Source organism: Alicyclobacillus tolerans, assembly GCF_900142255.1.
In the GTDB taxonomy this organism is placed as follows: domain Bacteria; phylum Bacillota; class Bacilli; order Alicyclobacillales; family Alicyclobacillaceae; genus Alicyclobacillus_I; species Alicyclobacillus_I tolerans.
The window spans coordinates 1-46,449 of sequence record NZ_FRAF01000025.1 but is presented as its reverse complement, the minus strand read 5'-3'; the positions used below and the strand labels follow the sequence as shown (position 1 = coordinate 46,449).

Genomic DNA, 46,449 nt, shown 5'->3' with positions numbered 1-46,449 from the left:
GCAAAACGAAAGCCCCTCACCACTCCGGCCGGGTGGAATTCATAAACTTGGAGGAGATTTAAATGGCTTACTATGGAGTAGATACCAATACTTCAACCAGTCCCTGTGGAGTAAGTTTCTATATTGGGCAAATAGGTTATGGAACGACATCTAGCATGGAAAATTTTAATACGTCCGCCGCAGATAGTGTAGGTACAAGTAGAACATGGTCGTATTGGTATGTCAATGGTCCACAAAACGATCCAAACTATTCTGCTGAATACTCTGACTCTGATGCAGAAAATTGGGGACAGTTACAGGCTCAAGAGTACACAAATGCTTGGGTAAATAATACTTATGTTGGAGGTGTAACATTATTTGCAGACATTGAACAGGGATATAACGACGAAGGTGGATGGCTGTTAGACGGTACAAGTAATAGTTACAGATTGAATTACTATGTATATCTTGGTTTTATTGAGTACTGTAAATCCTTTAGTGGGACAAGTGTTGGTGTTTATAGTTCGCCTGGTGAGTGGAGTTCAATCATGGGAGATGCAGCGGCCTCACCGGCTGATATTGAATGGATTGCCGATTGGAGTGTAGCTTGCGATGCGTGTCCGACAACTATAACAACCACTTCATTTGGAGCTATTTCACCGACGATATGGCAATTCAGTGGGAGCAATTGTGGATACGATCGTGATTTTGCAACGATGTTACCAGAGTAGATGGTTAAACCATCATAGGCCGTCTTGACCTATGATGGTTTAATTTCAAAATGATAAACGTGAATAATTTCATTATTCATTAGTCCACCACCACTGAGTGCCTCTTTATACATAACCCCAGATTTCACAATAAAGGTTTCAATTCCGGAGCCTGCTAAAGAGCGATTAACAATGTATAATGCTGGTGAGTTTGTCTTGTTATTTATGATATGAATGTCTGAATTCACTATTCCGGAAAAAATAATTTCATAATACCCCTTTTTAGCAGGGAGCACCATAATATCTCCTATGGGTGTATCCCAAGCTGTATAAGGAGATTGTTTCGATGGAGTAAAAAGCTTGTATCTCGAGCTTAAATTATTGATTCTTAAAGGACGATAAACTCCTTTTTTAGCTACACTGGAAATAGGTTCCCCCCATTTAGGATAATTCCACTCAAAAATATTTCTTCCAAACTGAGAAACAAAATGTTTGTAAGTATTTGGAGTAATATTTATATATAGATAAAACCACTTCCTTTTCGCGGGAATAGGAACAGTAACATAGGGCTGAGATGAATTCTGTATAGTAACAGATGTTGCTATAGTAGATTGGTTATTGTGAATAGTCATAAGATTATGCTTTAATTGAAGATGAGCCGTCTCCACATTTTTTGCTTGACTGATTGAATTTCTTAACGTTTGAAAATGGGTTTTGTTATACTTGGAAATTGTATCAGTGTAAGTTTTTCGTGTTTTGTTGGAGGTAATCTTGACTTGTGATGTAGTTTTTATAGTTTGTGGACTATGAATAGACTTATATTGTAAAGAATTTGCTGCACCAGAATTTATCCCACACCCGGTCACCGTCAAACACGTCAATGCAAGCATAGACGCAGTCAGTCCCCAGATTCGTTTTTGCACAAAAACCACCCCTAGTTTCGATTGTTCCCCTGTATAGACGTACCCGCTACACATTTTGTGACAAGAGCATTTTTCCATCCACACGGGTTATCTTCGTGACCGCAGAGCGTGTTCTGTCATCATCGGACGTGCTTACCCCAACGTCCTATTTTGGTTACAATCTCCAAAAACGGAAGTGAACCTACATGCGTATACAGGATACACGCTTTGTGGTGCTGGATACAGAGACGACAGGTCTAGACCCAACCATCCATCGGATTGTGGACATTTCACTGGTCGAGGTGAGCAAAAACGGCATTCGCCCACTCTATCAGACGCTTGTCAATCCCCAACAAACGATACCGCCGGAAGCTTCGGAAGTGCATCACATCACCAATCGACAGGTCAAAGACAAACCCACATGGAAAGAAGTGTGGCCAACCATTCTGACGCATATCCAGGACGCTGTACGGGTGGCCCATAATGCCAAGTTTGATCGGTCTTTCTTGCCGGAAACCCATCGTCCGTGGATCTGTTCCTAGCCTAAGTTTTCAAAATTTGGCGCTTAATTGGCGCTTTTGCTATCAAAAAACATGATACTCTCCTTATAGGGAACGTATTTCTCCACAAAGGAGTGTATTTTTTATGTTGGGGCGCAGTCATATGGGAATTGGCGCAGTGGGTGCTGTCGTGGCCACACCTTTTCTACTCCACGAATCCTGGAAACCCATGCGCCGCCTTCTAAGTCACAGTTGGCGGACGATCCCGCACATGCTCATCTTGCAGGCCATTCTTGTCGCAGCGTTTGTCATCGGCTCACTTTTGCCTGATCTCGATGAACCGAATGCGCTCGCTTCTCGCGATTTGGAGCGCTTCATGGCCTTGCCCGTCTTTGCCTTGTTGGTTGGCATGGTGTTTTTGCTTCACAGAGAAACCTCTCTCGACGCTTGGGGAATGGTTATCGTATTGACGCTTGCCTTTCGGACTTCTCGCAATCTTTCCAGACGTTTGGGATTGGGACTCATTGCGGTACTCCTCGCGTATCTCGCCTGGAAACATCATCTATCTTGGCAGGCGACCATCCCTATCGCTCTTTGGTGTGTAGGCGCCATGTTCTCCAAACATCGTACCTTCACGCACAGTCTTATCGCTGTTTTTTTGCTCGGGTATGGGCTTTGGCACGTCCATACCGTTTTTTCTGACGTACATGTAGCGGTTCTTGGTCTTATGATTGGCTACATCCTGCATCTGATTGCGGATGCCATAGCGGGAGGCGTACCGCTGTTTTGGCCTTGGTCGAAGCGATTGGGGATGCGAATCCTCACTACGGGAAGTGCCTGGGACCATATGATTGGCGGATTGACTGTGTTTGGCTTCCTCGCTCTGGCGTTGTTCTAAGCGTTCCATGGGGCAATGTGTTCGGTCTCTGACGGATCTAATTCCGCTTGAATTGGAAAAGTTGTATCATCAGCATATCTTGAAAGAGTTTCAATCATAAAGGATGAACTGACCATCTTCTCAAGATCAATTCATTGAAGTTCGGATAACCAGGTTATGTTGCAAAGTGTGGATGATGTTTTTAGATTAATTGACGAAAGGTCCAAGGATGCAAAAATAACCATACAAGTAGTTGATTATCCTAACGGCGTACGGGACGTCGTTGGTGCAATAGAATAATAAACGGTTAAAGGAGGGCATCGTGTGCTAATGGCTGAATTGCGCTCGTTGCTGATGGCTGTCATAGCAACGTTCATAGCCCTCATTTTTGCGACTGGAATCTCTTATGCGATTTGTTTTCAGGCAGTGGGTAATCGTCAGAGAATCATGATTTTTTTGAGTGATGTCCTGCGTGGTCTACCCGTGTGGATTATTGGTCTTTGTTTGGGCAGCATTTTATTTCATTCTTACACTTCAAATCGTCAGGCAAATATGGACGAGATACTTTTCTTGGCGGGAATTCTGTTGTTAATCGTTTTGCTGATACCCTTGCTCATCTCAATACTCTGTGAAGGATATTTTCAGATTTCTAACCTGACTCGTGAAGCGGGACTCGGTCTTGGTTTAAGCGAATGGGAGCTAGCCCGTCATGTCTATTTTCCTTTGTTGCGTCCCATTTTCTACAGTGCTCTGCTGATAGGAATTGGGCGAGCATTTTGTGAAACCGTCGCACTTTGGATGCTTTTTTTTGCCCATTTTCCTTCTACTTGGTTTATGGATGTGAATGCAGGCGTTCGGATAGTGGCGGATGCACTGTTTTCGCATGGCAAGTTATCATCACTCATGCGCACAGCAGGGCTGCCTTTACTTAGTTTTTTCATCATCATTGCCTTGACTCAGAGTCTTTCACATTGGCTCATCCGCAGAAGTCTTTTAATGAAGTTGATTGAGAGGAAGCAGATATGATGGAAGCAGAAAGATTGCGTCGTAAGCGCAATCGCAGGGCGGCAATCGTGTCTAGCGGTATGGTCTGGCTGCTGGCAGTCCTGTTTGTTGTAATCATACTTTTGGTTTATGTGCAAGCAGGGACATCACTCGTTTGGCTCGGTGGACGAGCCTGGCCAGATTTTTTTATGGTAATGGAGTATATGGGGTTGCTTTTTGGCAGTTTGTGTTTTTCAATACCGTTTGCCTTTTTCTTAGCAGTTTATTACAAAGAATATCGCGCAGTCTCCACGTCTGTTTGGCTTCAATACGTGTTACAAATTTGGGCAGGATTGCCGGGGGTCCTTTTTAGTTATGTGTTGGGTGTGATCATTTTCCAAAGAACTCAAGGACATTTGGTTGTCGCCTTATTCTTGGCAGGATGGCTGTATTTGATTCCACATCTCAGTCAGCTTTGGATGGCAAGTTTGGCGAGGGTGCCGGAGAGTGAGCGTGAGGGAGCGTTGGCCCTGGGAATTCGCCGCATGCAAATTGTATGGCATCTACTTTTGCCGTCGACTAAAAATTGGATGTTGGGTGCTGCAGGTATTGTTTATCTTCAGTCTTTGGCCGATCTCGGTCTTTGGTTATTCATTACCCCATTTTTCCAAAAAGCTGGTCCAAAGTTGGGAATATGGTATAGTCAATTACTTTTACCTCATTTGCAACAGCAGGAACGATTGGGGATATGGTTTGTGGCCAGCTTGTTTTTAACTATTCATCTTTTGACGCAGATTTTCGTTCGAGTTTGGCTTTGGAAGTTTCGTAAGATGTCTACCATGCATTCTCGCTTTTTTCTGAATGTTGACCATGAATGATGAAACATTCATCAGCCAAATCGTCCAGCAATATAATCTTCCGTTCTTCTATCCGATGGTTTGGTGAAAAGTAGTGAAGTGTCTCCCCATTCAACCAGTTCTCCGTCTAGAAAAAAGGCTGTAGTATCGGCAATCCGCGCCGCTTGTTGCAAATTATGCGTGACAATCACGATGGTGAGGTCTTTTTTGATTTGTTCCATTAACTCTTCAATTTGTAAGGTTGAGACCGGATCGAGTGCAGAGGCGGGCTCGTCAAGCAGCAGTACATCGGGCTCCAAAGCTAACGCTCTAGCAATGCAAAGTCTTTGTTGCTGACCCAGACTGAGGACAAGTGCATTTTGATTGAGTTTGTCTTTGACTTCATCCCATAAGCCAGCGACGCGCAAACTTCTTTCAGCTCGCTCTCGTAATTGGCGATGGTTACGCATGCCGCCTAGGCGCAACGCCAAAGTGAGATTATCAAAAATAGAAAGTGTAGGAAAGGGATTGGGTTCACGAAAGACCATACCTATGCGCCTTCGTACTTCTGTAGCCGGCATTTGATAAATAGAGCTTTCTTCTAAAAAAATATCACCAGTTACGCGTGCGCCGGGGACGGTTTCATGCATTCGGTTGAGACAGCGAATAAAGGTTGATTTACCACACCCGGAAGGTCCAATGATGGCAGTGATTTGGTTGGCTGACAGATCCATATGAATATGTTTGAGCACCAATTGGTCACTGAACCAAGCGTTAATATTTTGTACATGAAGCGACTTTGCCAAACTGAATCCCCCTACAGCGAAACTAGCATATTTGCAAGTCTGTCACATAGTTTGAAAAAGGACAAGATAGAATAATCAGTTGAAAAAAGTAGGAGGGATAGGCAGTGAAAAGATGGATAGGCCGGATTTTGCTCATTTTGTTTGCCTTATTGGTTGGCGTGCAATCTTGGTGGATTGCCTGGGTAGGAGTTTTTAACCAAATTCCTCAGCTTACTGGAGATGGCGGGGGAGGTGTATTGCTTGCTTTTTGGCTGCTGCTAGGTTCCCTGCTTTCCTTGAAATGGCGCTGGCCAGTGATTGTTTGCTGTCTGCTCGCTTCTATAGATGGGGTTTTATGCGGTCAAATCTATCAGGATAATATGCAATACGTTTACGCTGCTGGGGCGTTGATTGCAGCCTGTGTTTTTTCGTGGAGTTTGTTTACCAATTATAAAAGTGCCAAACTGTCTCCACAAGATCTCCATATACTGAAAAAACCATTTTAACTTCCCGAGATTGGACAGACGATATACTGCGGATGAATCAAGAAAAAACAGGGAATGATAGAGAAAACAAGTGCGTCTGTCCAAGGTCGCCATTTAGATTGTACGGCCTTGCAGTTGGCTCGGGAAGCGGGGCATCCAGCATGTGTGGTATATGTGGAACAATTGAACGATCTGGAAAACATGCGCAACAAGATATGTTGCTTGCTATGACAAGATCTATGGTACATCGAGGTCCGGATGAGGAAGGAATTTATTTGGATAAAGAAGCAGGTCTTGGTTTTCGCCGTTTGTCGATTGTCGATTTAGCGCATGGTCATCAACCTATGACTAATGAAGATCAATCGGTTTGGGTAGTTTTTAATGGTGAAATATACAATCATAAGAATTTGCGCAAAGATTTAATCCATCGTGGACATCAATTGAAGACTGAATCAGATACAGAGGTATTGGTTCATTTATATGAAGAACATGGCGTGGAAATGGTTCATCTTCTGCGTGGCATGTTTGCTTTTGCCATTTGGGATGTTCGTAAAAGAGAAATGGTTTTGGCGCGGGATCGGTTTGGGATCAAGCCTCTATATTATACGCACAGTCCAAACGGCCTACTTTTTGCTTCTGAAATGCGTTCTTTACTGGCTTCAGGGCAAATCAACCGCCAATTAAACCATCAGGCCTTATGGGACTATTTAACATTTCAATATGTTCCAGATCCACAAACCATATTGGCAGATGTACAAAAGCTTCCTCCGGGTCATTATTTGCGTTATCGGCAAGGAAATATTGATATGACCCGATATTTTACACCTCGTTTTTTGGAAAGAGAAGATTGGACAGAAAGTGAGCATGTTGATCGCGTTCGACAATCACTCGAAGATTCTGTTCGTTTACATCTTCAGGCTGATGTACCTTATGGAGCGTTTCTGTCCAGTGGCGTTGATTCCAGTTCAATTGTGGCTTTGATGAAAAAATACGATACAGAGGTAAAAACTTTCTCCGTAGGATTTAACGATGCGAGTGGCTGGTATAACGAGTTAGCGTCTGCCAGAGATACAGCTCGAGCATTGGGTACAGAGCATCGTGAAATTTCTGTTTCTGCAGCGCAATTTGCGGAAAGATTGCCAGAGATTCTCGAGGCGCTGGATGAGCCGATAGCAGACGTAAGCGCCTGTGCTCTTTACTTTGTAGCGGAATTGGCTGCAGAAGATGTTAAAGTTGTGCTCTCTGGTGAGGGGGCTGACGAATTATTTGCGGGTTATCCAATCTATCATGAACCGCGATCGCTCAAAATGTTTTCGCAGTTTCCTTCCTGGGTATTACGAGCTATTGGCGGCGTTGCTGGAAGACTGCCGGCGGGACTCAAGGGTCGAGGGTTTCTTGAACGTGGAAGTTTGCCTTTGGAAAGACGATTTGTCGGCAATGCCAAAATTTTTTCTGAAGAAGCAAAGTCTATGCTTATGGAACAATTTTTCCGGACGCACTCATCTTTTCATGTGACCGATCCGGTTTATCAAGCGTTTGCCGATTTACCTGAAATTACACGCATGCAGTTAATTGATATGCATACTTGGTTGCCGGGCGATATTTTGATGAAAGCGGACAAAATGACAATGGCGCATTCTATCGAATTGCGAGTTCCTTTTTTGGATAATCAGGTATTGGAAGCGGCTTCAGCTATACCTGAATCCATGCGCATTCAGGGCCGCACAACCAAAGCTATTTTGCGCAAGGCCGTTCGTGATCTGTTGCCAGAAAACGTCGTTTCGCGCCCTAAGCTAGGTTTTCCTGTTCCTGTTTCCACTTGGTTGGCGGGCAGTATGGGGGAAACGGCGCTAGAGTGGATTGTGGAGAGTCCATTGATGGATTGGCTTTCTAAGAATGAGGTGGAATCTTTATTCCGTCGCCATCAAGAAGGTGAACGTCATTTATGGCGCGAGTTGTGGACGCTTGTGACGATGGCAGCTTGGCTCAATCATTTCCTTCAGCCAAAGAGTGTGAGCAGCGATTATTCAATGGTTGGAGCGCAGCAGTCTTTGACGGTTGGCTGGTAATAAAGGAAATTGCTTGACTGGTCAAGGACTGTCTAAACTTGTAGAATGGAATGCGGTTAGCATTTTATTTCTGCATCAAGTGGAAGGGAGTCTCCAGACATGCGTAGCAGCCGAAACCAAGTCATGGCCAGACGAATACGCAGCAGAAAATCGGCTCGGTGGCGCATTGGTGTGCTTACAGGAGTTGCTGCAGTGGTATTTGGGGCAGCTTGGACGGTTTTCGGTGCACCGTTAGCGCATTCCACGGTTCCCAGTGTTGTCAAAACTAAACAGCCAAAATTAATTTCAAAAAAGACAAAACCGAGATTGCCAACGATGAGTGAAGCTTTGCAAAAATTATATGCAGAGCCATTGCCGGCTTCTGCCTTATTGAATGTACCTGCAATATCCCAATTGCCGCAGCTTCCTGATGGTTGCGAAATGACAAGTTTGTCTATGCTTTTGTCAGCTGCGGGTCATCCAACAAGCAAAATGTGGCTGGCTGCTCATATGCCAGTTGATCCTACACCTTTGCGCACGAATGCAGAAGGCCAGCCTGTATATTGGGGAAATCCTAATGTCGGCTTTGTGGGAGATGTCTATACGGATACAGATGGTTACGGGATTTATAACGGTCCTGTAACGAAGTTTTTAAATCAAATATTGCCGGGACGTGCGCTGAACCTGACGGGTAAACCGTTTCGTGATGATTTGGCGACGGTTGCGTCAGGTCGACCAGTTGTCCTCTGGACCACGGCCACTTTTCAGCCGACAGACGACTGGGTAACTTGGCAGAGTCCTGAAGGCCCTGTTCATGCTACTTTTGAAGAACACGCCGTTTTGCTGGTAGGATATAAAGGGGATACACTTTATATTAACAATCCATTAAATGGGGAGAAAGACCAGGCTGTAAACAAAGAAGCTTTTCTCGAAGCCTGGGATCAATTGGGGCATCAGGCTGTCACATATACACCGCAGAGCGTCAAAAGCCTGCTGAGCAGAGACGGGGTGTAAAGATGTCCTATCGACTCTTGATTGTCGATGATGAACCTAAAGTAGTGGATGTCATGCGTTCTTTTTTGGAAGGCGAAGGATTCCTGGTAGAAGCAGCATACAGTGGCACAGAAGCGTTACATAAGATTGAACAGAGTTCGCCTGATCTAGTCGTACTCGACTGGATGCTTCCAGGAATGAGTGGGTTAGAAGTATGTCGTGAGCTGAGAAAAAGCTCAAACATTGGGATTATTATGGTGACAGCCAAATCAGAAGAAGCTGACAAAGTCGTTGGACTCGAAGTTGGGGCTGATGACTACTTGGCCAAGCCGTTTTCATTGCGTGAATTGTCAGCTCGCATTAAATCTATCTTGCGTCGTATGGGCGGCGAATTTGAGGAAGAGCGTGTTCTGGAACGCGGAGATATTCGTATTGATGTTGCCAAGTATCAAGTATGGAAGGGGAATCAGGAAGTACAACTAACACCCACGGAGTTTAAGATTCTTCTCACACTTGCAGAAAAACCAGGAGTTGTATATACGCGTTTACAACTGTTGAAAGCCGCAATGGGAGAAGAATATCTGAATTATGAACGGACAGTGGACACTCATATCAGTCATGTACGCCAGAAGTTGGAGGACTCTCCTGCACAGCCCGTCTATATTCAAACAGTATACGGTATAGGATATCGTTTTGGGGAAGCGAAGGCGTGAAACTGCGATCGAAAATATCCGGTTTGCTTGGAATCCTCGTTCTCTTTATGGCGACTGTATTCTATCTGATCTCACATGTCTTTATTATCCCTCTCTTCAGCGAATATGTGCGTGCAGCCGAACATGGAGAAGCCGAGCAATGGGCTCGCTCTCTTGCTTATTATTACACTTCGCATGGTAATAGTTGGGATGGTGTCGGGCAGTTTGCAGAAGGTGTGCTCATGCAATCCGATATTGCCCATCCTAATAATTATGTAGAAAAAGTAGCTGTATACACACCTGAAGGTAAACCCATTACGTCTGTGGTTCGTGAGGGAGACCATTCTGAGCACATGGACAGCGACGATGCGGAGCTTATTGACGCCAATGGTATGGTGGCTGACATTTGGGTGGGCAATAAGCCAGTTGGTCAAGTTCGCGTCGTGGATGCGGGTGCGGACAGTCTTCAGGATGTACAAATGAGAGTCTTGCGCCTCATGGATATGGCAACCCTCGGTGGTGGACTGGCTGCTGCAGTTTTTGCTCTCTTGCTAGGCTTTGTGTTTGCTAGTCGATTGACAAAACCGCTGCAATCGTTGGTTCAGGGAATCGCCCGCATAGGTCGAGGCGAGAGTGGTGTACGGGTTGTCATTGCCAGTCATGATGAAATAGGTCATGTAGCCGAACAATTAAATTATATGGCGGAAAAGTTGGAGCAGCTGGAAGCGGCTCGCAAACGCTTGGTTGCAGATGTGGCTCATGAATTGCGTACACCACTGACCGTCATGGAAGGTCAGTTGGAACTGATTCAGCAGGGAGTGATTCAGCCTTCTGATCAGACTCTTCTGCCTATATTGGATGAAGTGATGCGCTTGTCTCGTCTCGTCGATGATTTGCATCAGCTGAATCTTGCAGACGGTGGAGTTCTCAAATTAAATTGTACAGAGGCCGATCTCGTTGCCATATTGCGCAGAATTATGGATAATTTTTTGTATGAAGCTGCGGAAGAACAGGTTCGATTACGCCTGACGACTTCTGCGAATGAACTTGTAACTTATATGGATGCCAGCCGGATTACCCAGGTGTTTGTCAATCTTCTTGGCAACGCTTTGAGACATTGTCCGCCTGGCGGGGCTGTGGATGTTCAAGTGCTGGAAACACCGCAGAATATCGTTTGCATAGTTACGGATGATGGACCTGGCATCCCAAGCGGTGATTTGCCGCACATTTTTGATCGATTTTATCGAGGGGATGAATCGAGATCGCGCGAATCAGGTGGGATGGGGCTGGGGTTGGCAATAGCTCGAGAATTTGTGCAAGCTCACGGCGGGACGTTACTTGCTGCTAATCATCCTTCTCGAGGCGCTCAATTTACAATGACTTTGCCCAAACAATTGCGGAGCAAAGTAGAAGGTTGACGACCTATTCATTGCATGGTACCATCCACATACTCCCCCGATGAAAGGGGACATTTTGGATGGGGCCATCAAATTTTAGCGTCTATTCTCTATTGATTGTTTCTTTGCTGGCAGTTTCAGTGCCGTTGCTCGTCTCACGTATGAAAGCCATCCGCATTCCCATTGTGGTAGGCGAGATTATTGCTGGAGTCATTGTTGGCAATAGTGGCTTTCATTTAATTCAGCAAAGTGAATGGTTGCAATTTTTGCAATTTTTCGGTTTAGCTTACCTCATGTTTGTATCCGGGCTGGAGATTGATTTTGCAGCCCTGCGTCCTACAAACGAAACCTATAAACGCTCCCTGTCAGGCTGGCTGACTTCTGCTCCTGTTTTTGCCGTCCTGACATCTGTCATCACACTGGGACTTTCCTACCTTCTGTCAGAACGTCTGTATTTTTTACATATGATTCGCAGTCCATTGCTGCTGTCTTTAATTATTACAACCACATCGTTGACAGTGGTTGTACCCGTGCTGAAGGAATATGGGTTAACCAGCCATCCTTTGGGGGGCCGTATTATGGCCGCTGCTGTAATGGCTGATTTTGTAACCATGTTGCTTATCTCTGTGGCTGTCTCGTTATACAAGGGTGGGCTTTCGCCAAGTGTTCTGTTGGTATTTGTGCTTATTCTCATTCTTCTTTTACTTTATCGTTTATTCCGCCGCTTTTCAGGTATAGCCGCATTCCGGAATTTAGCACATGGCACAGCTCAACTCGGAATTCGCGCTTCGTTATCGTTGATGATGATTTTTATTGTTCTCTCTGAAACACTCGGCGTTCAAGTCATTCTTGGCACCTTTTTGGCAGGCATGTTGGTAGGACTGGTGAACCCTCGCGAGCGGTCAGATGTGCGAAGCAAGCTGGACGCTATTGGCTTTGGATTTTTGATCCCGATTTTTTTCATTATGGTTGGCGTGGATTTTAATTTCCGTTCTTTGCTGCACGACCCTAAAGCGTTGCTTTTACTGCCAATTTTGTTCGTGGCCACTTACCTCTTTAAAGGATTGCCGGCGATTCTCCTGAGATTGCGCTATCCATGGCCGGAAACTTTAGCGGGTAGTGCTCTTTTAACGACACAAATGAGCGTTACAGTGGCAGCCGCCGCTGTAGGGCTGAAAATTGGCGCAATCAGTCAGGGAGTGGATACGGCTATCATCCTGGTAGCTATGTTGACATCCGTCATCTCACCCATAGCCTTTGGAAAATTACTGCCAAAGCATGTGCAAGAGACGAAAAAATCGCTATGGATTATTGGTGAATCTGCGGGGGCTCAACTTTTGGTGGAACAAGCTCGGGAACGAGGTGAGGATGTAAGATGGATCCAGCCGCATGTTGGATTAGAGAACGAAGTCACTTTGGAGGAAATCGCTAAAAAGAATATCGGAGAAGAGGCGGGTTATATTTCCGGTATGGTTCTTTATACCGAGATCGACCAACTCAATCTTACATTTGCCAAAGAAGCTGCTAAAGCAGGTATTCAACCTGTTATATGCCTGGTCCGTGATATGGCACTTTACCAAGAAAATCGCGATGAGACGGAATTTGTGGTTGTACAGCCGCAATTTGCCGCCGTTTCGCTCGTCGATCAGCTGGTACACTATCCGATTTCTACGCAGTTTCTTAAAGCACCAGCATCTCTGCAAATTCAGGAAATTCCGTTGCAAAATCGCGTGCTGCATCAACAACGTTTAATGAAAATCAATTTGCCGGGTCGACTGCTGATTCTATCGATTGTCCGCGATGGTGAGCAGATTGTAGCGCATGGTGAAACAGAATTGCATGTAGGTGACATTTTGATTGTGGTCGGCAGCCGTGAAGACATTGAAGCGTTTCATGTCATGGCAGGTGTGAGCTATTCCGGGAGAGATAAGAACATCAGCCGACCGTGGTTGAAAGAGTAAGTCAATCAGGAACTTTGATTGGATTGCTAAAAACAGTGAAGTCTGTATTTTACTATGCAAAAGTGAAAAGGAACGTGGTAGACTGTGACTGTTAGAGAGAGGGGTGGTTCTATGTCTGAATTGCGTTACAATCCGTTACTGAGGGATTGGACCATGGTTGCAGCCAACCGCCAGGTTCGTCCAGATATGCCGAGTGGCCAGTGTCCTTTCTGCCCAGGCTCAGGAAAAGTACCTGATGAATACGAAGTATTTGCCTACGATAATGATTTTCCAGTTCTTTCACCGCATCCTGAGACACCTGGTCAACCTTCACAATCGCTCTATCGTACTCGACCAGCCTATGGAAAATGCGAGGTGGTTTTATATTCTTCCAATCATCAGGCCTCGCTTGCCAATCTCAGTTTAAACCAAATGGAAAAGGTAGTCAGCCTTTGGCAGCAACGTTATGCGGCTTTGGCGAGTGACGAGCAGCATCAGTATATCCTCATTTTTGAAAACCGAGGCCGTGAAGTGGGGGCCACCATTCAGCATCCGCATGGGCAAATTTACGCCTATCCGTTTATTCCCATCAAAATTCGGACAGAGTTAGAGTCTGCGCATCAGCATCATCAGGTTACCGGACATTGTTTGCTTTGTGATATTACTCAAGCAGAGATGGAAGACGGAGCGAGAATGTTAGTGGAAAACCGTCATTTCGTTTCTTTCATACCCTATTTTACTGATTTTCCTTATGGCGCATGGATTGCTCCCAAAGTGCATATTCCAGACATCCGCTCTTTTACTGGAGAAGAAATTCGTTCATTAGCAGAAATTTTGAGTGCACTCACGGCGGGAATGGATGAACTCTTTTAGAGAGAATTTTCCTATATGATGGTACTTCATCAAACGCCTGTACATCGGCCTGATACTTCACTTTATTACCATTTTCATATTGAATTTTACCCACCCTTACGCACGCGAGATAAGATTAAGTTTCTTTCCTCTTCTGAAACAGGTGCCGGAGCTGCAGCCAATCCTGCGTCTGTAGAGATGACAGCAGTGGAATTGAGAGAAGCGATACAGAAAGCACAACGTCGACGAGCAGATCAATTTTAATGGTAGGAGAGATTTTGAAATGGCCGACTCTGCAATGGCTTTTATAGAAGAAACAGGAGTTTTTCCAGCATTTTTTCAATTTTCTCCCGGTCCTGCAGAAGATGTTCGAGTGTTTTTCGCCCCTGGTAGAGTCAATTTAATAGGTGAGCATACGGATTACAATGGAGGGTATGTACTTCCCGCTGCCCTTCAACTTGGAACAAGTGCAATAGTCCGACCGCGAAAAGATGGTCAATGGCGCTTTGCTTCCACGAGTTTTCCTGACACCGTGGTTGAATTTTCTCCAGAAAATCTTGAATATCGAGAAAATGCAGGATTTGCTAACTATCCAGCTGGAGTTATCTGGGTTCTTCGTCAGGAAGGGTACATAGCGAATGGAGCAGATATTTTCTTTGCGGGAAATTTGCCTGCTGGCGCTGGATTGTCGTCTTCTGCTTCTGTCGAGGTGGTGACCGCGTTTGCCATGGCTTCCCTTCATCATTGGAGTATCAGCAAAGAGACGCTCGCTCTCTACGCCCAACGGGCTGAAAATCAGTTTGTCGGCGTCAACTGTGGGATTATGGATCAGTTTAGTGTCGCTTTGGGTATGGAGCAACATGCGCTCTCTCTGCACTGCCAATCGCTTTCTTATGAGCAGGTGCCTGTAGAACTGGGAGATGTTGTCATGGTTTTGACCAACAGCAACAAACCACACAGTCTGGTTGAATCCAAATACAACGAGCGGCGCAGTGAGTGCGAAACTGCATTAAGTCTTTTGCAAGACGCCGGATTTTCCTGTTCATATCTAGCCGACTTGACACCAGAACAATGGCCGCAAATGGATGCAGTGCTGGTCGATCCGGTATTGAAACGTCGTGTTCGTCATGTTGTATTTGAGAACCACCGTGCCAAAGAAGCGCCAAAGCTTTTGCGACAAGGTAGATTGCGCGAGTTTGGCGAGTGGATGAACGCTTCACATCGTTCGCTTTGCAAGGACTATGAAGTTACCGGACCTGAACTGGATACACTCGCAGAATCAGCGTGGCAGGTCGAAGGCTGTTTGGGTAGCCGAATGACTGGAGGCGGGTTTGGCGGATCGACCGTATCACTTGTGGAACGTCATCATTTGGATGTTTTCCAGGAGCATGTAGCGCGTCAGTATGAGAGCACCATAGGTTATGCTCCGTCCTTTTATATCACGGGACTGGGTGAAGGAGTCCGTGAATTGACTGGGGAGGTAGAAGGAAAATGAGAATTTTGGTAACGGGCGGAGCTGGGTACATAGGCAGCCATACAGTCGCGGAATTGGTCGATCACGGTCATGAAGTGACGGTGATTGACAATCTTTCGCAAGGTCATCGTCAAGCGTTGGAACCTTTTCCTACTGTCGAGTTTTATCAGTTGAGTCTCTTTGACGAGGAAGCGCTGACTCAAATTATGCGGGAAAAAGGCATTGAATCCGTGGTTCATTTCGCCGCCTTTTCACTAGTGGGACAAAGCACCAAGGAACCCTTGCTATACTATCGAAATAACGTCAGCGGTACAGAACGTCTGCTCTCTGCCATGGTGACAAGCGGCGTCAAGCGTATCGTATTTTCTTCAACAGCAGCAGTCTATGGCGATCCGTCAACGCTCCCGATTCCAGAGGGTGCGCGAACCTTGCCAACGAATCCCTATGGTGAAACTAAGCTCGCTATTGAAAAAATGCTTCGGTGGGCTAATGAAGCGTACGCAATCAAGTCAATTTCGCTGCGTTATTTTAATGCTGCAGGCGCGCACACCAAGTATCCGATTGGTGAAGATCATCGGCCTGAGTCTCATCTTATTCCGCTTGTGCTGCAAACGGCGCTTGGACAGCGTGAGGCCATTCACATTTATGGCTGCGATTATCCTACTCCGGATGGTTCGTGCGTACGCGATTACATTCATGTCATGGATTTGGCCAGTGCCCATCGTCTGGCTCTGGAATGGCTTGTAGAAAATTCAGGAAGCCAAGTTTTCAATTTGGGGAATGGCCTTGGTTTTTCTGTGCGAGAAGTCATTGAAATGGCAGAACGCGTGGTGGGCAAGCCAATTCCGATTGTGGAATCAGACAGGCGTTGGGGCGATCCGGCAGTGCTTGTGGCGTCTCCAGAACGCGCCAAATTGACACTCGGTTGGAAACAGGAGTATCCCGAATTGAGCGATATCATTCGCTCAGCTTGGAACTGGCATAGCCAGCATCCGCATGGGTATGAACAAGAATAGTTATTTTGAACGATGTGTCCTGACGGTCATTTGTTAAGTTCAAAAGGAGCAGAATGCATGTCTTCCCATCTCATCCAGCCTATGACTGGGCTTGAAAAAGCCATATTAGAAATCATCGATTCGGCTGTTGCCATTTGTGACACTGAAGGTGACTGGGTGTTTCTCAATCACGCCGCCGATGCCTTGATGAATTATCCTTCTTTGCTCAGACAGTTGCCCGTGGAGGAGATTTTGACGAGTCGGAAAAGGCAAGAAATCGAACTTAGGCTGGAGCGTGAACTGGGAGAGACAGAGGTCTGGAACGCCAGAGCTATACCTGTGTTTTCACCGGATGGTCAGGTGCAGGCCGCACTCTTTGTACTTTCTAATTCAGCTGAAAAGACATTGGACGAGTCCAACTTTCAACGTCTCTTAGAGGAACAGGCACTTGTCGATCCGCTCACACGCCTTCCCAACCGGACAGCGTTTGAGAAAAAAATCAATCAAATCATAGCGGATGCCCGACTTCAGCACACGCAACATGTATTAGCTTATCTCGATCTCGATCAATTCAAGATTGTCAATGACACGGTTGGACATACGGCAGGTGACGAACTACTCTGCGAGGTGGCGCAGCGTTTTACGGCGCTGATGCAGCCTGGAGAGATATTGGCTCGCCTGGGCGGAGACGAGTTTGGCGTCTGTCTCTCTAACTGCAGTATGGATGAAGCCAAGCAACGTCTGCAAAGATGGATTGACGCTCTCAGCCATTTTCACTTTCAGTACGAAAATCGCCGCTTCCGAATTGGCGTTTCCATGGGATTGGTAGCCGTCGATGCAGACTCTGCAAGCTATCCTGACCTGCTGAGTGCGGCGGATACTGCTTGCTATGCTGCAAAGGATAAGGGTCGCAATCGGATGGAAGTGTATGTGCCGGGCAATCAGGAGTATGAGCGACGGAAACTGGATTTAGACTGGGCGGTTCGCCTTTGTGATTCAGTCGACGAAAACCATTTTGAATTGTTGCTGCAGCGCTCGCTTCATCGCCAAGGTGTGCAACCTTATTGTGAAGTGCTTTTACGTTTAAGACTGGCAGATGGCCGACTGGAGATGCCGGGAGCTTTTATTCCTGCGGCGGAACGTTATCGACTTATGCCGCAACTTGATCGTTGGGTAGTGCGGGAAACTTTTCGCCGTCTCTGTGAAATTGAAGATGATGGCACTTGTTATGCCATCAATCTTTCAGCTCAGAGCATCAGTGACGAAGAATTTTTACATTTTGTATCTTTACAGCTTGAAGAGAGTGGTATTCGAGCAGAACGTATCTGTTTTGAACTGACGGAGACTGCGGCAGTGCAAAACCTGCTGCAAGCTGAACAATTTGTGAAGAAAATTCGCGCTCTCGGTTGTCGCTTTGCTTTGGATGATTTCGGAAGTGGATTTGCCTCATTTGCGCATCTAAAAGCTTTGCAAGTAGATTTTGTGAAAATTGACGGATCTTATGTGCGGGAGATATTTAATAGCGAGATCGACCGAGCAGTAGTAGAAAGTATTTGTAAAATGGCTCGTTTGATGGGTAAGTCGATTGTGGCGGAAGCTGTGGAGACAGAATTGCTTTTGGCCGAAACCGAGCGAATGGGTATTGATTACCTGCAGGGATACGCAATTCATCGACCTGAAGATTGGCCCATGGTGTCAGCCTGAAGTATAAAGAGATAGAGCGAATCTTTTCAGCGAAAGACGGTATTCCATCTAAAATCTATCTTATTAAAAAGTGAGGAGCTGGTTCCTGACAGTTTCTACTGCCCAGGAGTCAGCTCCTCCATCGCTTGTGCGATTAGAATTTTTCCGAAACAGCTTTTGCCTGCATAAATTGCAATAGGTAATCAGGGCCGCCAGCTTTTGAATCGGTACCCGACATATTAAAGCCACCGAACGGATGAACGCCTACCAATGCCCCAGTGCATTTACGATTGAAATAAAGATTGCCGCAATGCATACGATTTTGGGCGTATTCTAAATGGCTGCGGTCATAAGAATAGACGGCGCCCGTCAAGCCATATTCCGTATCGTTGAAAGTATCAATGGCCTCTTCAAAACTTTCTGCGCGATAAATAGCGAGTACAGGTCCAAAGATTTCCTCGCACATAATGCGCGCCCCGCGTTTAGCGTTTGTGAACACAGTGGGTTGAATGTAGAATCCTTCTTCCAAACCGCGCTCTCCGCCAACAGCTAGGGTAGCTTCTTGTTTACCAATTTCGATATAGCTCATGATTTTATCGAAAGACTTTTGATCAATAACAGGGCCTGTGTAGAAGTTTTCCGCAGGAGGTCCCATTTTTAAAGCTCGAGTCAGTTCAATGACTCGCTCAGTAACGGCATCGTAGATGTCTTTGTGCAAAATGGCCCGAGATGCGGCCGAACATTTCTGCCCCTGGAATCCGAAGGCTGAAGCGACAATCTGCACAGCTGCGTCTTCCAAATCTGCATTCTTGTCGACGACAATGCCATCCTTGCCGCCCATTTCTGCAATCACTCGCTTAATCCAGCGTTGTCCTTGTGCTGTTTTAGCCGCCCGTTCTGCTATCCGTAGGCCGACAGTTTTTGATCCGGTGAAGGAGATAAAACGAGTTTGTGGATGTTCCACCATAAAATCGCCAATTTCCTCCGGAGGGCCAGGTACAAAGTTGATTACACCAGATGGCAAACCAATGCGATGCATCAATTCAACAAATCGTGCAGCAATGACAGACGTATTGGGAGAAGGTTTAAGCAGAACGGTATTGCCGGTGACAATTGCAGATGTGGTCATGCCTACCAAAATCGCCAGCGGGAAATTCCAAGGTGGAATAATGACACCAACGCCGAGCGGAATGTAATACTGACGGTTAAACTCACCTGCAAGTGGAGTCAGTGGAGTCGGTTCTGCAAGGCGTAACATCTCTCTTCCGTAGTACTCCAAAAAGTCAATCGCTTCGGCGACGTCAGCGTCAGCCTCTCCCCAGTTTTTTCCTGCCTCATACACTTGCCATGCGGCCCATTCAAATTTGTTGCGTCTAATTTCGGCTGCAGCTTTGAATAGATAGCCAGCACGCAATTCGGCACTGGTGTAGCGCCAGTCCTCAAAACGCTTACCAGCAATCTGCAATGCCTGTTCAATATGTTGCCGATTCGCTTGGCAGACCGTTCCTACTACTTCACTTTTTAAAGCGGGGTTGATGGATGCCAAGGAATTCTGAGTTTGAATTTGTTCACCGCCAATCCAAAGTGGATAGGTTTGTCCGAATTGGCTGCGCACCTTGGCGAGTGCAGCTTCCATTGCCGCTTTATGAGCGGGTTGGCTGAAATCAGTGAATGGTTCGTTGTGAAAAGTTGTTAAAGTCATTGGCGTACCTCCAGCACACAAAATTTAGCGCATGAAAATTGGAGTGGCTGCAGAACTGGGGAGATACGATTGCTGCCACTTCAAATCGCGCCATGCTGTACCCATCTATCCTAACATGAAAATTGTCTTGACTTCATCTCTGGTGACAGAAGGAAGGGAAAAGATGAAAATTGCAGAATTTTTCTTGTGCGCCGAAGATTTTTTGCATAAAAACTTTGCAAAGCGGGCACGCTATCGATAGTTATGAGAAACGTCATAGCGAAGTTATAATTTTGGCTCACAGTAAAGTCATCAAAACTCAGGGGATTGTTTCTTGTCAAGAAGTGAAGAAACAAAACTGTGAATTTTTACGGAACGAGTTGTGGTGAAATTGTTAACGCTGCTGTGTCGTTTCTTTGAAACTCGCAAAATTCTTCGGTAGCAAAGGGTGTCGAATGGTATCATCTAATGCGAGAGCCTTCGGCTGTACGTTCACGGGCCGTGCAGGCTCTGCCGCTGTGCGCGCGCCGGCACGGCGGCACCGGACGAACAAACGGGCTGAGAGAGGAGTTGGAAGTGTCAATGTTACCGCCCAAAAAGCGCTTGGCAAGCGTACTCGCCATGGCGGCCGCAGTCATGCTGTTAGCTACCGGATGCAGTTCCAAGTACGCTGTCATGTCTCCGGCAGGACCGGTCGCCAAGAGTGAGTATCATCTCATTCTCTGGTCATTCGTTGTAATGATTATTGTCGTCATCATTGTGGCAGTGCTTTTTATCTATGTTCTAGCAAGATTTCGTGACAAAAGCGACAATCCTGCGCCCTACCATCCTGAATGGGAAGGCAATCGTAAGCTGGAGACAATTTGGACCATCGTTCCGATTGTGCTGGTTGCTGCTATTGCCATACCGACTGTCGTGGTGACGGGAGAATTGGAGAACCCTCCCAAGTCGAAAAACGCACCAATTACAATTGATGTGATTTCGGCGCGTTGGAAGTGGATATTCCAATATCCTCAGCAGGGGATTGAAACAGTCAATTATGTTGAAATTCCTGCCAACACTCCGGTTAACTTTCAATTAACCTCAGTAGGGCCTATGAATACCTTCTGGGTTCCACAGTTAGGCGGTATGGAGTTTAGTATGCCAGGTAAGGATTTGAAGTTATGGCTGGAAGCCAGTCATCCAGGCACCTATCTGGGGCGCAGTGGTCAGTTTTCAGGCAAAGGATTTGTTCATATGCAGTTTAATGTCTATGCTAAACCGACCAGTCAGTTTGATGCTTGGGTACAACAGGTAAAAACAACAGATCCGGCGCTTTCGGAAGCTGCAAGCCGTAAATTGCTGATGACAGCCGGTCTGGCAAAACCGGAAAGTTTTTCGTCTTATCCATCCGATCAACAGCTTTTCGCTCAAGCAGACAATTAATTTGAGAAATCTACTTGAATGAGTAACAATTTCTCCGGGAAAAAGGAGGAGACGGAAAAGTGAGTCCTGCTGTGAAACAGTGGATCCTCAACTTCTTTCCTCACAACGTTTTAGAGTTAGGTGCAGATGGCGCGATTATTCTTGCATCCTTGGCCATTTTATTTGTACTCACCTACTTTAAAAAGTGGAAGTGGTTGTGGAAAGAGTATTTAACCACGGTCGATCATAAGAAAATCGGCATCATGTACATTATTGCCGCCATTCTTATGCTCTTTCGCGGTGGTTCGGACGCCATACTCATGCGTTCGCAATTGGCATTCCCGAATGAGCATTTTCTCAGTGCAGAGCACTACGACCAGATTTTCACCACACATGGTACAGTCATGATTCTCTTTATGGCTATGCCGTTTGTGATTGGATTGTTCAACGTTGCTGTTCCCTTACAGATTGGCGCTCGTGACGTAGCTTTCCCTTATCTAAACGCTATTTCTTTTTGGTTGTTCTTTTTTGCGGCTTTGCTTTTCAACATATCGTTTGTCGTTGGTGGATCACCGGATGCAGGCTGGACATCGTACACACCGCTTGCTGGTGCTCATTTCGATCCGGGTCCTGGAGAAAACTACTATCTGATTGCTTTACAAATTACAGGTATCGGTACGATTGCTACAGGCGTAAACTTCATGACAACGATTTTGAAGATGCGCGCGCCTGGTATGACTTTGATGCGCATGCCCATGTTCACTTGGTCTGTGCTCATCACATCTATCATTATTATCTTCGCTTTCCCGGTATTGACAGTAGCCTTGGCGCTCTTGCTCATTGACCGTCTGTTTGGCGCTCACTTCTTTACCATCAGTGCCGGCGGAATGCCCATGCAATACATTAACTTGTTCTGGATATGGGGTCACCCTGAGGTTTACATCGTTATCTTGCCGTTATTTGGCGTTTTCTCCGAAGTGGTAGCAACTTTTGCACGTAAGCGTCTCTTTGGCTATAGTGCTATGGTCGTGTCACTGCTTGCCATTTCGATTCTGTCTTTCGTTGTTTGGGTTCACCACTTCTTCACCATGGGCGCTGGTGTTGGTGTCAATGACTTCTTTGGGGTTTCAACCATGTTGATTGCTATTCCGACTGGTGTCAAAGTGTTCAACTGGTTGTTTACCATGTGGCGTGGACGAATCCGTTTTGAATTGCCAATGCTTTGGACACTTGCTTTTATCCCTAACTTCTTGGTTGGTGGTTTAACGGGTGTCATGCTGGCAGTGGCTCCTGCGGATTATCAGTACCATAACAGCTACTTCCTGGTTGCTCACTTCCACTACGTGCTCATTGGTGGTACGGTCTTTGGATGTTTTGCAGGCATGTACTACTGGTGGCCAAAGATGTTCGGCTTCAAGTTGGACGATCGTACAGGTCGCTGGGCATTCTGGACTTGGATCATTTCTTTCAACGTCTGTTTCCTGCCCATGTTTGTTGTTGGATTGATGGGCATGACTCGACGTATGTATACTTATCCGGCTGGTCTAGGCTGGATGCCTTACAACTTGATTGAAACGATTGGTGCTTACGGAATGGCCATTGGCTTCGTGCTCATGGTATACAACATCTATTGGAGCATTCGTTGGGGCGAACGTGACTTGACAGGCGACCCATGGGATGGACGTACGCTTGAGTGGTCAACCACTTCACCAGCTCCAGAATATAACTTTGCTGTAATCCCAACCATCAAAGATCGCGATCACTGGTGGTACGTGAAGTATATCGAGAAAGAAGAAGAAAAAACCAAACCGGCGTTCAAACCGATTCATATGCCCAACAACTCTGGACGTCCGTTTATAATGTCGGCAGCTTTTGGACTTGCTGGTTTTGGGTTTGTCTTTGAGTGGTGGGTTCCGGCTATCTTAGGATTGCTGATTGTACTCATCTGTATGGGGCAAAGGTCGTTTGAGGTCAATACCGATCATTATATTCCGGTGGACGTGATCGAACGCACCGAAGCCGAGGCGGGGAGGTTGTAAGGGTGTCCTATCAGATGGAAGGTCATTTGAACCTGGAACATGACCATCACATCGACACGTCCAAGCCGATGGAGTACTCTACTGAGGACGGAAGCCTAAGAATATTTGGCTTTTGGGTCTTCCTTGGTTCCGACTTGGTTCTGTTCTCTTGTTTGTTCACAATGTACATCCTGCTCTTCCGGAATACGGCAGGCGGATTTACATCGCAACAACTTTATGACTATCCGACATTTCTTTCTGAGACGTTCCTGCTGTTGACCAGTTCTTTCACCTGCGGTCTGGCTACTTATTCCATGCGTCGGGGCTGGAAGAACGCCGTCATAGGTTGGTTGATTGTCACTGTGTTACTTGGTCTTGGTTTTATTGGCTTTGAGGTATCCGAGTTTCTCAAGTACGTGCATATGGGAGCAACGATTTCCAAAAGCGCGTTCCTCTCCAGCTTTTTCATTCTGGTAGGTACGCACGGTTGTCACGTTTCACTCGGTATTCTCTGGCTCACCTCGATTATCATTCAGGTGGCTCGCCGTGGTCTAAACCCTGTAACGACGCGCAAGATATTTATCTCTGGCCTATATTGGCACTTTCTTGACGTCGCTTGGATTTTCATCTTCACAGTAGTCTACTTTATGGGAAAGGTGTTGTAAGCCATGTCATCCAACACGCCGACCCGTTCGCATCATCACGAAGAAAAGTTTCCGTGGAAGCACATTATTGGCTATGTGTTATCACTGGTACTCACTTTTGCGGCGATTTGGTTTGTGCTTGACTCGCATCTTCCGTCAAGCGCCATTATCTCAGCGATTGTGATTCTGGCAGTATTCCAGGCGGTCATTCAGTTGTTTATGTTCATGCACTTGACTGAAGCGTTTGGACCCAACTATCAACAATTTCTCATATTCTTTGCCATGTTCATCGCGTTTACAGTTGTAGCAGGTTCCATTTGGATCATGGCATTCAAAAGTTATGTTGCATAACGTGTTGCGGCGGCTCGGTGAGGCCGAGTCGCCGTTTGCAAAAGGAAAGTTAGCTTCGTGAGTTTTGGAATCCTATCATTTGTACTTTGTTTTCCAAGATAGAAAAATCTTATACTGTCGTTCAGAATGCTTGTTTACTGAACTTTATAAGTTATTGAAGATGAATGCTTGCTTTTGTTGTCTGTCCAATTCAACTGCAGTGTCTGCAGTTCTTTTCTGAGGAGAGGAAGGGACCGGAAATGTCGATGGTCGAGCGGGAAAGCCCGAAGTCGCAGTTAGATCGGCATGTATCGTTGACATACAGATGGGTGGATGTGGTACAAGCCTACATTGCTACTACAAAACCTAAAATCCAAATTATGCTTCTTTTCACTGCAGCTACAGCAATGATTGTCGCCCATCACGGCTTTCCACGCTGGTCGCTGTTTATCAATACTTTGCTGGGATTAGCGCTAGCTACGGGCGGATCAGCCTCGATTAATATGTGGTTCGATCGCGATATTGATGCTGTTATGCAACGCACTTCCAAGCGGCCCATTCCGTTAGGGAGGGTGCCAGCCCATCATGTGCTCATTCTTGGCCTTCTTTTAATCGTTGGCTCTTTTGTCTATCTCAATCTAGCTGTGAATCCATTGACAGCCGGACTGGCTCTTGGTGGTGCTTTCTATTACGCCGTGATTTATACCATGTGGCTCAAACGTCGCACGCCGCAAAATATTGTGATAGGCGGCGGAGCGGGTGCTTTTCCGCCACTCGTTGGCTGGGCAGGTGTAACAGGACATCTTGGACTTGCTGCGATTATCATGTTTGCTATTATTTTTCTCTGGACACCTCCTCATTTTTGGGCGCTTGCGCTTTATAAAAACGAGGATTACACCAAAGCAGGTATTCCAATGATGCCTGTAGTCAAAGGAGCACGTAAAACCAAGATTCAAAGTGTTGTCTATGCTGTTCTGTTGATTATCGCGTCAGTACTTCTTGCCTGGACGGGACAGGTAGGCTTGGTATATGCGGCTGTGGCTGGGGTAGTTGGGATTATTTTTCTTGGTTTTGTCTTACGATCTTATTTTGAACCAGACGCAAGCATGGTTTGGGCTAAACGGACTTTTCTCTGTTCACTCATTTATTTGCCAGTTGTTTTTGTGATGATGATGCTCAATATGCGTTAATTGAATCATAGGATGGCCAGGCACACTCCAGTGTCTGGCTAGTCTATCTTATATGGAGGCCAGCGTATGGCAAATCAAGATAAACGGAGTATACAATTTGTCACTATTCTATTGGCCATTTTAACAGTTATTTTTCTTCTTGCTGTCAATACGGTTGGATTTATTGATACAGAGACAGGTTCGGGATTTGCTTGTGGAAATTCATGGCCGCTATGTGAAGGCGTGTTAATCCCACAGCATATGGGCATTCATAAGTTGATAGAGTTTGGCCATCGAGCTTTGGTACCTATTGCAACTTTACTTCTACTTGCTACATCCGTTTTCGCCCTGATTCAGTATCGTAAATTGCGTGAAGTTGTATGGCTGATTGTCTTAGCCATTGCTTCAGTTTTTGTCCAAGGCGCGCTGGGAGCGCTTGGGGTGATTTTTGGCGATCCCGCTTGGTTTTTAGCTTTTCATTTTGGCATCTCATTAATTGCTTTTGCTTCCGTTCTTTTATTGTGTATTTTATTATTTCAATTGCGACGTGTACCATTACAAGAAATTCTCCAAGGCGGTCGTTTACGTCCAGACTATTCGGCAACGGGTAGCCGAATCCGATCGCTAGTCTGGTGGTCGCTGATTTATATTTATGTTGAAATGTATTTCGGAGCTTACATCTCAAGTAGTGGAGCTGCCCCGTTTTTTCATGGTTGGCCGTTTCCTACAGAAAGCATCTACGCACCACACTACGCATTTTGGATGGACTGTATTCACAGGCTTTTTGCTTTAGGTTTGCTTGTCTTTAGTCTGTTTATATTGCGAAGCGCCGCTTCCCTACGAAATCTACGCTCCGATCTTTACCGAGCCGCTTGGGGAACAGTGATCCTGGTTCTTTTGCAAGCTTTATCCGGAATTTTAATTGTAACCTATCATAATGTTTCATCGTTTCTCATTCATGTAACACTTGTAGCATTTCTTTTTTCGTCCCTATGCTTGCTAGCGCTTTTGACAGTGCCAGATCGACCAAGAAAAAAAAGTGCGTCGACAACCCTGTAAAGCTGAAATGTTTTTGCTTCCATCTAATCTCTAAAATCTAGTGAGGTGGCTGGCTGGTATGAAAAGTCGATCCATTTTTGGCTGTGTTGTAGCAATATGGGTCGCGCTTGCCACCTATTTCGGCGGTGGAATGCTGATGGCGCCGAGAACACGAGAAAATTTGCAAGTTCTTCCTCAAATTACGCAATTTAATGTGCTTAAAGGAATCTCGTTACATTTTAATCATCGAGTTCAAAGTTTGAAGTGGCGAATAGACGGAAAAACCTATCAGGAATCTTTAGCGGTTCCACAAGATACTCTTTGGTTGAAGGCATCCATGCAACAGCATCAATTTAATCAGTTGACATTGCTTTCTGCCGTTGATAGAGAAGGCCAGCACTTGCAACACTCAGTTACAATTGCTGGTTGGACCCCAAAACCGCTCCATGTTACAACAGATCCTGGAATTTGGCAGCTTGAAGTTTCGCAAGATGGTCCCTTTTGGTTTCACTTCAGTGCGCCAGTGAAAAATCCTCAGAGTCTCCAGCATGATCTCAGCTTTCAACCAGCGGTTGCTGGAAATGTGGAATGGAAGAACAGCACTACGGCTGAGTTTATACCGAATCAGCCCTTGCCTGCCACGGAGCGAGTTGTTATGTTATTGCATGGCGGCAAGCATAGTATTGTTTCTACCACTGGTCAATTTTTGCCTGTGGCTCAGGTAGTTCGTCCTTTTGTAACTGCTACTCCTCTTAGTATTGTAGTTAGAGAAGGAACACCGGAAACTTTAACCGTTTATCAGGGACAACAAGCTATCTTTAAAACTCTCTGTAATACCGGCGTTGACAATGCAACGCCGCTTGGACATTTCTATATACGCTTTAAGTCGCCTGTCGTCAATATGAAGGGTGTCAATCCCAATGGGACACACTATGATGATCCGGGAGTGAAGTGGGTCATGAGTTTTGATGGTAATATTGCTATTCATGGATTCCCGAGGCCCTCCTATGGATTCCCACAGAGTGCGGGTTGTGTGGAATTGCCAGTGAATATAGCTAAAAAGCTTTACAGTATGGTACATATAGGAACGCCTGTGACGATTGAAGCATGATATCTGACCGGGGTTGGCAAGAATTTATCCATTCATAACATCATAAATAGAGAAAACATGGCTTAGGGATGATGAGCCATAAAAGGGGTCAACTTTCTTGGTGCAAAAAAATAGAACTGCACACTTTTCCCGATACATCACATTCACCAGAGATGAATGGGCGCAATTACGCGCCTCCACTCCCATGCCATTGACAGAAGAAGATTTGGTTAAATTGCATGGAATTAATGAACAAGTATCTTTAAGTGAAGTTGATGAAATTTACTTGCCTCTGTCACGATTGCTCAACCTTTATGTGGACGCTACACGAAATCTCTATTTAGCATCCAGTCGCTTTCTTGGCCATTTGGAGGAGAAAGTACCCTATATCATAGGTATTGCGGGAAGCGTAGCAGTGGGTAAAAGTACGACGGCGCGTATCATTCAAGCTCTGCTAGAGAGATGGCCGAGTCACCCGCGGGTGGATCTGGTCACTACAGATGGATTTCTCTACCCTAATCATGTTCTTGAAGAACGTGGTCTTATGAATCGTAAAGGCTTTCCGGAAAGTTATGATGTTCGCAGTTTGATTCGTTTCTTGGCAGACGTCAAGTCCGGCAAACCAGCCGTTAGTGCACCTGTATACTCACATCTAACCTATGATATTGTTCCAGGAGAGTATAAAGTCGTTGAGCATCCGGATATCGTGATTGTGGAAGGCTTGAATGTCCTGCAAACAGGAGGTACAACAACAACTAAGCCGCAGCTATTTGTTTCAGATTTCTTTGACTTTACCATTTATGTAGATGCGGAAGAACATCAGATAAAGCAGTGGTATATCGAGCGTTTTCAGAAGCTCCGGGAGACGGCTTTCCGTAAGAGAGAATCTTATTTCCAGAGGTATTCACTGCTTTCCGAAGAGGAAGCAATATCTACAGCCTCTCACATTTGGGATACAGTGAATGCAGTTAATTTGCGTGAAAATATTCTTCCCACCCGTGCCCGTGCCCAGTTAATTTTAACGAAAGGGCCGCACCATGCGGTTCAACTGGCGCGGCTGCGAAAATTATGAAAATCAGAGATGCCGTATAAAAAATGTCAGGCATCCAAAAAGATAAGGGGAATTTGAAAAGTCAGCAAAAATTCATCTACTAAAGATGCATCTGCCGATTTTTCTACTTGATGGTTCATGTCGGGTATTCGGCCAATCATCAGACTGTCTTGATTCATGACGATCTCAATTTCCTCTGCGTTCATGCCAAGTTGTAAGGTCAGCAGCTTGGCGAGTCGCAGTAATAATGAAAGTCGTTTTAAACGCTTATTGGCTTTCCCGGACAGAAGTTGCACCATATCCTCCGTTTCATGGTAACCAAGACCATACAGTTGCGACCATTGGGCCAAGTATGCGGAATGATGCATCCAGCGTTCAGTATGAATGTAGCATCCAGCGCTTTCTACTTGAACGGTTGTGTAAAATAAGGTTCGATCCGCTGCATCGACAAGTGACTTTTCAACGAGTGCGTCAAACAGGCGCAATGCAGCATCCGCGACGAGATCGGACACAGTAGGGTTGACGACAAATTTCCGCTGAAAATTAAAGAGGCTATGACTCAACACGTCATGGACCACAGCGCTGCCAGTATAGCGTAGATATCGTTCATAAAATATACCTTCACGTAATCCCGCCCGACTCACCATCAGAGATGGGCTACTGGTTTTCTTCATAAGAGCGCTCATGATTGCTAATCCAGGTACAATAATATCTGCTCGGCTCTTGGAAAGGTTTTTTATTTTTTTTCGCTTGGCAAGCGGTAAGCTGGACAGTTCTTCAAACCATTGTTGGACAGCCTCCTGGTCCATGGTAAAACCGTGAATGCGAGCGCTTGGTTTGTTCAGACGGGCTAATTCCAGTTTGGCCAATGCTCGAGCTGTTCCGCCCATCCCTACCAGAGGCATATTTTGTGCAAAAGACAAAAATGAGACCTCGTTCAACGCTTCCTGCATGAAATGATAGACGAGTCTGGCTGTCTCAGTTTCTGATACATTCTCAAAACGTTTCATGAGATTTAATGCTCCATGCGGCAGGGACACCACGCCTTTTAATTTCCTGCTTTCTACCAGCATCAACTCTGTGCTCGCTCCACCGATATCAAAGAGCAAGGCGTTCTGTATAGGCAGTGTATTGACTGCGCCTATATAGCCGTATCTCCCTTCGTCCGCGCCTTCGATAACTTGATAAGCAATTCCCGCTTCCACTCGTAAACGATGCAAAATTTCAGACTGATTACGACTTTGGCGAATAGCTGCTGTAGCGACTGCTAACCATTCGTCCACATTGTGTAATTGACCCGCGCGATAAAAAAGTCTTGTACAGGAAATCGCTCGCTGGATTCCTGTTTCCTGAATGATTCCATCGTTCATGGCTTCGGCTAGGCGAATATTTTGTTTCATCTCAAAAATGGGCCAGTAGGCTCCGCTTTTTTCAATTTCATAAATCATCAAGCGGGCTGAGTTTGAACCGAGATCGATAATACCGATTCGACTCATGCCTCATCACCTGCCAACAGTTTCAAGGCTAACTTTTGAATTTTTTCTTCCGTATTTTTTTCGAAGGCGGGCAGCATTTGCATACCGTATAGATTGGCCATTTTTCTATAATGGGCGAGTAATCCGTTCTGATAATGCAACAAAGAATCGAGGGCATCAGGTGAGATAGCTAAATCCATACCCGCTTCCCAATAGAATAGCTGACCATATTGTTGCAGGCATCGGCAAGCTAAAGTCGTTGCATCAGAATCTAGGTAAAGAGCCAAGTCCGGCTTGGGAGCCGCTTGATAGAGTTGGTGTAACCACTCACTATCTTCACCGCGTACGAGTTGACGCGCCATCAGGGTGAAAATGTATCGGTCAGCCACGACAACCATACCAGCTCGTAAAGCAGGCAAGATACCGTGTTCCAGCTCGGAGAAAAAATCTGTTGCATAGAACAACGCCATGGTGCGAGGTCCTACCATCTGTTCTTCTTTCGCTTCGTCAATAGCCTGTCGCATAAGTTTGGAGCGTTTGATACCAGCGGAATAAACAGCATATCCTTGAATTTCCAAAAATTCCTTTAGTTTTTGGCTATACTGATAATGATGAGAGTAGTCTGAACCTTCAATCACAATCAGTTTGCCGGGCAGTTTATGATTTTGGAAGGCGAAAGCTTGTTGCAGGTTTATCGCTTCGTTGCAAAAATGAGCAGATTTACCTGTATTTAATTGCAGTGCAGATAAACCTTCGTAGTTTTTTAGCACAGATTCCGTTAGACGCCGTACCTCACGTTGCTGTACGTCAATCGGCAAGGTAGCGTCAATAACGTGCAAGTGCTCTTCATCCGCCATGCGATCATATTCCTGTTTGACAAGACCTTGAAAGATTTTAAAGCTTTCCACCGGGTCGTCCGAAATACCTAAATCGAGTCCAGCTTCATGATATTTGAGTTCCGTCCGGCCTACGAGAATTCGGTCTACTGCCACGTTTAGAGGAGTTTGGAAGTAAAGCGAAAGCGCAGGGCGTACGACATCACGGTATGTATTGTGCACCCAGGCACGATTGCAGCCGCGTGCGGCATCTCTGGCAAACGCAGTATAAATATAGCGATCCGCCAAAACTATGAAGCCCGCTCGCAAAAGTGGCAATATGAAACGTTCATATCGTTCATAAAAGTCTGCTCCATGTATTAAGTGAAACGTGGCGGGCGATAACTGTTTTTGTTGTTTCGCTTTTTTGGTCCAGCTTTTGACGAGGGCAGATGAGTTCCATTCTGTAAAAACCACCGGATAGCCTTGATGCTCAAGCCATGTTTTGAGTAAGGCAATTTGAGTGCTTTTGCCCGATCCGTCAGTACCCTCCACGATAATTAATTTGCCGGGGTAGTTCATGGGTTGGCTCCCCTCTATTTTGGTCTCTTCTACGCTCTACATTTTGCCAGAGTAGGGTGCGACGACTCAAGAGTTTTTGCGAATCAAGGACTCCATACTTTCTTTCAAAGGTTGTAGTAAAATGAAGACTTGATGTCGCACAAGAGGATGATCTTTATGAAAATCGCCAAAATCACGCTCTCCGTCAGTACAGTTTTGCTCTCCGGCGGAGAGATCCTTTGTGTACGTGAAGGGCGCGGCAAAAAGAAGGGATGCTGGAATATCCCCACCGGTCAACCTCATCCGGGTGAACCGTTGTTGGAAGCGGCTATGCGTGAATTACAAGAAGAAACAGGCGTAAAGAATTGTAGTTTGACAGGATTTCTTGGCCTCTATTCGTATTGGCGTAAATTCCACGAACGAAAACTGCGCTTGGTTTTTCTGGCCCGAGTAGAGGATATGCCAGCCTCTTTGCGTTTAAAGGTGGACGGGAAGGAAATTTTGGAGGCCCGTTGGATCACATTGTCCGATTGGCAAGAAGAATTAGAGGAAAATCCAGACTGTTGGTGGAAAAGTGGGATTCTACAGCAAATAGCATCCAATATACAAGCTGGACAATGTTTGCCGCTCGACTGTATCCATGAAGAATTATCAGGCATACAGGAGGGAGGCATACCGAGTGCGTTCTAAAATGTTACGCACTATTCGCCATTTATTGATGTATATTCGTTTCGCCATTGTAGGAATTTTGTTTGCAGCATTACTGATTGGCATCGTTGGTTTTATCATACGTTGGGGCGAATTGCTGAATCATCCTGAAATTGTTTTAACTCATTTTCGAAGTCTAACTGAAGATATTTTTTCTCTGTTGCTTGTTTACGAAATCCTTGAGTTGATTCGAACGCTGTCACCAACTCATTTAACAGATTTTATCCTAACAGTTTTAGCGAGGAAAATGATACTTTCACTACAGGACAGTGCAATTTTTCCAGAAGTAGCCTCATTCTCCTTGCTGCTTGTCATAAGATTAGCTTGGGCCATTTGGCAAGAAAAATGCAAAACTTCTGCAAATCATCAGGATGGGTAAGGATTGCCCATTGCAAAATACGGTAAAAAAGAATACACTGACTACAAAGGTATCATATTAAGAAGGCTATCTTTTGTGGTGGTTGGGACGAAAAATGACTACACGGGACTAAATTAGTCCCATTGGTGGCAGATGAGCTTGAACTCAATAGAAGATGTTTCCATCTGGAGTGCCGTTCGTCGACTCGTACCTGAGCTATCGGACGAATTGCAAAAACGTATTCGCATTTTGGAACGCATTCTTGCCCTGCAACCTATTGGGCGCCGTGCTTTAGCTGTGGAAATGGGTACAACTGAGCGTGTGCTTCGCGCAGAGCTGGATTTTCTACGTGTACAAGGGCTTTTGACAGCTAGCTCTGCAGGAGTCTCTTTGACAGAAGATGGAGAAGCTGTGCTCGATCGCGTTGCAGAATTTGCTGTTCGCATGGATGGCAGAAAAGAGCTGGCTGAGCGCGTTTCCCGAGTACTGGGAATTCCTCAGGTGGTGGTTGTGGAAGATGACAGCGACCAAAACAGTTGGGTCAAAGACAACCTCGGCTATCGAGCCGCAGAGTTATTACGGAGTCTTCTGCAGCCAGACGAGGTCGTTGGTATCACAGGCGGCACTACCATGGCGGCCATAGCCCGACGAATGCCTGCTCGTGCGGTTTCTTATCCTGTAAAAGTTGTGCCTGCGCGCGGTGGATTAGGTGAAAAGGTAGAGTTTCAAGCCAATACAATTGCTTCCACGCTGGCTGAAAAGCTGGGCGGTGAGTCCATGATGTTGCATGTGCCAGACAGACTCAATGAAGAGACAATGGAACAATTGTTGAACGACCCATACGTTCAGCAGAGACTGCCGGAAATTCGCAAAGCCACGCTTGTCGTTCATGGAATTGGCGAAGCCGTTAAAATGGCAAAACGTCGTCAAGTACCTGATGAAGAAGTGGCGTGGTTGGAAAATCAGCAAGCTGTAGCAGAAGCGTTTGGTTACTACTTTAATCAGCAGGGCGATGTGGTGTATTCCATGCCCACAATTGGACTTCGTCTTGATGATTTGCAAAATGCCCGCGTAGTCATGGCTGTTGCTGGCGGAAGCAGTAAGGCGAGAGCTGTTGCCGCAGCTGCGAAGGCTTACAGAATCGACGTATTGATTACTGATGAAGGCGCAGCGCGTCTCATTGTGCAATCTCAAGATTACTATCAAGATAAATAAAGGGGAGAATAAAGATGGCACTCAAAGTTGGCATTAATGGATTTGGACGTATTGGTCGCAACGTATTTCGCGCAGCTATGAAACGTCAAGATATTGAAATTGTAGCGGTCAATGATTTAACGGACGCTGAAACTTTGGCTATGCTGCTTAAATATGACTCAGTCCACGGTAAATTAGATGCTGAAGTAAAGGCAGACAAAGACAGTATTTTAGTGAACGGTCGGGCTGTCAAAGTGTTTGCTGAGCGCGATCCAGGTGAAATTCCTTGGGCCAAAGTCGGTGTCGATTTGGTGATTGAGTCTACGGGGCGTTTTACAGATAAAGAAAAAGCGCAAGTGCATATAACAAAAGGTGGTGCAAAAAAAGTCATTATTTCTGCACCGGCTAAAAATGAAGATATCACTATCGTTATGGGTGTCAACGAGCATATGTACAATCCGGATGTGCATCATGTTATTTCTAACGCTTCTTGCACGACCAACTGCTTGGCTCCAGTTGCAAAGGTTATTGACGATGTATTTGGGATTGAACGCGGACTGATGACCACTGTTCATTCTTACACAAACGATCAACAGATTCTCGATTTGCCGCATAAAGATATGCGCCGCGCGCGTGCTGCAGCGCTCAACATCATTCCTACATCAACTGGTGCAGCTAAAGCTGTGGGACTGGTGTTGCCGCATTTGAAAGGTAAATTGAACGGTATGGCTATGCGTGTACCAACGCCAAATGTTTCAGTGGTTGATCTGGTTGCTGATGTGCGCCGTGATGTTTCTGTAGAAGATGTGAATGCTGCGTTAAAACAAGCGGCAGAGTCTTCCTTGAAAGGAATTCTTCAATATACAGAAGAGCCATTGGTTTCTCGCGATTTTAATGGTGATGCGCATTCTGCCTCTGTGGATGCCCTTTCGACTTTTGCCATCGATCGTATGGTGAAGGTTGTTGCATGGTATGACAACGAGTGGGGATACTCCAATCGAGTTGTTGATTTGGCAGCCTATGTAGGTAACAAATTGGCGGTAACTGCAAGAGCCTAAATGGCCGTCCAGATCATTTGCAGGCAGTGCTTTGACTTTCGCCTGTAAATCATCCATACGCAGTCCGTATCATTGAATTGACAAGTTGCACCCCTGATTGGCGCGGAGTAAAGTCAAGTTATCCGCGCTTTTTCTTTTGCGGTGATTGGGAGGGAGCATAGATTGGATTTCAGTTATTCAGAGAAAACGCTTACTTGGATGAAGAGACTTAAAGAATTTATGGAAGAAGTAGTTTATCCTGGAGAGAAGATTTATGCCGAGCAATTGGCAGCCGCGGAAAACCGTTTCTCCATACCTCCAATTATGGAAACTATGAAACAACAAGCCAAATCGGCAGGACTCTGGAATCTATTTATGCCAGATGAAGAATATGGCGCAGGGTTGACCAACTTGGAATATGCACCACTTTGCGAGATGATGGGACGTTCTGAAATTGCTCCGGAAGTATTCAATTGTAATGCACCAGATACGGGTAACATGGAAGTTTTGGCGCGTTATGGGAGTCCAGAACAAAAGGAAAAATGGTTAAAACCACTTTTGGCGGGTGAAATTCGTTCTTGTTTCGCTATGACAGAACCAGAAGTAGCTTCTTCCGATGCCACCAATATTTCTGCCAGTATTGTGCGAGATGGAAACCACTATATTATCAACGCTCACAAGTGGTGGTCGAGTGGGGCGGGCGATCCTCGCTGTAAAGTAGCCATTCTGATGGGGAAAACGAATCCAGATGCGACTCGCTACGAACAACAGTCGATGATTTTAATTCCGTTTGATACCGAAGGTGTCCGAGTGGAACGAATGCTGCCTGTTTTCGGTTACGACGATGCACCGCATGGTCATGCTGAGGTTACTTATCACAATGTGAGAGTACCAGCAGACCATATCATCTGGGGAGAGGGGAAAGGATTCGCTATTGCTCAAGGGCGTCTTGGTCCTGGAAGAATTCATCATTGCATGCGTTTGATTGGGGCTGCAGAACGTGCACTTGAACTTATGTGTGAGCGAGCTAAACAGCGTGTCGCCTTTGGCAAACCACTTGCTCAACAGGGAGTTATCCAGTCATGGATTGCTGATTCTCGTATGGAGATTGAGCAAGCGAGGTGGCTTGTTTTGAATGCCGCCTATAAAATGGATACCGTTGGAAACAAGGCGGCTCAAAAAGAGATTGCCATGATTAAAGTTGTCGCTCCCAATGTGGCTTTAAAAGTCATCGATCGGGCAATTCAGGTTCATGGTGGAGCGGGTGTTAGCGATGATTTTCCGCTGGCTAAAATGTGGTCAAACGCGCGCACGCTTCGTCTGGCGGATGGTCCGGATGAAGTGCATCGCCGTGCGGTAGCGCGTTTAGAACTGCAAGATTGACCGGGTACTTCTTCAGCATACCCGGTCATGAGCTGGTTTTATAGGAGTATCATCGTAAAAGTAATTTTTAAGAAGAAACAGCAGTACCGCCATTGACGTGCAACACCTGACCCGTCATATACGAACTGTCCTCGCTTGCCAAATACACATAAGCGGGTGCCAGTTCACAAGGTTGTCCTGCTCGTCCCAGCGGTGTTTGACTACCAAATTGGCTGACTTCTTCTGCACTGAAAGTAGACGGAATGAGTGGTGTCCAAATAGGACCAGGGGCTACAGCGTTGACTCGAATGCCCTGCTTGGCAAGAGATTTGGCTAAGGAACGTGTAAAACTGACAATAGCACCCTTGCTGGCAGAGTAATCTATCAGTTGTTCATGTCCTTCGTAAGCTGTCACAGACGTTGTGTTGATAATGGCCGCACCTTTTTGCAGGTGCGGCAATGCTGCTCGTGTTAAGAAAAACATGGAAAAGAGATTGGTCTGAAAGGTCGACAACAGTTGTTCCTGCGTAATGTCAAGAAGAGAAGCTTGAGGATGTTGCTCGGCTGCATGATTAATCAGAATATCCAATCCGCCCAGCGCCTGAACGGTATCGGAAACGACTTTTTGGCAAAATGTTTCTTGGCGAATATCGCCAGGAAACAAAAGCGCCTTTTGACCCGATTTTTTAATCCAATCAGCTGTCTCGTTAGCATCTTCGTGTTCAGATAAGTACACAATGGATACATGTGCACCTTCTGCTGCAAACGCTGTCGCTACCGCTCGGCCTATACCACTGTCCCCGCCAGTAATCAATGCTCGCTTGCCAGCTAATTTTTCAGAACCTCGATAAGATGGGTTGTGAAAAACGGGACGTGGTTGCATGAGGGTTTCCAGTCCCGGTTGCTGATTTTGATGTTGTAATGGGAAAGATGTCGGAAATACGGGCTGGCTCATGGTTCATCTCCTCGTTAGAAAATCAATCCGCAAGAATCTTCTAACAGGATAACCTTTTTGCCAAGCTTTACTCCCCATTCTCCAATATGTGTTTTTTATTTTCCTAAAGAGACCACTTCGTTACGAATAATGGTTTGATCTCGATTGGGTCCTACGGATATATAGCGAATGGGAATTTGCAAATCGGCTTCCAAAGCCTCGATGAACTGTCGGGCTGTTTTAGGTAATTCTTCGTAAACTCGGCAATTCGAGATGTCTTCAGAAAAACCTTCGTAGAATTCGTAAATCGGCTCTGCATCTTCCAATTGATAAGCAGGCATAGGCATAGAGTAAGTGTGTCCGTTCCGACGATAAGCGACACAGACGCCAATTTTTTCAAGACCAGCCAGCACATCCAGTTTCATCAGCGCCAATTCTGTATAGCCGTTCAGCCATGCTCCCATGCGCAATGCAGGTAAATCAAGCCAACCACATTTGCGAGCCCGACCAGTGGTAGCTCCAAATTCCTCTCCTTTATCTTGTAAAAATTGTCCAATTTCATTATCTAATTGTGTAGGGAATGGACCTTCACCCACAGCAGTAGTATAAGCTTTGGTAATACCTGTGACGCGTGAAATCGCTGTGGCAGGGATACCCGCCCCAGCAAATACTCCACCAGTAATGGGCGATGATGAGGTAACGTAAGGATATACGCCCCAATCGAGATCGCGCATAATGCCTAATTGTCCCTCCAGCAAGATGTGCTTTTGAGACTGTTCTGCCTCCATTAAAAATGGCAAGGTATCAGCAATGTGGGGTAAGAGAACTTCACGAGCATCTACCAATTCCGCCCACATAGATTCAAAACTTCCATAATCAGCAAGAGCCGGCATACGCTCGATTTTGGCTGCCCAAGCCGCTTCCAGACGAGTACGGAAACTGTCCAAATGAATCATTTCGCCAATCTGAATTCCATAACGACCTACTTTATCTTGATAAGCAGGACCAATTCCCTGTAAAGTGGTTCCTACTTTGCGACTGCGCTTCTCTTCTTCGTAAGCGTCTTGCCAAACATGATAGGGCAGCACGAGATGGGCTCTTTCAGAAACAATAAGTCGTTTGGTGGAAATGCCACGATCTTCTAGTTGACGAAGCTCACGCACCAAATGAGCTGGATGAATGACTACGCCAGTTCCTAAAATACAAAAAGTTTCCGGATTAAAAATTCCGGATGGTACTAGATGCAGGGCAAACTTACCGTGTTCATTGACAATGGTATGCCCCGCGTTGCCTCCACCTTGGTAGCGGACGACCACATCGGCGTTGACAGCAAAATAGTCAACCATTTTTCCTTTACCTTCATCTCCGTACTGAGCTCCAACTACTGCGTGAAACATGCCGGTTCCCCCTCGTTTTGCAAGCCATCACAAATTTCAGTGTATGTAAAAAGTATCTATGTGTAAAATTGATTTATTGTATAATTCTTATACGGAATTCAAATGAATTTGAGATGGGTGAAAAGGTTGGAACTATATCAGGCGCTGGTGCAAATAGTCGAGAACGAAACTCTCGTCCAGGCCGCACAAGTTCTGAATACTACACAGCCAACATTGACACGGCAATTGCAGCAATTGGAACACAGATTGGGTGTGCGGCTTTTTGACCGAATTGGCCGCAGGTTGGTTATGAATCATGCGGGAGAATTGGCCTATCAGTATGCCAAACGTATTTTGCAAACAGAGGAGCGTTTGCGGGAAGAAATGAATGCCTTTGGCAATCCGGAAATTGGAACGATACGGTTGGGGGCGGGGTTGACTCCTTCCATATATCTTTTGCCACCGCTGCTCGCGCACTACCAACATCTTCACCCAGGAGTCCGTTTTCAAGTGACCACCGGTAGCTCTCGGCGTACCATTGAAGCGCTTTTGCAAAACGAGATCGACCTAGGCATTGTAACTTCCTGGGATGCAACAGACTCACAATTAACCGGGGTGGAGCTATGGCGTGACCCACTGCTTTTTGTCGCTGCTCACCATCATCCACTTGCTGGAAGAGAAGTAACACTGGCAGAAGTTTGCGCCTATCCCTTTGTCCTCATGCGCCAAGGCTCAGGTTTGCGTAAGATTATTGCCGATCTCGCTTTGGAGTACGGCGTAAACATTGACGCCAATATGGAAACGGACAGTTTGGAAAGCATCAATCGCGTGTTACAGTATGGGGAATGGGTTTCTGTGTTGCCAAAATCGAGTGTACAGGATGATATGGAGACGGGAAGATTGACAGCTCTTCTTGTATCGAGAGTTTTGCTGACATCCCGTACTATCACAGTGATTCGTCGACGTCAAGGTACGCTTATGGCAGCGGCGGAGCAGTTTGCTGCTCAACTGCCAAGTCTTTCGGCTGTTTTTTGGCCCAATATCCACAGTCAGCAGTCGCTACACGAGGTGGATTGAGATGCAAAAGATTCTCTTGGTTGAAGATGAAACAGGTTTGGTGGAGTTCTTGCGAATTGAGTTAGAACTGCAAGGATACCATTTGTATGTAGCTACAACGGGTGCGGCAGGATTGCGTATTTTTGAGGAACATTCTGTGGATTTGATTTTGCTCGATCGTATGTTGCCGGATATCAACGGACTGGAAGTGTGCCGAAAAATTCGTGAAAAAAGCGATGTACCAGTCATTTTTCTGACAGCTCGGGGAGCGGTGGAAGATCGAGTACAGGGGTTGGATTCGGGCGCAGATGATTATCTGATCAAGCCGTTTGCCATTGAAGAGTTAATTGCTCGTATTCGTGCCCTGACACGCCGTAAAGAGAAGTTTTTGGCTAGCGAGCCAACGGGAAATATCCAGTTTGCAGATGTGGTGATCGATCCGTTGCGGCGCAAAGTGTATAAAGATGGCCAATTGGTTGAATTGACTGCGAGAGAGTTAGATTTGTTGCTATTTTTATGGGAACGCCGCGGCGCTGTGATTAGCCGCAGTGAATTGCTGAAACAGGTGTGGGGGTTTGAAACGCCTGTCGATACCAATGTGGTGGATGTCTATATAGGATATGTTCGGCAAAAACTCGATCCGGATAAGCTATACATACGTACGGTAAGAGGACTTGGTTATATGCTTCGGAGTGATACCCCATGAGTCTTCGATCCCGCTTGTTGTGGTTGACAATACTCTGGTTTGCGCTGGTTATGCTGGTGTTTACCATCACCTTTTCCGTGTTTGTCCGTCAGTCTAATTTTTCCGACTACGAGCGGGAATTGACGCTTGAGGTCAACAACGTATGGCATGCGGCTGAACTTAATCCCAGCGATACTTTGATGAATAATAATTGGGAGGATTATGCTCTTTTTACTCGATCAGCCATTGCGTTTTTTAACAGTCAAGGCCAAATCACTTCTCTGGATGAAACGAATGATTTTCCCGATAATGTATGGAATCAAGTGGAGAGTAAGCTTTCGCAGGCATTGTTAGCGAGTCGATTGTCGCTGAAGAAGAGCATTGTTCGTTTGCCGGATATCACTTATGTAGAAAATGGACAGTTGAAATCGATGATGGCGTTAGCTCGTCCCATTGTATATCCTACTCAAGAAGTAGGGAGTGTGGTGGTAGTCGGTCCAACGGAGCAGATATACAGTAAAGTGAGTTCAGTGATGCATACGCTCTTTTGGATTGATGCAGTCAGTTTACTCATTTTTGCTGCGGGTCTATACGCCCTCTTGCAGCGAGGACTAAGGTCGCTTGTGCAGTTGATTGACGGTATACGCACAGTGGAGTGGTTGCGTTCCAACCGTGTTCCTGTACCGGAAGGTCCTCAGGAAATTGTTTCTGTAGCTACTTCCATCAATCATTTGCTGGATAAAGTTGAAAGAGGTGTGGAAGAACAGCGTCGCTTTATTGCGGATGCTTCCCATGAATTGCGGACACCTTTGGCTATTGTGGCTGGTCATGCCAATATTCTCAGACGTTGGGGCCATACCAATGAAAGTGTTTGGGAGCCGGCGGTTCATCATATAGTCACGGAAGTAGATAGATTGCAAAACTTGGTTGATCGATTGCTTTTGCTCTCGCGATTAGAGAACCATCAAGAACCGGTTGAGTCCATGATGAATACTGAGGATATAACGTCTCTTCTGCAGCAGATGGCAGACGATGCGCGTCTTTTGCGGCCAGATTTGCGTGTTTTTGAACAAATTCATCTTCAAGCAGGATTAGCTATTCGTATGGATCGCAACGATCTTCGGCAAATTCTTGTGATCCTGGTGGACAACGCAATGCGCCATACAAAAAGCGGGGGACAAATTGTGCTGGCTGCCAATCGCGAGGCGAGCCGCTTGCGGGTTTCCGTCCAGGATTCTGGTGAAGGCATTCCTGCAGATGATTTGCCGCATGTCTTTGAACGGTTCTATCGCGCGAAGGAAGGCCGTGATCGGAACAGTGGCGGTGCAGGACTGGGACTGTCTATTGCTCGTCAATTAGTTGAATTATATCAAGGCCAAATTTACATTAATAGCCGTTTAGGGGAAGGCACAACGGTTCATTTGCTTTTTCCGCTTTTGTTGGAGAAAGGCACATCACAAAGTAACAAATTTCGCTTAAAATCTGGGAACCTATCGAATTCGCCCATGGAGGAATAAATATTTTGATGAAAGCTAAGGATGTTTTGCTTTGGCCGGAAAATGTCGTTGCAGATACGTTGGAGTTGGACGATCCAAACGACAATATTTTATTGGATGATCAGCTGGCAGCTTCCATTGCTCGCTCTGAAAGACCGCCTTTGCTACGGATATGGCAGCATAGTGCGCCAGATGGTTTGGTGGTGAGCCGACGAGATGTAGCAACCCAAGCAGGTCAATGGGCAAGGGAACAACTTGCTGTGGAAGGTTGTCCCGTTTTTGTGCGTTCGACTGGCGGGACTGCAGTTCCTCATGGACGAGGCATGCTCAATCTATCCTTGCTTTTTCCTAGAGTAGCTCATCCTGGAGCTACAACCGACGCCTATTATCGATTGCTCTGCCAACCGTTGCTCGATTGGTTGAATGAACTTGGCGGCCGAGGGGAAATTGGTGACTTGCCGGGCAGTTATTGCGATGGTCACTATAATGTATTGCTGGGTGGCAGGAAATTGGTGGGAACTGCGCAGACTTGGAAAGGTGGATTAGCCGGTATATCCACCCATAAGCCAGGATACATTGTAGCGCATGCTTGTATTAGTGTTTATATTGAAGTTCCAAGAGCAATTGCCAATATCAATCGTTTTTACGAACTGTCCCATCAATCCTTTCGCGCTTTGCCAGAGACAGCAGTTTCGCTCCATGAAGTCTGGGAAACTGTCCATTCCCAGGAGCGGGAAGAAGTAATGGCTGTGGCTAAGCGTTCACTTTTGGAAAGTTGCCAGCAATTTATTCTGAAGATGAACGAGGCGAAGCAATCGGGAGTTCAATTGTAACGGTTGTTCCCAAGCCCAATCCTTCGCTGGTGATTGAAATCTTCCCTTTATGCGCCTCGACAATCCATTTGGCAATGGAAAGACCAAGTCCAGTGCCACTGACTCCCGTCTCGTTACTGGTCTCTCGTGTACGGGATGCATCGCCTGTAAAAAAACGGTCAAAGACGCGCGGCAAGTCTTCAGGAGCAATGCCGCGTCCTGTATCCTTGATTTGAATCAGCAAATGATTTCGCGAGCGTTCAGCAATCAATGCTATTTCACCGCCAGCAGGCGTAAATTTTCGTGCATTGTCAAGCAAAATAAGGAGCAATTGCTGAATGCGATCCGCATCTCCGGAAAAATATTGTTGGGCGGCACTGGCGGCGATTTCAGAGCGATATCGGATACCGTTCATTTCTACAATGCTGCTGTATAAATCGGTTACTTTGTCAAAGACTTCTTCAATTGACAAGGTTTGAATTTGTAACGGCAATTTTTCTGAATCGGAACGGGCGAGTGTCAACAAATCGGTAACGAGTTTGGATAGACGGCGGGTTTCACTATGGGCGTTGTTCAGCCATTCCAAATTATCGAGAATCGATTCGTCTGTGTGTCCCATAGCAATATTCAAATTGGATTGAATGACCGCCAGAGGGGTGCGCATCTCGTGAGAAGCATCAGCTACAAATTCTAACTGCCTTTGCCATGCGGCGCGAATGGGGCGCAAAACACGATTGGCGAGAAAGAAGCCAGCTAGTGTAGAAATCAACATACCTGCCAAACCTACAAGGAAGATGACGGTTTTCAAGTTGTTCAGCACAGAAAGTTCAACGCGATCGTCCTGAGCTACCATTAAAATATCTGTGCCTTGTTTACCTAAATTTGACAAAGCATAAAATACTCGATAGTGAATTCCATCAGCCGTCAAATCGACATAATGTTCTCCAGGTGGGGCGTTGTGAATCAAATTCACCAAAACCGGTTGTAGGCTGGAAGTCGTTTTGACAAATAGAGTTCCGCTTGCAGCGAAGAATAGATAAGTGCCATGTGGCAAAAGATTTCCTGTGATTTCTACATTACCTGTGGCATCGTATTCGTTCGCTACGCGTTCGGCAATCGTGTGTAAATGTTGATCGATGCCATGGATGACATAAAGATGGACGATAGCATAAACAGCGATGGAAGAAATCGTATAGATAATGAGCACCAAACTTAAGGCGAGTAGCGCAATGCGCATTCGAACTTGTTGGAACACTACGATTCAGCGACCTCTCTCCACCTGGAAAATGTAACCGACACCCCTTACGGTGCTGATATAGGACGGTGTGTTTGCGTCATCAATCTTCTTTCTCAAAAAATGGACGTAATTTTCAACCGCGTTGCCAATCACCTCAGCATCAGGTCCCCAAACGCGATCGAGAATAATCTCCTTGGAAAGTACCTTCCCCTGGTTGCGTAAAAAAAGTTCCATCAGTTGAAATTCTTTGCTGGTCAAATTGATGGTTTGTCCATTCTTTTGCACTTCCCGTGTGGCAAAGTCGAGCGTGAAGGGGCCAACTTGCAAATTTTCCGTCCCTTGTAAATTGCCTGTACGGCGCGTCAAAGCCCGCACGCGAGCCAGCAATTCTTTGTTCGCAAACGGCTTGACCAGGTAATCATCTGCGCCGGCATCAAGACCTGTGACGCGGTCTTCCACCGTATCTTTAGCTGTTAGAAGCAAAATGGGAACATTTAGCTTTTCTTTACGCAATGTCTGTAAAATCTCTAGTCCGCTCATGCGCGGCAACATAATATCAAGAATCAAAGCATCGTAAGAATTGGTCATAGCTAAATCTAGACCGCTTTCTCCGTCAAAGGCAGCGTCCACGGCGTATTGATTTTCTTTGAGTAATTGGACAATAGCGGCAGATAAACGCCGTTCGTCTTCCACCAACAAGATGCGCATATGACCACCCCGTTGTGACTATATTTTTGAGCTTTTGATGTTTGAATCTCATTGTACATCAAACTTTTCTTAAACTGATTTTTCAAGAGAAATTCAATATGAAGCGAGGTGAATTGTTGCATCGTATGGAAAAGTTTCGTATAGACTTCCGACCATTCACAAAGTGGCGAGGAAGTTTTTTATTCTTTTTCTATCTCGTTTTCTAAAGCCTTAGGTGATATAATTTCGCGGGACCAACAAGCCTCTGCAGAGAATTGTGAACGGAACAGGTGAAGGAGAGTGCAACAAGATGGATAGATGGAAAAAACGGGCTTTGGGCAATGTGCCGCTCGTTTTATGGTTGCTTGCCTTGGCCTGTTTCATCAATGTGGGTGGACTGTCACTGCTCTGGCCAGTGAATTCTATCTATATCCATGTAAAGCTTCATCAATCCATGGCGGTTGCTGGGTTTGTGTTAATGGTCTATTCCGGAGCAGGTTTTATAGGCTCTCTGCTCGGAGGATGGTGCTATGATCGCTTTGGGCCTGTGTTAACATTGGCTGGCTCATCATTTTTGGCAGCCATATCCATTTTATTGCCTGTTTTTTATCAACATTTTGCTGTTTATGTTGGAGTTATGGCCGTTTTTGGAGTGCTCTGTGCCGTGCCATTTCCAGTGCTCAATGCTTTGGCTGGTCACGCCTGGCCGGAAGCAGGGCGTAAAGCGTTTAATTTCTTGTATGTCAGCAATAACGTGGGCGTGGCTATAGGAACGGCGATTGGCGGTTTTATAGCAGCTCACTCATTTGATACAGTATTTTACGGTATTTTTTTGAGTTATCTTCTCTTTGTCATCCTTACCTTAACAGTGTTTCGACGTCCTTTCCAGAAGGTCTACCAGCATCGCTCTGTTCATGGTCATGAAAGTATTGAGAATGTAGCCAGTCGTTTGGAGACAGCTTCCATTCCCTGGGGGGCGATTGGCATCTTGCTGGCCGGTTTTATAGTGACATGGTCTGTGTATGTCCAGTGGCAATCGACGATTTCAGTCGACATGCAGGCCTTGGGTTATCCGTTGTCAGCTTACAGTATCCTTTGGACTATCAACGGAGCCCTCATTTTCCTTGGTCAACCTGTGGTTAGCTTTGTGGTTCGCCGTGTTCCCTCGCTTACCGTTCACATGGTGGGAGGGGTGATAGGGTATATCCTCGCCTTCTTGCTTCTTGCCCTCAGTCATGATTACATCGCTTTTTTGCTCGCCATGTTGTTGACAACATTTAGTGAAATGTTTGTCTGGCCATCTGTTCCAGCCGCCATTGCCCAACTTTCACCGCCTCGAAAACTTGGGTTTCTGCAAGGGTTGGTCAGTAGCGGCGCAACCTTTGGTCGAATGATCGGTCCATTTTATGGAGGCTATATGTACGATCGCGATGGAATTAATGGAGTTTTGCATGTAAGTTTGCTACTCCTTGTACTGCCCATTTTTTTATTTTTACTCTTTCATGTTGTCAACAGACCGGGTCGAATTGCTGAAAGACGTGAGGTTTCTTAACAAAGCAAGCCTCGATTAATTGCGCAAATATTCTTGAATTTTTACAATTTAACAAATGAAAGCGCCTCCATAATAATTTTAAGAGGATTCTTAGATACAACTGAAGAACCGAAAAATCCTTAAAAACCTTATAAAATCAAAGTTTTTTCTTGTTTTCAGGTAAAAATTCACTGTTCAGAAAGCATGACATCTTCCGTGTCAACTCACGTAAAAATCTTACCGAAGAGAGATGGCTAACTCATTTAAAAATCTAACCCATTCCCTATTCCGTTGAAGTGGGAGGGGTGAATGGCCGTAGGCCAGAGGGGAGGAGCGAAGCGGCTTCCCCTTTTTTTGTGTCTGTGGAGCTTGTGGGCAACCTCTTAAGCCCCGAAATTGGATTTGAGTCTTCATCCCTTGTCCACTAAGCTTGAATTATCAGTGGGGGGGATTTATTGATGCAACGGAAACGATATACGTTGGAATTTAAAGAACAGATTCTTAAAGAGGTGCGTGAGGTGGGAAATGCCGCCCAGGTAGCGCGCCGCCACGGTATTGTCCCAAAAGT

Annotated in this window: 44 protein-coding genes; 35 read left to right on the top strand and 9 right to left on the bottom strand. The window is 45.8% G+C overall.

From position 1 onward, the window contains the following. Window positions 1–62 precede the first annotated feature (62 nt). Window positions 63–710 (top strand): glycoside hydrolase family 25 domain-containing protein, encoded by a 648-nt coding sequence (locus tag BUA75_RS12950; RefSeq protein WP_072875015.1) that lies wholly within the window; start codon window positions 63–65, stop codon window positions 708–710. A gap of 29 nt (window positions 711–739) precedes the next feature. On the opposite strand, the gene BUA75_RS12945 is transcribed toward BUA75_RS12950, so the two are convergent. Further along, complete coding sequence (locus tag BUA75_RS12945; protein ID WP_072875014.1) at window positions 740–1,612, bottom strand: hypothetical protein; 873 nt, start codon at window positions 1,610–1,612, stop codon at window positions 740–742. A 185-nt stretch (window positions 1,613–1,797) separates the two neighbouring features. Between BUA75_RS12945 and BUA75_RS12940 the strand changes: the two genes are divergently transcribed. From BUA75_RS12940 to BUA75_RS12925, 4 genes are all read left to right on the top strand, one after another. Continuing rightward, a complete protein-coding gene (locus BUA75_RS12940; RefSeq protein WP_072875013.1) occupies window positions 1,798–2,133 on the top strand; it encodes a 3'-5' exonuclease in 336 nt (111 codons plus the stop codon). A 103-nt stretch (window positions 2,134–2,236) separates the two neighbouring features. Next, complete coding sequence (locus tag BUA75_RS12935) at window positions 2,237–2,989, top strand: metal-dependent hydrolase (protein WP_072875012.1); 753 nt, start codon at window positions 2,237–2,239, stop codon at window positions 2,987–2,989. Between the two features lie 303 nt (window positions 2,990–3,292). Continuing rightward, window positions 3,293–3,994 (top strand): ABC transporter permease subunit, encoded by a 702-nt coding sequence (locus tag BUA75_RS12930; RefSeq protein WP_072875011.1) that lies wholly within the window; start codon window positions 3,293–3,295, stop codon window positions 3,992–3,994. Further along, complete coding sequence (locus BUA75_RS12925; protein ID WP_083574343.1) at window positions 3,991–4,830, top strand: ABC transporter permease; 840 nt, start codon at window positions 3,991–3,993, stop codon at window positions 4,828–4,830. The genes BUA75_RS12930 and BUA75_RS12925 overlap by 4 nt, the downstream gene beginning before the upstream one ends. 11 nt (window positions 4,831–4,841) lie before the next feature. On the opposite strand, the gene pstB is transcribed toward BUA75_RS12925, so the two are convergent. Continuing rightward, a complete protein-coding gene (pstB, locus tag BUA75_RS12920) occupies window positions 4,842–5,594 on the bottom strand; it encodes a phosphate ABC transporter ATP-binding protein PstB (RefSeq protein WP_072875009.1) in 753 nt (250 codons plus the stop codon). A 104-nt stretch (window positions 5,595–5,698) separates the two neighbouring features. Between pstB and BUA75_RS12915 the strand changes: the two genes are divergently transcribed. The 11 genes from BUA75_RS12915 to BUA75_RS12870 all read left to right on the top strand — a co-directional run bounded on the left by BUA75_RS12915 (window position 5,699) and on the right by BUA75_RS12870 (window position 18,153). Then, window positions 5,699–6,079: a hypothetical protein gene (locus BUA75_RS12915; RefSeq protein WP_072875008.1), complete on the top strand. Its 381-nt coding sequence runs from the start codon at window positions 5,699–5,701 to the stop codon at window positions 6,077–6,079. A 140-nt stretch (window positions 6,080–6,219) separates the two neighbouring features. Beyond that, entirely contained in the window at window positions 6,220–8,127 is a 1,908-nt protein-coding gene (asnB, locus tag BUA75_RS12910) for an asparagine synthase (glutamine-hydrolyzing) (RefSeq protein ID WP_072875007.1), read from the top strand. A 99-nt stretch (window positions 8,128–8,226) separates the two neighbouring features. Continuing rightward, window positions 8,227–9,120 (top strand): C39 family peptidase, encoded by an 894-nt coding sequence (locus BUA75_RS12905; RefSeq protein ID WP_083574342.1) that lies wholly within the window; start codon window positions 8,227–8,229, stop codon window positions 9,118–9,120. Window positions 9,121–9,122: 2 nt separating this feature from the next. Then, window positions 9,123–9,812: a response regulator transcription factor gene (locus BUA75_RS12900; RefSeq protein WP_072875006.1), complete on the top strand. Its 690-nt coding sequence runs from the start codon at window positions 9,123–9,125 to the stop codon at window positions 9,810–9,812. Then, window positions 9,809–11,209, top strand: coding sequence for a sensor histidine kinase (locus BUA75_RS12895; protein WP_072875005.1), 1,401 nt, complete (start codon window positions 9,809–9,811; stop codon window positions 11,207–11,209). The genes BUA75_RS12900 and BUA75_RS12895 overlap by 4 nt, the downstream gene beginning before the upstream one ends. 59 nt (window positions 11,210–11,268) lie before the next feature. Then, the gene (locus tag BUA75_RS12890; RefSeq protein ID WP_072875004.1) at window positions 11,269–13,149 is read left to right on the top strand and encodes a cation:proton antiporter domain-containing protein; all 1,881 of its coding nucleotides are present in this window, start codon (window positions 11,269–11,271) and stop codon (window positions 13,147–13,149) included. A 111-nt stretch (window positions 13,150–13,260) separates the two neighbouring features. Continuing rightward, window positions 13,261–14,001 (top strand): galactose-1-phosphate uridylyltransferase, encoded by a 741-nt coding sequence (galT, locus tag BUA75_RS12885; protein ID WP_242650329.1) that lies wholly within the window; start codon window positions 13,261–13,263, stop codon window positions 13,999–14,001. 15 nt (window positions 14,002–14,016) lie between these two features. After that, window positions 14,017–14,244, top strand: coding sequence for a hypothetical protein (locus tag BUA75_RS16310; protein WP_242650328.1), 228 nt, complete (start codon window positions 14,017–14,019; stop codon window positions 14,242–14,244). A 19-nt stretch (window positions 14,245–14,263) separates the two neighbouring features. After that, complete coding sequence (locus BUA75_RS12880) at window positions 14,264–15,475, top strand: galactokinase (RefSeq protein ID WP_242650327.1); 1,212 nt, start codon at window positions 14,264–14,266, stop codon at window positions 15,473–15,475. Beyond that, entirely contained in the window at window positions 15,472–16,470 is a 999-nt protein-coding gene (gene galE / locus BUA75_RS12875) for a UDP-glucose 4-epimerase GalE (RefSeq protein WP_072875003.1), read from the top strand. Before BUA75_RS12880 ends, galE begins: the two co-directional genes overlap by 4 nt. A gap of 57 nt (window positions 16,471–16,527) precedes the next feature. Continuing rightward, window positions 16,528–18,153 (top strand): EAL domain-containing protein, encoded by a 1,626-nt coding sequence (locus BUA75_RS12870; protein ID WP_072875002.1) that lies wholly within the window; start codon window positions 16,528–16,530, stop codon window positions 18,151–18,153. Window positions 18,154–18,286: 133 nt separating this feature from the next. Here BUA75_RS12870 and pruA read toward each other — a convergent pair whose 3' ends face one another. Further along, window positions 18,287–19,834, bottom strand: a complete 1,548-nt coding sequence (gene pruA, locus BUA75_RS12865) for an L-glutamate gamma-semialdehyde dehydrogenase (RefSeq protein WP_072875001.1) — start codon at window positions 19,832–19,834, stop codon at window positions 18,287–18,289. 561 nt (window positions 19,835–20,395) lie between these two features. Here pruA and BUA75_RS12860 point away from each other — a divergent pair. From BUA75_RS12860 to coaA, 8 genes are all read left to right on the top strand, one after another. Continuing rightward, the gene (locus BUA75_RS12860) at window positions 20,396–21,238 is read left to right on the top strand and encodes a cytochrome c oxidase subunit II (protein WP_072875000.1); all 843 of its coding nucleotides are present in this window, start codon (window positions 20,396–20,398) and stop codon (window positions 21,236–21,238) included. Window positions 21,239–21,297: 59 nt separating this feature from the next. Continuing rightward, entirely contained in the window at window positions 21,298–23,256 is a 1,959-nt protein-coding gene (gene qoxB / locus BUA75_RS12855; RefSeq protein WP_420950322.1) for a cytochrome aa3 quinol oxidase subunit I, read from the top strand. A 14-nt stretch (window positions 23,257–23,270) separates the two neighbouring features. After that, complete coding sequence (locus tag BUA75_RS12850; protein WP_072875018.1) at window positions 23,271–23,900, top strand: cytochrome (ubi)quinol oxidase subunit III; 630 nt, start codon at window positions 23,271–23,273, stop codon at window positions 23,898–23,900. A 3-nt stretch (window positions 23,901–23,903) separates the two neighbouring features. Beyond that, window positions 23,904–24,230, top strand: a complete 327-nt coding sequence (gene qoxD / locus BUA75_RS12845) for a cytochrome aa3 quinol oxidase subunit IV (protein ID WP_072874999.1) — start codon at window positions 23,904–23,906, stop codon at window positions 24,228–24,230. Between the two features lie 245 nt (window positions 24,231–24,475). After that, complete coding sequence (locus tag BUA75_RS12840) at window positions 24,476–25,399, top strand: heme o synthase (protein WP_072875017.1); 924 nt, start codon at window positions 24,476–24,478, stop codon at window positions 25,397–25,399. A 66-nt stretch (window positions 25,400–25,465) separates the two neighbouring features. Next, window positions 25,466–26,437, top strand: coding sequence for a COX15/CtaA family protein (locus BUA75_RS12835; RefSeq protein ID WP_072874998.1), 972 nt, complete (start codon window positions 25,466–25,468; stop codon window positions 26,435–26,437). Window positions 26,438–26,495: 58 nt separating this feature from the next. Continuing rightward, a complete protein-coding gene (locus tag BUA75_RS12830; RefSeq protein ID WP_072874997.1) occupies window positions 26,496–27,527 on the top strand; it encodes a L,D-transpeptidase in 1,032 nt (343 codons plus the stop codon). Between the two features lie 97 nt (window positions 27,528–27,624). Then, window positions 27,625–28,578 (top strand): type I pantothenate kinase, encoded by a 954-nt coding sequence (gene coaA / locus BUA75_RS12825; RefSeq protein ID WP_072874996.1) that lies wholly within the window; start codon window positions 27,625–27,627, stop codon window positions 28,576–28,578. Between the two features lie 26 nt (window positions 28,579–28,604). On the opposite strand, the gene BUA75_RS12820 is transcribed toward coaA, so the two are convergent. Further along, the gene (locus BUA75_RS12820) at window positions 28,605–30,053 is read right to left on the bottom strand and encodes a Ppx/GppA family phosphatase (protein ID WP_072874995.1); all 1,449 of its coding nucleotides are present in this window, start codon (window positions 30,051–30,053) and stop codon (window positions 28,605–28,607) included. Continuing rightward, window positions 30,050–31,429, bottom strand: a complete 1,380-nt coding sequence (locus BUA75_RS15960) for a dTMP kinase (protein WP_072874994.1) — start codon at window positions 31,427–31,429, stop codon at window positions 30,050–30,052. The genes BUA75_RS12820 and BUA75_RS15960 overlap by 4 nt, the downstream gene beginning before the upstream one ends. Window positions 31,430–31,585: 156 nt before the next feature. On the opposite strand from BUA75_RS15960, the gene BUA75_RS12810 reads away from it, so the two are divergent. From BUA75_RS12810 to BUA75_RS12790, 5 genes are all read left to right on the top strand, one after another. Next, window positions 31,586–32,098, top strand: a complete 513-nt coding sequence (locus tag BUA75_RS12810; RefSeq protein ID WP_072874993.1) for an NUDIX hydrolase — start codon at window positions 31,586–31,588, stop codon at window positions 32,096–32,098. After that, window positions 32,088–32,495, top strand: coding sequence for a hypothetical protein (locus BUA75_RS12805; RefSeq protein ID WP_072874992.1), 408 nt, complete (start codon window positions 32,088–32,090; stop codon window positions 32,493–32,495). The genes BUA75_RS12810 and BUA75_RS12805 overlap by 11 nt, the downstream gene beginning before the upstream one ends. 132 nt (window positions 32,496–32,627) lie before the next feature. Beyond that, window positions 32,628–33,689, top strand: coding sequence for a sugar-binding transcriptional regulator (locus tag BUA75_RS12800; protein ID WP_072874991.1), 1,062 nt, complete (start codon window positions 32,628–32,630; stop codon window positions 33,687–33,689). Window positions 33,690–33,703: 14 nt separating this feature from the next. Beyond that, window positions 33,704–34,726 (top strand): type I glyceraldehyde-3-phosphate dehydrogenase, encoded by a 1,023-nt coding sequence (gene gap, locus BUA75_RS12795; RefSeq protein WP_072874990.1) that lies wholly within the window; start codon window positions 33,704–33,706, stop codon window positions 34,724–34,726. Between the two features lie 162 nt (window positions 34,727–34,888). After that, the gene (locus BUA75_RS12790) at window positions 34,889–36,088 is read left to right on the top strand and encodes an acyl-CoA dehydrogenase family protein (protein ID WP_072874989.1); all 1,200 of its coding nucleotides are present in this window, start codon (window positions 34,889–34,891) and stop codon (window positions 36,086–36,088) included. Window positions 36,089–36,155: 67 nt separating this feature from the next. Here the strand turns inward: BUA75_RS12790 and BUA75_RS12785 are convergent, their stop codons facing one another. Continuing rightward, window positions 36,156–37,022, bottom strand: a complete 867-nt coding sequence (locus tag BUA75_RS12785; RefSeq protein ID WP_072874988.1) for an SDR family oxidoreductase — start codon at window positions 37,020–37,022, stop codon at window positions 36,156–36,158. A 95-nt stretch (window positions 37,023–37,117) separates the two neighbouring features. Next, window positions 37,118–38,398 carry an adenylosuccinate synthase gene (locus BUA75_RS12780; protein WP_072874987.1) on the bottom strand — a complete coding sequence of 427 codons (1,281 nt, stop codon included), beginning with the start codon at window positions 38,396–38,398 and terminating at the stop codon, window positions 37,118–37,120. A gap of 102 nt (window positions 38,399–38,500) precedes the next feature. Here BUA75_RS12780 and BUA75_RS12775 point away from each other — a divergent pair, with 102 nt between their 5' ends. The 4 genes from BUA75_RS12775 to BUA75_RS12760 are packed head-to-tail and all read left to right on the top strand — an operon-like array spanning window position 38,501 to window position 42,447. Beyond that, window positions 38,501–39,454, top strand: a complete 954-nt coding sequence (locus BUA75_RS12775) for a LysR family transcriptional regulator (protein WP_072874986.1) — start codon at window positions 38,501–38,503, stop codon at window positions 39,452–39,454. Between the two features lies 1 nt (window position 39,455). Beyond that, complete coding sequence (locus tag BUA75_RS12770; RefSeq protein ID WP_072874985.1) at window positions 39,456–40,139, top strand: response regulator transcription factor; 684 nt, start codon at window positions 39,456–39,458, stop codon at window positions 40,137–40,139. Beyond that, window positions 40,136–41,635, top strand: coding sequence for a sensor histidine kinase (locus tag BUA75_RS12765; protein ID WP_072874984.1), 1,500 nt, complete (start codon window positions 40,136–40,138; stop codon window positions 41,633–41,635). Before BUA75_RS12770 ends, BUA75_RS12765 begins: the two co-directional genes overlap by 4 nt. An 8-nt stretch (window positions 41,636–41,643) precedes the next feature. After that, window positions 41,644–42,447 carry a lipoate--protein ligase family protein gene (locus tag BUA75_RS12760; RefSeq protein WP_083574344.1) on the top strand — a complete coding sequence of 268 codons (804 nt, stop codon included), beginning with the start codon at window positions 41,644–41,646 and terminating at the stop codon, window positions 42,445–42,447. On the opposite strand, the gene BUA75_RS12755 is transcribed toward BUA75_RS12760, so the two are convergent. Continuing rightward, window positions 42,401–43,663, bottom strand: coding sequence for a sensor histidine kinase (locus BUA75_RS12755; RefSeq protein ID WP_129583642.1), 1,263 nt, complete (start codon window positions 43,661–43,663; stop codon window positions 42,401–42,403). The genes BUA75_RS12760 and BUA75_RS12755 overlap by 47 nt on opposite strands. 24 nt (window positions 43,664–43,687) lie before the next feature. After that, window positions 43,688–44,371 (bottom strand): response regulator transcription factor, encoded by a 684-nt coding sequence (locus BUA75_RS12750; RefSeq protein WP_072874981.1) that lies wholly within the window; start codon window positions 44,369–44,371, stop codon window positions 43,688–43,690. A gap of 289 nt (window positions 44,372–44,660) precedes the next feature. Here BUA75_RS12750 and BUA75_RS12745 point away from each other — a divergent pair, with 289 nt between their 5' ends. Continuing rightward, window positions 44,661–45,902, top strand: coding sequence for an MDR family MFS transporter (locus BUA75_RS12745; RefSeq protein WP_083574339.1), 1,242 nt, complete (start codon window positions 44,661–44,663; stop codon window positions 45,900–45,902). A 437-nt stretch (window positions 45,903–46,339) separates the two neighbouring features. Beyond that, window positions 46,340–46,449: transposase (locus BUA75_RS12740; RefSeq protein WP_165612019.1), on the top strand; the 110-nt coding region annotated here is incomplete at its 3' end.

Coding starts and splice junctions, on each gene's coding strand:
- BUA75_RS12950 (WP_072875015.1), top strand. CDS start 63: ATGGCTTACTATGGAGTAGATACCAATACTTCAACCAGTCCCTGTGGA.
- BUA75_RS12940 (WP_072875013.1), top strand. CDS start 1,798: ATGCGTATACAGGATACACGCTTTGTGGTGCTGGATACAGAGACGACA.
- BUA75_RS12935 (WP_072875012.1), top strand. CDS start 2,237: ATGTTGGGGCGCAGTCATATGGGAATTGGCGCAGTGGGTGCTGTCGTG.
- BUA75_RS12925 (WP_083574343.1), top strand. CDS start 3,991: ATGATGGAAGCAGAAAGATTGCGTCGTAAGCGCAATCGCAGGGCGGCA.
- asnB (WP_072875007.1), top strand. CDS start 6,220: ATGTGTGGTATATGTGGAACAATTGAACGATCTGGAAAACATGCGCAA.
- BUA75_RS12905 (WP_083574342.1), top strand. CDS start 8,227: ATGCGTAGCAGCCGAAACCAAGTCATGGCCAGACGAATACGCAGCAGA.
- BUA75_RS12900 (WP_072875006.1), top strand. CDS start 9,123: ATGTCCTATCGACTCTTGATTGTCGATGATGAACCTAAAGTAGTGGAT.
- BUA75_RS12890 (WP_072875004.1), top strand. CDS start 11,269: ATGGGGCCATCAAATTTTAGCGTCTATTCTCTATTGATTGTTTCTTTG.
- galT (WP_242650329.1), top strand. CDS start 13,261: ATGTCTGAATTGCGTTACAATCCGTTACTGAGGGATTGGACCATGGTT.
- BUA75_RS16310 (WP_242650328.1), top strand. CDS start 14,017: ATGATGGTACTTCATCAAACGCCTGTACATCGGCCTGATACTTCACTT.
- BUA75_RS12880 (WP_242650327.1), top strand. CDS start 14,264: ATGGCCGACTCTGCAATGGCTTTTATAGAAGAAACAGGAGTTTTTCCA.
- galE (WP_072875003.1), top strand. CDS start 15,472: ATGAGAATTTTGGTAACGGGCGGAGCTGGGTACATAGGCAGCCATACA.
- BUA75_RS12870 (WP_072875002.1), top strand. CDS start 16,528: ATGTCTTCCCATCTCATCCAGCCTATGACTGGGCTTGAAAAAGCCATA.
- pruA (WP_072875001.1), bottom strand. CDS start 19,834: ATGACTTTAACAACTTTTCACAACGAACCATTCACTGATTTCAGCCAA.
- BUA75_RS12860 (WP_072875000.1), top strand. CDS start 20,396: ATGTTACCGCCCAAAAAGCGCTTGGCAAGCGTACTCGCCATGGCGGCC.
- BUA75_RS12850 (WP_072875018.1), top strand. CDS start 23,271: ATGGAAGGTCATTTGAACCTGGAACATGACCATCACATCGACACGTCC.
- qoxD (WP_072874999.1), top strand. CDS start 23,904: ATGTCATCCAACACGCCGACCCGTTCGCATCATCACGAAGAAAAGTTT.
- BUA75_RS12840 (WP_072875017.1), top strand. CDS start 24,476: ATGGTCGAGCGGGAAAGCCCGAAGTCGCAGTTAGATCGGCATGTATCG.
- BUA75_RS12835 (WP_072874998.1), top strand. CDS start 25,466: ATGGCAAATCAAGATAAACGGAGTATACAATTTGTCACTATTCTATTG.
- BUA75_RS12830 (WP_072874997.1), top strand. CDS start 26,496: ATGAAAAGTCGATCCATTTTTGGCTGTGTTGTAGCAATATGGGTCGCG.
- BUA75_RS12820 (WP_072874995.1), bottom strand. CDS start 30,053: ATGAGTCGAATCGGTATTATCGATCTCGGTTCAAACTCAGCCCGCTTG.
- BUA75_RS15960 (WP_072874994.1), bottom strand. CDS start 31,429: ATGAACTACCCCGGCAAATTAATTATCGTGGAGGGTACTGACGGATCG.
- BUA75_RS12810 (WP_072874993.1), top strand. CDS start 31,586: ATGAAAATCGCCAAAATCACGCTCTCCGTCAGTACAGTTTTGCTCTCC.
- BUA75_RS12800 (WP_072874991.1), top strand. CDS start 32,628: ATGAGCTTGAACTCAATAGAAGATGTTTCCATCTGGAGTGCCGTTCGT.
- gap (WP_072874990.1), top strand. CDS start 33,704: ATGGCACTCAAAGTTGGCATTAATGGATTTGGACGTATTGGTCGCAAC.
- BUA75_RS12785 (WP_072874988.1), bottom strand. CDS start 37,022: ATGAGCCAGCCCGTATTTCCGACATCTTTCCCATTACAACATCAAAAT.
- BUA75_RS12780 (WP_072874987.1), bottom strand. CDS start 38,398: ATGTTTCACGCAGTAGTTGGAGCTCAGTACGGAGATGAAGGTAAAGGA.
- BUA75_RS12775 (WP_072874986.1), top strand. CDS start 38,501: ATGAATTTGAGATGGGTGAAAAGGTTGGAACTATATCAGGCGCTGGTG.
- BUA75_RS12770 (WP_072874985.1), top strand. CDS start 39,456: ATGCAAAAGATTCTCTTGGTTGAAGATGAAACAGGTTTGGTGGAGTTC.
- BUA75_RS12765 (WP_072874984.1), top strand. CDS start 40,136: ATGAGTCTTCGATCCCGCTTGTTGTGGTTGACAATACTCTGGTTTGCG.
- BUA75_RS12760 (WP_083574344.1), top strand. CDS start 41,644: ATGAAAGCTAAGGATGTTTTGCTTTGGCCGGAAAATGTCGTTGCAGAT.
- BUA75_RS12755 (WP_129583642.1), bottom strand. CDS start 43,663: ATGCGCATTGCGCTACTCGCCTTAAGTTTGGTGCTCATTATCTATACG.
- BUA75_RS12750 (WP_072874981.1), bottom strand. CDS start 44,371: ATGCGCATCTTGTTGGTGGAAGACGAACGGCGTTTATCTGCCGCTATT.
- BUA75_RS12745 (WP_083574339.1), top strand. CDS start 44,661: ATGGATAGATGGAAAAAACGGGCTTTGGGCAATGTGCCGCTCGTTTTA.